Annotated in this window: 43 protein-coding genes, 2 tRNA genes and 2 pseudogenes (2 of these 47 only partly in view); 12 read left to right on the plus strand and 35 right to left on the minus strand. The window is 34.3% G+C overall.

All coding sequences use genetic code 11. From position 1 onward, the window contains the following. A protein-coding gene (locus tag OPR24_RS04420; protein ID WP_265032810.1) for an exodeoxyribonuclease III crosses the window boundary here: on the plus strand, positions 1-284 show its end. Its footprint begins 496 nt before the window's first position; only the last 284 of its 780 coding nucleotides appear in the window; its start codon lies beyond the left edge, outside the window; its stop codon occupies positions 282-284. Positions 285-321: 37 nt separating this feature from the next. Here the strand turns inward: OPR24_RS04420 and OPR24_RS04425 are convergent, their stop codons facing one another. From OPR24_RS04425 to OPR24_RS04465, 9 genes are all read right to left on the minus strand, one after another. Then, the gene (locus tag OPR24_RS04425; protein ID WP_320157115.1) at positions 322-1257 is read right to left on the minus strand and encodes a hypothetical protein; all 936 of its coding nucleotides are present in this window, start codon (positions 1255-1257) and stop codon (positions 322-324) included. Positions 1258-1485: 228 nt separating this feature from the next. Then, positions 1486-4068 carry a DNA polymerase I gene (gene polA, locus OPR24_RS04430; protein ID WP_265032814.1) on the minus strand — a complete coding sequence of 861 codons (2583 nt, stop codon included), beginning with the start codon at positions 4066-4068 and terminating at the stop codon, positions 1486-1488. Between the two features lie 773 nt (positions 4069-4841). Next, positions 4842-6092 carry a citrate synthase gene (locus OPR24_RS04435; RefSeq protein ID WP_253309349.1) on the minus strand — a complete coding sequence of 417 codons (1251 nt, stop codon included), beginning with the start codon at positions 6090-6092 and terminating at the stop codon, positions 4842-4844. An 80-nt stretch (positions 6093-6172) separates the two neighbouring features. Beyond that, positions 6173-6442, minus strand: coding sequence for a 30S ribosomal protein S20 (rpsT, locus tag OPR24_RS04440; RefSeq protein ID WP_006279236.1), 270 nt, complete (start codon positions 6440-6442; stop codon positions 6173-6175). A gap of 51 nt (positions 6443-6493) precedes the next feature. After that, a complete protein-coding gene (locus OPR24_RS04445) occupies positions 6494-7219 on the minus strand; it encodes a lysophospholipid acyltransferase family protein (RefSeq protein WP_319604560.1) in 726 nt (241 codons plus the stop codon). Between the two features lie 55 nt (positions 7220-7274). Then, complete coding sequence (locus OPR24_RS04450) at positions 7275-8261, minus strand: tyrosine recombinase (RefSeq protein WP_253309350.1); 987 nt, start codon at positions 8259-8261, stop codon at positions 7275-7277. 373 nt (positions 8262-8634) lie between these two features. Next, the gene (locus OPR24_RS04455) at positions 8635-9270 is read right to left on the minus strand and encodes a DnaA ATPase domain-containing protein (RefSeq protein WP_265032815.1); all 636 of its coding nucleotides are present in this window, start codon (positions 9268-9270) and stop codon (positions 8635-8637) included. Between the two features lie 129 nt (positions 9271-9399). Continuing rightward, positions 9400-10473 carry an AI-2E family transporter gene (locus OPR24_RS04460; protein ID WP_320157116.1) on the minus strand — a complete coding sequence of 358 codons (1074 nt, stop codon included), beginning with the start codon at positions 10471-10473 and terminating at the stop codon, positions 9400-9402. Positions 10474-10522: 49 nt separating this feature from the next. Beyond that, positions 10523-11419, minus strand: coding sequence for a PGAP1-like alpha/beta domain-containing protein (locus OPR24_RS04465; protein ID WP_265032816.1), 897 nt, complete (start codon positions 11417-11419; stop codon positions 10523-10525). Between the two features lie 86 nt (positions 11420-11505). On the opposite strand from OPR24_RS04465, the gene ispD reads away from it, so the two are divergent. Both ispD and prmC read left to right on the plus strand, forming a co-directional pair. Then, on the plus strand, positions 11506-12717 hold the full coding sequence (ispD, locus tag OPR24_RS04470) for a 2-C-methyl-D-erythritol 4-phosphate cytidylyltransferase (protein ID WP_264328838.1): 1212 nt from the start codon (positions 11506-11508) through the stop codon (positions 12715-12717). Positions 12718-13466: 749 nt separating this feature from the next. Beyond that, positions 13467-14306, plus strand: a complete 840-nt coding sequence (prmC, locus tag OPR24_RS04475) for a peptide chain release factor N(5)-glutamine methyltransferase (protein ID WP_265032818.1) — start codon at positions 13467-13469, stop codon at positions 14304-14306. A gap of 156 nt (positions 14307-14462) precedes the next feature. Here the strand turns inward: prmC and OPR24_RS04480 are convergent, their stop codons facing one another. The 8 genes from OPR24_RS04480 to OPR24_RS04515 form a co-directional block, all read right to left on the minus strand. Then, positions 14463-15299 (minus strand): P44/Msp2 family outer membrane protein, encoded by an 837-nt coding sequence (locus OPR24_RS04480; RefSeq protein WP_265032820.1) that lies wholly within the window; start codon positions 15297-15299, stop codon positions 14463-14465. A 122-nt stretch (positions 15300-15421) separates the two neighbouring features. Beyond that, the gene (locus tag OPR24_RS04485) at positions 15422-17410 is read right to left on the minus strand and encodes a type IV secretory system conjugative DNA transfer family protein (RefSeq protein WP_265032822.1); all 1989 of its coding nucleotides are present in this window, start codon (positions 17408-17410) and stop codon (positions 15422-15424) included. Positions 17411-17440: 30 nt separating this feature from the next. Continuing rightward, positions 17441-18433 carry a P-type DNA transfer ATPase VirB11 gene (virB11, locus tag OPR24_RS04490; RefSeq protein WP_253309358.1) on the minus strand — a complete coding sequence of 331 codons (993 nt, stop codon included), beginning with the start codon at positions 18431-18433 and terminating at the stop codon, positions 17441-17443. A gap of 1 nt (position 18434) precedes the next feature. Further along, positions 18435-19889 (minus strand): TraB/TrbI/VirB10 family type IV secretion system protein, encoded by a 1455-nt coding sequence (locus OPR24_RS04495; protein WP_265032823.1) that lies wholly within the window; start codon positions 19887-19889, stop codon positions 18435-18437. Between the two features lie 16 nt (positions 19890-19905). Further along, complete coding sequence (gene virB9 / locus OPR24_RS04500) at positions 19906-20706, minus strand: P-type conjugative transfer protein VirB9 (protein ID WP_250295789.1); 801 nt, start codon at positions 20704-20706, stop codon at positions 19906-19908. Further along, positions 20693-21373 carry a VirB8 family type IV secretion system protein gene (locus OPR24_RS04505; RefSeq protein WP_264731475.1) on the minus strand — a complete coding sequence of 227 codons (681 nt, stop codon included), beginning with the start codon at positions 21371-21373 and terminating at the stop codon, positions 20693-20695. Before OPR24_RS04505 ends, virB9 begins: the two co-directional genes overlap by 14 nt. Before the next feature lie 72 nt (positions 21374-21445). Next, positions 21446-22528, minus strand: coding sequence for a GTP cyclohydrolase II (locus tag OPR24_RS04510; protein ID WP_265032824.1), 1083 nt, complete (start codon positions 22526-22528; stop codon positions 21446-21448). 32 nt (positions 22529-22560) lie between these two features. Then, a tRNA-Leu gene (locus tag OPR24_RS04515) sits at positions 22561-22648 on the minus strand. A gap of 190 nt (positions 22649-22838) precedes the next feature. Here OPR24_RS04515 and OPR24_RS04520 point away from each other — a divergent pair. Further along, complete coding sequence (locus OPR24_RS04520) at positions 22839-24104, plus strand: metallophosphoesterase family protein (protein WP_265032826.1); 1266 nt, start codon at positions 22839-22841, stop codon at positions 24102-24104. A 27-nt stretch (positions 24105-24131) separates the two neighbouring features. On the opposite strand, the gene dnaA is transcribed toward OPR24_RS04520, so the two are convergent. Then, a complete protein-coding gene (gene dnaA, locus OPR24_RS04525) occupies positions 24132-25514 on the minus strand; it encodes a chromosomal replication initiator protein DnaA (RefSeq protein ID WP_265032828.1) in 1383 nt (460 codons plus the stop codon). Between the two features lie 326 nt (positions 25515-25840). On the opposite strand from dnaA, the gene OPR24_RS04530 reads away from it, so the two are divergent. Next, positions 25841-26578, plus strand: coding sequence for a type I glutamate--ammonia ligase (locus OPR24_RS04530; protein ID WP_265032830.1), 738 nt, complete (start codon positions 25841-25843; stop codon positions 26576-26578). Between the two features lie 3 nt (positions 26579-26581). Here OPR24_RS04530 and OPR24_RS04535 read toward each other — a convergent pair whose 3' ends face one another. Next, entirely contained in the window at positions 26582-27118 is a 537-nt protein-coding gene (locus tag OPR24_RS04535) for a hypothetical protein (protein ID WP_265032832.1), read from the minus strand. Between the two features lie 69 nt (positions 27119-27187). Here OPR24_RS04535 and OPR24_RS04540 point away from each other — a divergent pair. Then, a pseudogene (locus tag OPR24_RS04540) lies at positions 27188-28199 on the plus strand (IS630 family transposase). A 187-nt stretch (positions 28200-28386) separates the two neighbouring features. On the opposite strand, the gene ffh reads toward OPR24_RS04540, so the two are convergent. The 10 genes and pseudogenes from ffh to OPR24_RS04595 form a co-directional block, all read right to left on the minus strand. Then, on the minus strand, positions 28387-29730 hold the full coding sequence (gene ffh / locus OPR24_RS04545) for a signal recognition particle protein (protein ID WP_265032833.1): 1344 nt from the start codon (positions 29728-29730) through the stop codon (positions 28387-28389). Beyond that, a complete protein-coding gene (locus OPR24_RS04550) occupies positions 29715-31274 on the minus strand; it encodes a proton-conducting transporter transmembrane domain-containing protein (RefSeq protein WP_265032834.1) in 1560 nt (519 codons plus the stop codon). The genes ffh and OPR24_RS04550 overlap by 16 nt, the downstream gene beginning before the upstream one ends. 315 nt (positions 31275-31589) lie before the next feature. After that, positions 31590-32601: pseudogene (locus tag OPR24_RS04555) on the minus strand (IS630 family transposase). A 679-nt stretch (positions 32602-33280) separates the two neighbouring features. After that, the gene (locus OPR24_RS04560) at positions 33281-34573 is read right to left on the minus strand and encodes a cbb3-type cytochrome c oxidase subunit I (RefSeq protein ID WP_458694314.1); all 1293 of its coding nucleotides are present in this window, start codon (positions 34571-34573) and stop codon (positions 33281-33283) included. A gap of 51 nt (positions 34574-34624) precedes the next feature. Next, on the minus strand, positions 34625-35860 hold the full coding sequence (locus tag OPR24_RS04570) for a Na+/H+ antiporter NhaC family protein (protein ID WP_265032838.1): 1236 nt from the start codon (positions 35858-35860) through the stop codon (positions 34625-34627). Positions 35861-36157: 297 nt separating this feature from the next. Next, a complete protein-coding gene (gene lon / locus OPR24_RS04575) occupies positions 36158-38611 on the minus strand; it encodes an endopeptidase La (RefSeq protein ID WP_265032839.1) in 2454 nt (817 codons plus the stop codon). A gap of 15 nt (positions 38612-38626) precedes the next feature. Beyond that, complete coding sequence (gene clpX, locus OPR24_RS04580) at positions 38627-39904, minus strand: ATP-dependent Clp protease ATP-binding subunit ClpX (RefSeq protein ID WP_253309481.1); 1278 nt, start codon at positions 39902-39904, stop codon at positions 38627-38629. Further along, a complete protein-coding gene (gene clpP / locus OPR24_RS04585; RefSeq protein ID WP_164225183.1) occupies positions 39904-40530 on the minus strand; it encodes an ATP-dependent Clp endopeptidase proteolytic subunit ClpP in 627 nt (208 codons plus the stop codon). Before clpP ends, clpX begins: the two co-directional genes overlap by 1 nt. A gap of 11 nt (positions 40531-40541) precedes the next feature. Then, positions 40542-41876: a trigger factor gene (gene tig, locus OPR24_RS04590; protein WP_265034006.1), complete on the minus strand. Its 1335-nt coding sequence runs from the start codon at positions 41874-41876 to the stop codon at positions 40542-40544. 158 nt (positions 41877-42034) lie between these two features. Beyond that, a tRNA-Leu gene (locus OPR24_RS04595) sits at positions 42035-42116 on the minus strand. 140 nt (positions 42117-42256) lie between these two features. Here OPR24_RS04595 and OPR24_RS04600 point away from each other — a divergent pair. Both OPR24_RS04600 and gshB read left to right on the plus strand, forming a co-directional pair. Further along, complete coding sequence (locus OPR24_RS04600) at positions 42257-42853, plus strand: BON domain-containing protein (protein WP_064124795.1); 597 nt, start codon at positions 42257-42259, stop codon at positions 42851-42853. Between the two features lie 60 nt (positions 42854-42913). Next, positions 42914-43843 carry a glutathione synthase gene (gene gshB, locus OPR24_RS04605; RefSeq protein WP_265032840.1) on the plus strand — a complete coding sequence of 310 codons (930 nt, stop codon included), beginning with the start codon at positions 42914-42916 and terminating at the stop codon, positions 43841-43843. Here the strand turns inward: gshB and murG are convergent. After that, positions 43828-44859, minus strand: a complete 1032-nt coding sequence (gene murG / locus OPR24_RS04610) for an undecaprenyldiphospho-muramoylpentapeptide beta-N-acetylglucosaminyltransferase (RefSeq protein ID WP_265032842.1) — start codon at positions 44857-44859, stop codon at positions 43828-43830. The two genes, gshB and murG, sit on opposite strands and share 16 nt — an antisense overlap. A 69-nt stretch (positions 44860-44928) precedes the next feature. On the opposite strand from murG, the gene OPR24_RS04615 reads away from it, so the two are divergent. Then, the gene (locus OPR24_RS04615; protein WP_265032844.1) at positions 44929-45321 is read left to right on the plus strand and encodes a hypothetical protein; all 393 of its coding nucleotides are present in this window, start codon (positions 44929-44931) and stop codon (positions 45319-45321) included. Position 45322: 1 nt separating this feature from the next. Here the strand turns inward: OPR24_RS04615 and lpdA are convergent, their stop codons facing one another. From lpdA to OPR24_RS04640, 5 genes are all read right to left on the minus strand, one after another. Further along, positions 45323-46708, minus strand: coding sequence for a dihydrolipoyl dehydrogenase (gene lpdA, locus OPR24_RS04620; RefSeq protein ID WP_265034007.1), 1386 nt, complete (start codon positions 46706-46708; stop codon positions 45323-45325). A 641-nt stretch (positions 46709-47349) separates the two neighbouring features. Next, positions 47350-49737 (minus strand): DNA topoisomerase (ATP-hydrolyzing) subunit B, encoded by a 2388-nt coding sequence (gene gyrB, locus OPR24_RS04625; RefSeq protein WP_265032846.1) that lies wholly within the window; start codon positions 49735-49737, stop codon positions 47350-47352. A 216-nt stretch (positions 49738-49953) separates the two neighbouring features. Next, positions 49954-50562 carry an SCO family protein gene (locus tag OPR24_RS04630; RefSeq protein WP_265032848.1) on the minus strand — a complete coding sequence of 203 codons (609 nt, stop codon included), beginning with the start codon at positions 50560-50562 and terminating at the stop codon, positions 49954-49956. 44 nt (positions 50563-50606) lie between these two features. Continuing rightward, complete coding sequence (dnaQ, locus tag OPR24_RS04635) at positions 50607-51302, minus strand: DNA polymerase III subunit epsilon (RefSeq protein ID WP_265032849.1); 696 nt, start codon at positions 51300-51302, stop codon at positions 50607-50609. Positions 51303-51326: 24 nt separating this feature from the next. Beyond that, positions 51327-51977, minus strand: coding sequence for a Tim44/TimA family putative adaptor protein (locus OPR24_RS04640; RefSeq protein ID WP_265032850.1), 651 nt, complete (start codon positions 51975-51977; stop codon positions 51327-51329). 164 nt (positions 51978-52141) lie between these two features. Here OPR24_RS04640 and secB point away from each other — a divergent pair, with 164 nt between their 5' ends. From secB to putA, 3 genes are all read left to right on the plus strand, one after another. Beyond that, entirely contained in the window at positions 52142-52645 is a 504-nt protein-coding gene (gene secB, locus OPR24_RS04645) for a protein-export chaperone SecB (RefSeq protein WP_253309505.1), read from the plus strand. A gap of 14 nt (positions 52646-52659) precedes the next feature. Next, positions 52660-55251: an aconitate hydratase AcnA gene (acnA, locus tag OPR24_RS04650; RefSeq protein WP_265032851.1), complete on the plus strand. Its 2592-nt coding sequence runs from the start codon at positions 52660-52662 to the stop codon at positions 55249-55251. Between the two features lie 125 nt (positions 55252-55376). Further along, positions 55377-57671, plus strand: the 5' portion of a protein-coding gene (gene putA / locus OPR24_RS04655; protein WP_265032852.1) for a bifunctional proline dehydrogenase/L-glutamate gamma-semialdehyde dehydrogenase PutA. Its footprint extends 846 nt past the window's final position; the window shows 2295 of its 3141 coding nt (coding positions 1-2295); it begins with the start codon at positions 55377-55379; the stop codon falls past the right edge of the window.

Below are 57671 nucleotides of genomic sequence, written 5' to 3' on the forward strand. Positions count from 1 at the left end.
TGAATGGCCAAGTGTGCTTTCATATAAAAGAACGTGAGAAGTTAAGAGCAATCTTGAATCTTGGGTTTAAAGACACGTTTAGAATATCCCACCCCAATTTGCAACAATTCACTTGGTGGCATTATCAAGGCAATTCACTCAGAAACAATCAAGGAATGCGAATAGATTATATGCTACTATCGCCACAAGCTGTAGATAAATTGGAAACATGCTACATAGATGATAGATTGCGTAAGCTAGAAAACCCGTCTGATCATACTCCTGTTGTATGCGTTATAGAATAATAGTAGACCTCTTACACAACTCACTTTATTGGCAAACTCAGGTAGTCTTACTTGGTTGCTGCCCTGTGTTTTGAGCTAGCTGATCTACAGCAACTTGTTCAAGCATAGTAGACTGCTTACTTTCTTCGTTTCTTACCTGGGAAATTTGTTCAGAAACAGGCTGTTGTTCACTCTTTTCTTTTCCTTGGGAAATTTGTTCAGAAACAGAAGTGAGTTGCTCACTCCCTTTAGCTTTCTCGACTGGGGTTCCTAAAATTTTATTGATACCATCGCTAATTTCATTACCCCATTCTTTTCTTTCCTTTTCATCTTGTGAATGAGGGTTATATAAAGTACCTTTTTTGTCATTTGAAAAAAGAACCTCCACTCCTCCTTTTATGGCGAATATTGTACCAATAACAGCAGCAACTATCGCGAGTGTAGTAGGACCAAAAATTAATATTGAAGCAATGGAAAAAGAAATAGGAAGAAAAATCTTACGTAAGAACGTTGTTACCATCTCTTCATCACTGAGCGGTGGTTCATCCTCTTCTTTTTTATCTTTACCTAAGAATGGTATTTTTTCTTTCACCTCATTCATAAAAGAGCTGGAAATATTTTTTGGGTCTATCTTTATTCCAAACGGCCACCCAGTAAGCTTTATGAATGAATCTTTAGCTTCTGTACCGCGTATATCAGCTACACATTCAGCTACTTCTTGCTTTATTTTGTCATTCTTTAAATTCTCTTCACTAGCTAAATTTTTTTCTCTAATTTTTTCAAATACGGAAAGTAAAAACTGAAGAAAATTTTCTTCACTTAGTAACTTTATATCTTCTTGATTAATATTATTGAATATACCTTCATGATTTTTTGATATAAAAGTAAAAATTTTCTTTTCATTTCCATTCTGTAATCGCTCTAATCGTTCATCTAATAACCCCAGATCATTCTGTAATTCTTGTTTTTCTCGATCTGGAAGTTCTTCTTTCAATTTCTGTTTCTTCTTTTCTATTTCCTGTTTCGTTTGCTTTTCTGGATTTTCTAAAGTATCTAGGAAAGCACGATAGATTGCCTGATATTCCTCTTTTTCAAAAATTTTCTCATCTTTGTTAGTTACCTGAGTAGGTAACTTTGGAGGTTTTGAACTTTTTACTTGTGGGCCTGTCATGGCTGACCTATTTGCATTTACCTATGCTATAATTGTAGCATATTTTTCGTATTAGTTCAAATGATTTATTCTCTTAGAACTCACGATGTTTAAGTCATAATTAAGAGAATTTAGACCCCAGTTGTCGCCAATTTTTACTTCCACTTCAAGTGGTATAGAAATTTCTATTGCATTTTCCATTACGTCTTTCATAAGTTTTGCTGTTTCTTGTACCTTTTCGTCTTCTACTTCAACCAGTAGTTCATCGTGAACTTGGAGGATTATTTTACCTATCTTCAGCTGATCAAAAAGCTGAATCGTCGCACGTTTTATTATATCAGCAGCAGTTCCTTGCAGTGGTGCATTTATTGCTGCCCTTTCTGCAAATTGTCTCATATAAGGAATTGTATTGTGTATGTCTCTGACGAAGCATCTCCTGCCAAACAAAGTTTCTACATAACCATGCAATCTTGCGATAGACACTGCTTTTTCCATATAGGCCTTTATTTCTGGGTAACAGGAAAAATAGTAATTAATGTATTCAGCAGCCTCTTGAAAGGTAATTCCAAGCCGCTTTGCAAGACCAAATGGGCTAATGCCATATATAATTCCAAAATTAATGGATTTTGCTTTGCGTCTTAATTGCTCATCTATTTCTTGCACTCCAAAAACTTGCCTAGCGGTGATATCGTGAATATCTTGTCCATTTGCAAAAGCTTCTTTAAATGCTGCAACGTTTGCAACGTGTGCTAGAAGTCTTAACTCTATTTGTGAATAGTCGGCAGAAATTATCTTGTATCCTTTTGGTGCAATAAACGCTTGTCTGATAAGATTTCCCTCTTCGCTTCTGATAGGAATATTCTGTAAATTAGGATTGCTGGAGCTCAGCCTTCCAGTTGCAGTTGCAGTCGTTGAAAAGTTTGTGTGTATCCTACCATCAATGGGATCAACTTGCTTTATTAGCGCATCAGTGTAGGTGCCTTTTAATTTACTTAAATGTCGCCAATTTAGAATTTTACTTGCGATTTCTACCCCTTCTTCTTCGAGTGCCTCTAGAACTTCATAATTGGTGCTATACGATCCAGATTTTGACTTTTTCTTTTTATTAAGCCCCATTTTATTAAATAAAACATCACTTAATTGCTTTGGCGAAGCAATATTAAATCTTTCCCCTGCTAAGTTATATATCTCATCTTCAAGCACGGCAATTACCTGCTGAAATTTATCGGATAGCTCCTGTAGTTTTTGAATATTTAGCAATATTCCATTTTTCTCCATATCAAATATTACTTTCATAAGTGGCTTATCGAAGCGCTCATAAATTGTGAACAATTTTTCCTGAAATAACCTTTGCTTTAGCTTTTCATGAATTGCTATTAAAGTTTTTGCCGAGAAAATTTCTACATCTCCACTCAAATTATGTGCAATTATGTTTGGAATACTGTGATCATGCTTTCCTGTATCCAAGCTATACGACATTATCATCAAATCATCAACTGAATCTAGCATCTTCTCCACTGTAGGGAAGATTTTCCTCATCTCTTTAATGTTATGTATTATTTTAAGCACCCCATTTGAGAGTAAAGTTGAGTTAATTATAACGAGTGCATCTTGTATGCTGTCCTGCTCTATATAAAAAATATTACTTTCGCTATAAGATAAGGAAATTTTATTTAATAAGTTGTTTTCAAAGTGGCAATGAATTGCAATTTTGCCTTCATATTTACAATGCTCCAAAAATTTCTCTAACTCTTCACTACTATATTCTGTTTTCTTTTCTGTGCTAGATCCATTGTAAGAAAAAAGCTTTTCCATTTTACCTATTAAGGAATTGAATTCATACTTCTTTAAAAAGGATAATAGTTTCTCCATATTTGGAGAATGGACTTCATATTTTGCAATATCATGTTGAAGGTCTACTTTTTCGCATAGTGATAAAAGTTCTCTTGAAATTAATGCTTTTTCCTTATGTTCGGTAAGAATATTACGAATCCTCGTTTGCTCGATGTTATCAATGTTCTCTATAATATTATTCAATGAATCAAATTCATCTAGTAATTTAGCTGCAGTCTTCTGACCTATTCCTGGAACACCTGGAATGTTGTCAGATGCATCACCAGTTAGAGAAAATAAATCAAGAAGCTTATGTGAGTTTACACCAAATTTTTCTATTACTTGTTTTTCATCTATGTATATATTTTTAATGGGGTCGAATATTAAAATATTGTGGTTCAAGAGTTGAAATAAATCTTTATCTGATGAAACGACTACCACTTTAAAGTCTTGGTGATTGGCGTATTTTGCAGCTAGTGTTGCGATTATGTCATCTGCTTCATAACCTTCAATTTCTTCATAGCTGAGGTTAAAAGCTTCTACCGCTTCCCTCAGTATGGTAAACTGTGGAGTTAGATCCTCAGGAGGTGTTACTCTGTTTGCTTTGTACTCAGGATATAAATTGTGCCTAAAATTCTTTTTCCCTGCATCAAGTGCTATAGTTAAGTAGTCCGAATGGGCAATGTACTTAAGAACCATATTCAGAAAGCCATATACACCACCTATTGGCATTCCTGTTGTGGTAATTAAGTGAGGTAGTACATAGTAAGCTCTGAAAAGAAAACCATAGCCATCGATGATTGTGAAAGTTTTTTCTTTCATTGTAGATATTTATGCGTGCTTTTGATGGTCCACTATTTAGCTGCGAAAATCAAGTTTTTGTTTTTCTGCTTTTGAGCATTGTAAGAGATCCTGCCGAAAATAGCATTCATGCATGGTTATACCAATTAGACTTCTTGCATAACCATATGACGAACTTTTATTGGGAATAGAAACGAAAAAACTTACTTGACAAACTCCGCCAGCCCCCTTATCATCGCATTAAGGGTATTTATAACTCAAAACTTGTTTTTGACCTGCAGGCTCAATGACAAAATTCAGTAAAAAACTCAAGGTATCTTTTGGCGGGTTACATAAAATTATAGCGGCTGCATGTCTTTTAAAATTTTTCTACATTCAGCCAAATCGCGCTTAAACTAAGCTTCAGCACATTATTACAGCGCCAATTTAAAGTATTAGAGAGTCAAACTCGCTACTCGGGGTTTCTTTTGCCTTTTTTTACTTGGTAAATTTCTTAACGTTTGTAGCTAAAGTAACTTAGGTTCACCGACAATCGTCATCCCGCTACTTGTTAGCGGGTGAGATACTGCGGCGGTATGACGGTTCGCGGTGGTATGACGATAACCTCGTCATCCTGCTACGTGTTAGCGGATGAGATACCGCGAATGAATCGCGGTATGACGTGTTGCTTGGGTCAGCTATAGAGCACAGTTTTGGAGTAGGATCTTCAGTTGCTCTCTGGTAATAAAAAAATATTTGAAGATCTTAGAAGTTAAATTGCTCAAAGAAAAATTGTGAATGAAGTGAAAATAAATTTATTTACCAAAATAGAGTTGCCTTGGTCTACAGATCTTAGTTTCTTTATCATTTATCATTTCATACCACTGAGTAACCCAACCAGTGGTTCTTGCAAGTGCAAAAATAGGCGTGAACATATTTGAGGGAATATCGATAGCATTCATTATTATACCTGAGTAAAAATCAACATTTGGATATAACTTACGCACGATAAAATATTCATCCTTTAAAGCTATTTCTTCAAGTTTTTTTGCAATTTTGAGCAATTCATTATTTTGTTCTAGTTTACTTAGAACCTCATGACAAGCGTCTTTCAATATCCGCGCGCGCGGATCATAATTTTTATAAACACGATGTCCAAATCCCATCAATTTAAATGGATCTTTATCATCTTTAGCTTTTTCGATGAATTTATCTATATCTTCACTTTGCTCTATCTCTTTTAGCATATTTATAACTGCTTCATTAGCTCCACCATGTGCTGGTCCCCAAAGTGTAGCAACTCCTGCAGAGAGGCTTGCAAACAGATTAGAACCAGCCGATCCCACCAATCTGACAGCCGCCGTAGAAGCATTCTGTTCATGATCAGCATGGAGAGTAAATATTTTATCCAGAGCTTTTGCAAAAAGGGCGCTTTTATCATTATCAACAGCATCGCCAAATATCATCTTTAAGAAATTTTCACTGTAACTTAATTCATTGTTAGCATTTATGAATTCCTGATTGTTGATATGCCTATAAATCATTGCAACAATTGCAGGAACTTGTGCTATTGCAGAAATTCCAAAATCTAAATCTTCACCATTGACATTGTTGCCATGTGTTTCATGGTAAGATGCTGACAAATTTGCAAAACATGCAACTAAAATCGACATAGGGTGAGCAGTTTTTGGAAATGCTTTGATTACATTTGTAACTTGCTCTGATACTTTGGATGATTCTTGTATTTTGAGAAGAAATTTTTTGTGTTGCTCTGAACTGGGTAGTTCACCATAGAGTAATAAATAAATCACAGCAGTAAAACTATTATTCTCTGCCAAATCAGCTATATCATGTCCCCTATATTTAAGAACTCCTTCATCTCCATCAATAAATGTAATCGAAGAAGAACATGAAGCTGTGGAAACAAACCCCGGATCATAAGTGAATAATCCTGTCGTCTTATATAAATCCTTGATATTTAACACGTCAGGACCTATTGTTCCACTTAATATGGGTAGCTCAATTTTTAATCCATTACTTAGTTCTAATAGCACTTTTTTATCCATCACTTAAGCTACTTAAATTTTATACAGAATATACAAACTGAAGAGTATATATTAATACAGTTAACTTTACATTAACCGTATTAAGCGGTCATCAATGCTTTTACTTTTGCATTTAAGCGACTTATTTTACGCGCAGCAGTATTCCTATGAATAACACCTTTATTCACACACTTGTGTAAATTAGATTCAGCATTCCGAAATGCCAGAACAACATTTTCTTTGTCGCCAGACTTGATTATATCAACCAATTTTCTAATAGCGGTGCGAGTTTTACTTTTCCGCATCTTATTTATTAAAGTACGCTTTGCTATTACCTTTATCATTTTTTTAGCACTCTTATGATTTGCCATATATTAATACCTAAAATACTGTACTTTTTTTTTAATTATAAAGTTTTTTTGTTAATTTGCAATATCAGTTTTTTCTATGGTTAATCTACTGCTTCTCTCTTCAATAATTTTTTCTAAACTTTGCAAGAATTCATTTTTGTTTAACCCAGGATATATTGGGGGCAATATTTCTATTACTGCCTTTCCGGGATTCTTTCTCAGAGAAAGTATGCTTTTTGGCCAAAACAAACCAGTGTTTAAAGCAACCGGTAACACAGGAACAGATAATACGCTATATAAAGCAGCAATACCTGGTTGATATTTTATATTTTGGTTTATAGTCGTTCTTGTACCTTCAGGAAATATTATTATGCTTCTATTTTCTTTTATACGCATTTTTGCTAGTTTAATTATATGGCGTATAGAACTGATACCATCTGAACGGTTAATAAAAATCATTTTCAGCGCTATAAGATGTAAACCAATGAATGGAATCCATTTCAATTCACGTTTTAAAATAAAAACCGCTTTTCTAAATAGTAGTATAAAAATAAATGTTTCAAACGGAGATTGGTGTTTAGATGCAATGATAAAAGGTTGCTTAGGAATGTTTTCCATTCCCCTCACTTCATATTTAATGCCACATAATAAACGCAGCATGAATAATACAACTCTAACCGAACAGACGAGGAAAATGGTTATTACATACTCAGGAAAGAAAATTACAGGGAGAGCAATTAAAGTATAGAATACTTCCCATAATATAAGGAAGAAATTAAACAATAAACTTGAAATCACAAACTCACATAAACTTATTTGAATTTAACTTTACTACAAATTAAAAGCAATAAGTTTAATTATTGATCATCTGAGTAATAGGATGCGAATCAGCTAATTTGTCCTTTAACTTTTCGTTAGCAATATGAGTATATATTTGTGTTGTAGAAAGGTTAGTATGGCCAAGAACTTTCTGTATCAACACAATATTTGCTCCGCTATCCAGTAGATGGGTAGCAAAAGAATGCCTAATCACGTGTGGAGAGATCTTATTTTCATCAATATTGCATTTTCTTGCTAACTCCTTCATTAATTGACCGACCCTCTGCCTTGTAATTGGTTTATTAGGTTTATCACCTGGGAATAGCCAATCGGATTCCTTTTCGTTAGGGATCAGATTGTCACGAACTGATAAATAATTTCTAAGGCTCTGCAATGCTTGTTCATTAAAAAGAATTTGCCTCTCTCTACCACTTTTTCCTTTTATTATTATATAGCATTCTTTGTTATTACTGTTTATTAAATGTGACACTTCACATAACTTCATATCAATTAGTTCAGAAACACGCATTCCAGAAGAGTAAAGGATATCTAAAATCGCACATAGCCTTTTACTGCTTATCTCTTTATTCGATTCGCTTGCTGATTTTCTCACTGCATCCATTAGCAGAAATATTTCTTCGACACTTAAATACTTAGGCAAAGGACGAGAAACTTTCGGATTCTTTAATTCAGCATCATTAGCCGGTGCTGGATTAAAATCTATTATTCCGTCATTAAATAGACACTTATAGAAATTTTTCATAGCGGATATTTTTCTTGATATAGAGCTACTTTTATATTTTTTTTGTGTACATAGATATTTCACATAATCTTTAATATTGGTTTTGTTTACGCCAACCAAGGTAGTGCCGCTTTCTAATAAAAATTCTTCAAACTGGTGTAAATCCGAACGATAACTTTCCAGAGTATTTTGTGTAGCGGACCTCTCTGAAGCCAAAGCATCTATGTAATATGTTATGTAAAGATTTTCTTTTTTATTTTGCGACTGTTTATTTTTCATTATCAGCTCCTATATTTATTTCTTTGGCTATAATTTGATTGGAAGTGTTTCCTATGTGTCTTATGAGAAAATATGAGACAAATAAGGCATTTATCAATAGAGTGAACATCACAAACCTTTGCTTTAACCTTTTTTTTAAATTTAATCTTACTCTTATCATAGTTAAATCATAACGTCAAATCTATAAAAAACACCTTATAAAGTGAGCTCTACTATAAATATAGAATACTTCTTAGCTGTATCTATCTATATTTATTATAACATAACATTTATTATAATTCTAACATGGACAGATAGAGATTTCAATTACGTTAGTGTTATAGGTGTTAATAAATTTTTAATATATACAATGAGTACTTTACAAAAGAAGAAATCAAATGGCATCTTTTTTAAATAAAGTGCTAATAAAAGGAACGGTCACATTTGACCCTATAGATTCATTATCTATCTTCTCTATAATTTTATCAATGCTATAGAAAGAACGTTCTATTCTTGCTAAAATATAATTAATCACTTTTAAATCAATTTTTAACTGTTTATCTGAAAATCGTTTTATTAGCATGATTCTTAATAATTCTTCGCTTGCAGGCAAAATTTTTACGCTGATAGTTGATAATATTCGAGAACTTAAATCTCTTAGTTTGAAGTTAAGCTTTTTTGGTGAAATTGAAGAAGTGATTAGCAGCCTCTTGTCACTTTCTTTCATGTAGTTGTAACAATGTAATAACATTGCTTCATCTTTAATGTTTTGTACGTCTTCTAAAATAAAAGCATCGCTATATCTAATCTCGCTTACGAAGTTATTCACATTGATAAAAATTGCATCGTTTATTGATTGCCAAATATGAGCAAGATGAGTTTTACCGGAGCTTTTAGGTCCAAAAAGAATCAGACATTTCCAAGATAAATCATCAATTACTGAATTATATATGTGCTTATTTTCATCTAAGATGATGTAATTTTGCCGACTATAATCAGCTTGATTGTTGTTAAATAAATTTAATTGCACATTAAACCTCTTACGTAACCTCTTTCTGGTAGTAATTTTTGCGCAGAAATTTACTTACGCTCCTCAAAGATCTCAGGTATTCTGGGCTCATTTCTCCTCTTACCATAAATTGATTATGCAAAAGGTCTGTTAGCCGTTTTTATAAAGCTCACTTTTAAAATATTTATTGATTGCATATTCTACTGATACATTGAACATTGCTATTATTGGAATAAAAAGTAATATACCTGTAAATCCAAAATATGAAGCGCATATAGTAATTCCCAGAATAATTACAGTTGGATGTATATGAACTTTTTTTCCTATTAATAAAGGAACTAATATGTTTGAATCTATTAATTGTCCAATACCAAATAATAGCAAAACGGCAGCACTTTCAAACCATTCACTAAATTGAGTAATAGCGCTCAAAAACCCAATAATGGTATATAATAATGGTCCTACGTAAGGTATGAACGTTAATATTCCTGATAAAATTCCAATAACAATAGAGTGTTTCAATCCGATTATGCTCAGGCTCACAGAGTAAAAGACCATCATGACAATACATACATTTACCTGCCCCTTTAGATAATTAGATATGATGAAATCCACTTTGGAAAAATAATTTGCAACTTTTTCTCTATAAGAAACAGGAATTAATTTATTAGCTTTTTCTATAATTAAAGGCCAATCACGTAATATATAGAAAAACACTACAGGAGTAATCACCATTAATGATACCGTGTGAATCAAGCTAAAGCTTGAACTTAACACTTGGATTATAAAGTTACTAGCAATATCAAGAGCATTTATGAAACAAGATACATAGTCGCTGTAATTTTCTGCTAGATTTTTAGATAAGTGATCAAATAAGCTATCCTCGATTTTTATATTAAGAAATTCTAATACAGAGGGGATTACTTTAAGTTTTAATGAAGGCACTTTACTCACTAAGAAATTTAATATTGAAGTAATTTGAACATATATAATAGGTAAAACAAATGTTATAACTAGTATAAAAGCTATTAATAAAACAAGTATTATAAAAATTACAGAACATGAACGCGGTATTCTATACTTTTCAAACTTGACTACTAGCGGATTAAACAAATATGCAATAACAATAGACATTAAACATGGAAAAATCATAGGACGCATCAGGAATAACATCCCTATTATAAAAAGCAGTATAAAACAAATAGTTATATGACGTTTTTGCATGCGTTTAGCATAGTCAATTTACTGAAAAATATACAGTTTATTGTAAATACTATCTATTCATTGTTTTATCAATTTTATTAAGTATTAGGTCAATCAAATTTTCACCCAATTCCCAACTAGATAAAACTCCGTTATGTAGATCATCTTCATACCTTTTCGAATTAACAGTCTTGATCAATTTTTCACATATCAATTTATCATTTTCTATTGCGTGCGCCAATTGTGCAGGTTGTGGTATTAAGTGATCTCCTTTGTTATTAATAACTATTATTGGCATATTCAATTTTCCCTCATCTCGCAACTTTCGTATATCGTTCACTAGATCAAAATCTAGATCTAAAGCCTTTAGCAATTTTTTTAAAATGGATGAGGGCAACATACTTAAAATTTTTGCTTGAGGGATCGGAAAATGCCCTATTGCTGTATGAAAAGAGCTGAAAGTGCTAGTAACAATAACACCTCCAAGTTTAACGTTTTTGTCTGCAAAGTGCTTCAAAACTGCCGATGCAACTGCTCCTCCAAAGGAATGGCCAAAAAGTATAATGTTTTCAGGTCTCACACCCTTGTCCATTAATTCATTGATTTCTTCTATCGAAGGTTTAAGCAAACTTTGATCTCTATTTATAAAGGGAATAAAAATAAGCATTACGGATAAAAAAATGCAAGTTAGAGCAGCTAAGCTTGCTAAACCAACTACTCCAGCTGTTATGGGGCTTATAAGTAATAATATTGCAATGGGCGCTGATACAGATGCCACGAGGAACAAAAAGCTAACTGCAGCATAAGTTATGTAGTTCTGAAATGCGCTTGGATACTTATGTGCATGGTTATTATTTGATCCATTTAAACCTTGTACATAATTGTGAGCACTTTTATAGTTATCCCCTATTCCATGAAAGAATATAAGGTGTATCTCATTTTCTTTATTACACTTAGTAATGTGCATTCTAGCATCGTATTATATCTTAATTAAGATGATACACTCTTTTTTTCAAACTGTAAATAACTTGTTACTATACACTTACGCTGAAAATGATAAATATGCACACTAACAGACTTAAGAAATACAAAATAGCAGCATTAATAGTTGCAGCAGGAGTAGGCAGTAGATGCAGTAACACAATTCCTAAGCAGTATACAAAACTTGCAGGTAAATCTGTTTTATTTCATGCAATTAAAAGATTTCTGGCTAACCAATATATAGATTACATAAGAATAGCAATTAATAGAGACCATGAAAATTTCTATGAGAAAGCTATATCATTAATTACAGACACTAAATTACTAAGCCCTGTATACGGAGGAGAAAACAGGCAAAATTCAGTTAAACTAGGGCTTAAAAGCTTACAAAAAGTTAATCCAGATTTTGTAGTTATACACGATGCTTGTAGGCCTTTTGTGTCAGATGTTCTGATAGATAACTTGGCTCAGTCCATGATTAATGATCAATATACAGGAGTAGTACCAGCAATAGAAGTCGAAGACACTATGTCATTGGTGGGTAATAATTTCGTTGAATCTACGATTTCAAGAGGAAAACTCAGAGCCATACAAACTCCTCAAATTTTTAATTTCAAAGAATTATTATCGTGCCATCAATCAGACAAAGAATTTACTGACGATTCATCACTAATGGTAGAGCACAAAAAACATGTTGCGATTATTAAAGGTGAGAAAAGCAATTTTAAGTTAACCACAAAAGAGGATATCAATATGGCAAAGCTTCTCTTTGAAGAGCCAAAATTTCGTGTCGGAACTGGTTATGATATACATAAGTTCATTAAAGTTCAAAATGGTGCTGAGAGCTTTATAAAAATTTGCGGTGTGAAAATTGAACACAACATGGCAATAGAAGCGCACTCTGATGGTGATGTTGCAATACATGCAATCGTTGATGCAATACTCGGAGCACTGGGATGTGGCGACATAGGAGAGCACTTTCCTCCTAGTTCCTCTGAATGGAAAGATTGCAATTCATCTCACTTTCTTGACTTTGCTGCTAAAAAAGCAAAGGAAAAAGGGTACAGCGTGTCTAATTTAGATATTACTATAGTTTGTGAGGAGCCTAAAATATCGCCTTACAAAGTAGAAATGAAGAAATTCATATCAAAAGCATTAGAAATTGATGATGAATTTGTAAATATCAAAGCAACCACTGCAGAAAAATTAGGTTCTATTGGAAGAAATGAAGGAATAGCAGCATATGTTTCTGTGTTATTGCATACAAACTTTTATTGGGAATAGAAACGAAAAAACTTACTTGACAAACTCCGCCAGCCCCCTTATTATGACAATAAGGGTATTTATGACTCAAAACTTGTTTTTGACCTGCAGGCTCAATGACAAAATTCAGTAAAAAACTTAGGGTATTTTTTGGCGGATTACATAAAATTATAGCGGCTGTATGTCTTTTAAATTTTTTCTACATTCAGCCAAACCGCGCTTAAACTAAGCGTCAGCACATTATTACAGCGCCAATTTAAAGTATTAGAGAGTCAAAACTCGCACCACGGGAGTTCTTTGCCTTTTTTTATTTGGTAAATTTCTTAATGTTTGTAGCTAAAGCAATTTAAGAGACCGAAAATGGTGTCATTCCAGCGCGTGACGCTGGAATCTAGTCTTTATTATGCAGCCACTTATTTAAAGTTAAGTTTTCTGGATCCAAGTAGTCTGGGCACTGGGATGACAGGAGAAGGTACTACCCTGAAAACCTTCATCCCGCTACGTGTTAGCGGGATCTAGAGATACCGCGGCGGTATGACGGTTAAGTAGGGTGTCATCCCAGTGCTTGACGCTGGGATCTGATGCAGTTATTCTAGGCTAAGGTAATCCACATAGCAAATGGTGTCATGCAAGTAGCTGACACTGGAATCTAGAATTTTTTTTAACTAGATCTTATGGTCAAGCCATAGGATGACAGAGAAGGTAAGCCTTATTTAAGTTAGCTATATATACTCATCGTTTATGGCTGAAAGGAACACATTTTTAGAATAATGAAAACAATCAGCACTTTAATTCAAGAAGGATCGGAGTTATTATCGTCATATAAAGTTGAATCACCACATTTAGATTGTGAAATCATCATGCAGCACGTACTTGGAGTGGAAAGATCATTCATAATTATGAACCATGCTGATCAAGTGCCGATGGAGAAAGAACTTTTATTTTGGAAATTAACAAAAAAAAGAGCGGAAAGATATCCAATATCGCAAATAATAGGTAATCGTGAATTCTGGAGTAAAAATTTTATAGTTAACCAGCATGTTTTGGATCCAAGACCAGATAGTGAAACACTAATCTCAACGGTGTTAAAATATTACCCAAATAAAAAGCAGAGACTAAAAATTGCAGATTTTGGTACAGGCACAGGTTGTTTATTGATATCCGTACTTAGTGAGTATGAAAATGCCGTTGGGATCGGTTTTGAAAAAAGCTTGGAAGCATACAAAGTTGCCTATCAGAACACAAAGAAACATGATCTTCTCAGCAGAGCCAAAATATTTCCAAGCTCATGGACAGAGTGCAGAGGTTCATTCGATCTTATAATCAGTAATCCTCCATATATTAAAAGAAGCAAATTGAAAGACCTGCAAGCCGAAGTGCAAAAGGAACCAAGAATTGCTCTTGATGGTGGAATTGATGGTTTAAACTGTTACTTGAGTATTTTTCCAATATTGAAAAAGTGCCTTAAAAAAAATGGGTTTGCGATATTGGAGATAGGTGAAGATCAAAATGATATTGACAAAATAATACCCTCATACAAATTAGCTTTTCAGGAATATGTACATGATTTGGCAGGAATGAAGAGGTGCATTGTTATGCAAAAAACATAGCTAATGTTTTCTTGTATTATCTCCTTCATCCCATATTATCCTATGTCATCCCAGTGCGTGACACTGGGATCTATATTTAACTAGATCCTATGGTCAAGCCATAGGATAACAGGAACGGTTTTGGTTAGCCATGCATTTTTTAAAAGGGCAATATATTTAGGCTTTGCTGGCAAAGTGGAAAGTAAGGCCAGCCTCTATGCCGTGTGTGTGAAATAGTTGATTACCTACATTTATATTCTCTTTTAGTGCATCTTTTTCATCAATAATACTAGATGTACCATCTGCTTTTTTTACTTCTTTCTGCATTGCTTGAAATGTAAAATTGTTACCCATAACACCAAAACCTCTATATCCGATATGCATATTTACATCTTCATTTATGCGATAATCAAGGCCAGCTTTTAATTGACCTGCGGGTCTTATTGACGGTTTTTCAAACATCGTCATTCTTGTTGCACCGATTCCAATACCAACGTAAGGAGAAAAAGAGAAACGGTCACTTTTCCAATGATGATAAACATTTGCCATTACAGATATGTTCTCAATTTGGTCATGATTCACTATAGCACCATATAAATGTTTTTCTTCTGCACTATTTTTCTCTCCAACTACTTTTACGTATGACGCAGTCATTTGACTGCTTGCTAAACCAATATTATCCACTTTTACAGAAGAATACATCCCTTCCAATTCAGCCCTATAGCTGTTGTTACCCAATTCTCCTGTGTAACCAAGTGCCACATTTGCAGCAAAAGGTGGATTGTAATCTCCTTTATACTTACTTAGTAATTGACCTTCTGTATTCTGAGCACTCCTGTCATTTATAGACAAATTTTTGATACCTGTAGTGCTTGTTTTTAGTTCACCCGTACTATTAAAAAATTGACCATAATACCCACTGCCAAAGTAAAACCCTTCTGTTTCACTTGCAAAAGATTGTTGTGACAACAGCAAAGCAAGTGCTGTAACCGCTAATGTTTTTTTACTAATCATTACTACTTCCCTAGTTAAAATAGCTAATCTAATACTAATTAATTAAAAATGGCTTAATATGAAAAACCTAATTATTTGCATAACTTGCACTTTTCTGAGCTAAAAATAGGCAAAGTTAACCTTTATTTTTGATCACTTTTTAATTTATCGTCAATATCCTCATCTTCAAATTCATCCTCCTCTTCTTCGTCATCAAACCCGTCATCATCATCTTCAAACTTATCGTCAATATCTTCATCATCAATATCTTCGTCTGCAAATTCATCTGATTCATCATACACTGCATCTTCTGTTTTAGTTTCAACAGGATAATCAGCAGCGTTAGGTCCCTCAAGAGCATTATTCCCCTCGTTATTAATCTTATCTTTGCTCGCAGCAGCAGAAAGAACTTTGTTTGGGTCATATGGTTCTTGTGTAGGCACACGAGTTTGCTTGAGCAGTCTTTTTGTGAAGGTGCTATCACTATAGTACAAAATTTTCTTTGATTTAATTGGGTAAGTCGACTCTATTAAAATTATCTGATCGTCGCGTGGCAACATAATAACTTCTTGAGGCAATAGCAATGCTCTCTGTGTTTCAGAGATATGTAATGACCTTGAAGCAGGATTTAAATCTAAAAATTTAGGCTTATTCAACGATTCTTGTTGTACAGTTTTGTTTCCTATAAGTTGTGATATTAAATTAGCTGTTTCAATATTATTGGCTGCAAAAGTTATTCTGTAAGTTGAGTTTGACAAAAAGGAGTTCATTCCTGCTTCTTCGTATATTCCTTTGAGCTGCTCAGTATCTTGAACAATTAAGAATAACCTAACTCGATAACCACGAAAATATGCAATACCTGTTTGAAATTGCTCCATTTTTCCAAGTGTAGGAAACTCATCCATTAAAAACAATACGCCATAAGGCTCGTCATCCGATGGCAATTTTCTACATAAAAACTCAGTTGCCTGTTGGTAAAAAACTTGCATTAAAGGCCTGAGCCTAGTCAAATTGTCAGGAGTTAAACCAACATAAACTGTAGTTTTCTTCTTTTTAAAATCTAAAATATTAAAATCACTTGACGCAGTTGCAGTATCAATCAATGGGTTTGCCCATAATTCAAGCGATGAGTTCATAGTTGATACAACACCCGATCTTTCTTTATCAGCTTTTTGTAAAAAAGCTGCAATATTCATATATGCTACAGGGTGTATTATTTTACCCATTGTATCAAGAGCAACAGCAAGATTATAAACTACGTCATCACTACGCATCGTACGCACAACTTCACCAAAAGATTTAACTTTCTCTGGTGCAGCAAGTAAGTATAATACCACTCCAACAAATAAGCTTCTTGCTTCATTTTGCCAAAAGTCTTGTTCAGGCATGATTAGGTTAGCTATTTTCTGCACATCGTCAACCATCTGCCCAGGTTTTTTACTAATCCATTGTAATGGATTGTAACAGTGACTTATTCCATCTGGCTGCGCTGGATTCCATACGTATACTTTTTGTCCTTGTCGTTCTCGCCAACCACTTGTTATTTCATAGTTTTCTAATTTTATGTCGTGTACAATTACCGAGTCAGTCCAAAATAATAAATTAGGAATTACAAAGCCAACACCCTTACCAGAACCTGTAGGTGCAAATAACAATGCATGCTGAAACCCATCAGCAATAAAGTATCCTCTTTTATCTTTACCAAGCAATAATCCCTTTTTGCTTCTTAATCCTGCTTTTCGTATGTCTTTCTCTGATGCCCACTGCGAGTCTCCATGAAGTGATTCTTTCTTTTTAAATGGTCGCCACTCAATTATCCTTTCTCTTAAATTCCATAAGATAATCATTAAAACAACAATAGGCATTGTAGAAGATAGAATTAATTTAAATTTGAGCTCAAGGCTATATAACTCTGGGTGGTGCCAACAATATTGTATATGATCAAAAATCGTTGGCCAAAGAGCTTGAGGGAAAGGCGTCAAACTAGGATTAATTGCCTTAAAATCCACAGCATCCGGACCGTCAACTAATAGAAAGAACAATATACCAGATAGATAGAAGCAAAACTCAAGTACGCTAAAAGCTACTACACCTCCTATTAGAATATTACGTAGGTGATTTCCATTACTCATAAACTACTCTTTTTTAACTTATGTATAAATTTAAGCATTTTCGCTCGCAGATCTAGTAAATAATATCTCAGAAATGCTTCTTTTGCCCCCACCGGTTCTTTTTAGCTGAATAACAATATCAATCACATTTCTAATGTATGGTATAATTTGGTCTGGAGGAATGCCAAGATTTGCCTGCATAACCATCAATTTTATTTGCTCAAGGGCCATTGTTGGACTATCCGCATGAAGGGTTGATATTGATCCAGGGTGACCAGTATTTATCGCCCTAAGAAAACTAAAAGCTTCCGCTCCACGGAGCTCACCAACTATTATTCTGTCTGGCCTTAAACGTAAGCACGCCTCTATCAAATCTTGAGTGGTTACTTTTGCTCTGCCCTGCCCTCCTTTGGAGGCAATCAGATGCACTCTATTTGGATGATCGTTCAAAACGATTTCCCTTGCATCCTCAACAGTAATAATTCTTTCCTCAGTTGGAATAGCACGCAAAGTAGCATTAGTAAAAGTAGTCTTACCAGTGGAAGTTCCACCGCTAATTATAATATTTTTCTTACTTATTACAGCGTATTCTAAAAACTCTTTTATTTTTTTTTGCCTTAACAGTAAATCCAAATGACGGTCAACTGGATTATCAGTTGCTTCTGTAACAGTTTCAGAAAAAGCCCCCATTTTTTCGTAATCATCGAGTGCTAATTGCATGCTAGAAGGCTTACGAATCGACATGACTACTTTATCAGGTTCACATGCTGGTGGAAATACTATCTGTATACGATAACCATTTGGTAATGTTGCCGAAAGTAACGGTGCTTCTTCGCTAAGTTTTTGTTCTGTAGCTTGAGCAATCAGTCTGCCAAGAGATTTCAAATGGTTAAGATCGAATACTTCTAATTTTTCACACCTTATTTCACCGCGATTTTCAATCCATACTTCCTTTGGCTTATTTATTGATATTTCATTTACGCCTTCTTCTTGAAATATGCCTTGTAATGGCTCCAAATATGTATCAAGTGCAGCATAATTCATTTCATTGATTTAATATTGCCTGTGAAGGAAATACTATATCTTGGTTAACAAATACTTTCAATGCGGTGCCTTGATTGACATAAATAGTTGGTTTTTTATCTGTATATCTGCCCACTATATCTCGCATGTCTTTAGAAAAATCATTGATTGACTTCCCGATTGCTTCATCATAAACAGACTTGCTTTTTCTTTGAAATTGTTGTAACAGTTGATTTACATTTTCCAGGCTTATAGTCACCTTGTCTTCCTCAATTTCTAGCGCTTTTGCTATTTCCTTTTTCATTATTTTCAGCAAATCTTGCTCATTTTTAGCATTACGAATTTCTCCAATAGCTACAAGGCCCAGTTTCCATTTATCACTAGATTTATCCTTTGCTGCTTCACCAATAACATCTTTGAATGAAGAAAAATCTATTTCAGTTACAGTGATGGATCTCACCGCATCCATAGGAGTTAGCGTACCAATAAGATTAGAGGCCTTTTGTCCTACAACAGCTGAACCAATTGAAACACCAGCAAGTGCCACTGAAGAGAATAATGCACTTACTATTTTATTATCAACTATTCCTGCTATCCCTGCTCTACCAAGCTCGTCAGTACTAAGTGATGAGATAGCAATATCTATTCCATGAGGAAGAATGACCCTACTCCAGCTTATATTTACACGAGCTCTTGCGACATTCGAGTCAAATGAATAACTGCCTATCAATCTTGAGCCTTTAGGTATTAAAACTGTATCACCAGTTTCTGCATAAACATCTCTACTCACCATAGCACGCAGCATTCCTTGCAGATCAGAGTTTATTGCAGTTTCAAGAACAGCATCAATAATTTTACCTTGAGTAACCATTAAACCAAGCTTTCCTACTCTGGTAGCTTTGCTCGATTGTGCTGAAGTGTCAGATAAAATAGCATCAGCAGCCTTATTCTCTCTACCATCACTTGAAATTGTTAACATTTGTGCACTACGTCTGTCTCTAGGATAACCGCTACCCCCTATTGTAGGAAACGAGGTAGGTAAATTGCCCATAACATTACTAGAAGGAAAATTTTGCTTTGGCAAAATAGGTATATTTGACACAGGAGTTTCTTTTGGTTTCTCTTCTTCTTTTCCAATTTGTTTTATTTCTGGTATGATTGGTGGTGTAGGAAGAGGAGGTAAGGGTGGTAAGGGTGGTAAGGGATCAGTTATTATTCTTTCAGGAACCATTACATTATCTGGAACTTGTTCCAACTTTCCCTTCAATTCTTGAACATTTTGCTTTGTTTCCTCTTTTTTAATAACTTCTGAACCCTCTTTATGAGAAGGACTAAAATAGAGATAATACACTCCACCAACCAGAAGCACTAAAATAATGACCATCAATGCCCTATGACCTTGATTAGAGCCAACTGTTACTACCTTGTTCTCTATTTCTGATTCATCTTCTGAATTGTTACGCCTTTCTTTATTCATATTGCATATACCACAGCTAAAGTGACCTATTTATAATTTCAACTTCACCATCTTCATAACGCATAAATAGCTTTTTATGTACTCCTTTTATTATAACATAATCATCAAATAACAGCCTTTTACAAGGTTTATCCTCCTCTTCTACAAAAATCTGAGGTATTTTATTATTATTTCTAAATTTTAAATAGGTTAAATAACCATCATCAAATAGCTCAATCGGAACTATATCCGCATTACCACCTTCATCAATATATGTATAATTGTACTTCGTATCATTTTCTTGTATTATTTTTTCTGGCTTGTCTGTAGTATATTGCATTTGAGTAGGTAAAGAAACCTCATCTAAATCAACATCAAATTCACCTTCTTCTTGAGGATAATAAAAACGTACTACGTAAGATATATCCTTTTCAGCAGAATAATCGTGACCCACTTTCTTAGCATCAGTATCTGGGTATTTATCGTAGTTTGGCCTTGAGATTAAATCAAAAATGTAATTTCTTTTTTTAGTTGTTGTAATAATCATGTTAGTGCGACTACTAACTTCAAATGGCATGATAAGCAATTTATTGTCATAAGGATTAATTTTCCAACTTGATGCATCACCAACAGCGATATTTTTAACTTTTTCTCCTTCCGCAAATTCAATATAAGAATAGTAACCCTGACTAAAAACCACCGTAAATACTTCATTAGGGCTATACACAAAAGTCTTTATTCTACTATCTACAGAAATAGGCTCATTATAATTAATGGATGCGTTTAAATTGCCACTTACAAGTAAAGCTAAAACTAATAATATCCTATACATATTCATCATCTACTCTATATGAAATAACTTGAAATCCTAATGGGTTAATATATCTTTGCTGATCATCCATTTCAAGCGATGCATATCTATATGACATAATAACTATCTTATTTTTTCTTGTGGAACTTCCATCTTTCCGTATAAATTCCACAAAAAACCTCACCTGAAGAGCATCGTTACCCAATTTTTGAATTGAGCGAATTTTAAATTCACTTTTGGTATCTGAGTACAAATTAAAAAGATCATCCATATTCTGTGATCCTACATAATTTCTAAATTCATTATACACATTAGGTGAGGAAAACAACCTCACCTTTGTATAATAGTTATAATTATAATGATATGGATCAAAAACCTCCCTTGCTTTTATATACTCTGAAATAAAATAATCGTTTAGCGCTTCATTTGCAGAATATTGTTTTACTGTGACAGGATCAACCAATTGCACTATTCCTGATTTCTTGTCAATTTCTATAACAAATGGCTCAATAGTGCTACTTGTGCTAATTTTAAATATGACTAATATGCTGATAGAGATCGTTGCTAATAATATTAATGCAAATAAAAGTAGAATATTCCTTTGAGCAATAACTGTGCTGTAGCGGTTTGAATTCCAATCTATATCCTTATCTAAGGATTCAGTATTTTTTTCTCGCTTAAAAAACCTTAGCATTGTAGTATTCCTAAAAATCTTAACTTATGTTAATAAACATAGCAAATTAACAAAGTAGTTATAACAAAAAAGCTAAAAAACTCTTAATCTATGGCCTAGCTTACCAAACTTTGTCTCCATATATGAATCGTTATATTCATTACGTTCCACAATAAGTGGTAGACACTTTGTAACTCCTATACCACTACTTTCCAATTCTGACAATTTCCTATCATTGTTTGTAAGTAATTGGATTTTGTTAATGTTCAATTTCTTAAGCATTTTAGCTGCAACAGCAAAACTCCTTTCATCATCTTCAAAACCTAATATTCTGTTTGCATCAACAGTATCAAGATTATGTCCTCTTTGCACACTGTACGCTCTTAACTTATTAGTTAAACCAATGCCTCTTCCATCTTGCATCAAATACAATATAATACCACTTCCAGAGTCAGCTATCATTTGAATTGCTTGATGTAACTGACTTCTGCAATCGCATGATAAGCTATCTAACAAGTCACCCGTATAGCACGAAGAATGAATTCTTACTAATGGTTCGCCATCTTTATCTGGATTGCCAATGATAATTGCATGATGTTCTCTTCCACCACTTTCTGTTCTATAAGATATGATATTTACTTCTTGAGTCTGTTTTAAAAATAATGATGTTTTGCACACTTCATATACATCCTGATTTTCTTGAAAATTATTTATGAATGACGTGTCCAGTGCAATAACGTCATTTTTCTCGCACCAATTTCGCATTTCATGGTTATTCTCAAAAGTCATATCAGCCACTAACGCGTATGGCAATAATTCTGAGAACTTAAGCAAGGCAATAGCACATTCATCTATTGTCTTTGAGCATTGCAACTCTCTTATGCAATCTTCCTTTGAACAGTTTATTAAATGGAGCAGTTCATCAAAATTATTCACCAACAGACGTTTGCTGTTATGTTCTTTATTCTGAGATATGTATTTTACCTTACTTGAAGTTAAAGTAACATATACATTACTTGATATAAGCTTGTATTGATTAAATAAATCTCTTTCTAAAGCTTCAGCAGCAGCAAACAATAGGTAATTACTTTTATCATATATTACAATTGGCCGGCCGCGCCTGATTTCGCTGATAGCTCTTTCTACCTTATTGCCACTCTGATTTCCTATAAACATTTTTACCCATATTAAGCAGCTATGAAAAAAACTGGTGCGGCCGAGAAGACTTGAACTTCCAAGGCCTTATGAGCCACAGCGACCTCAACGCTGCGTGTCTACCAATTCCACCACGGCCGCACTATATTCTAGTTCTTATATAATTATTTTAAATTATTTAATCATTTTAGAATTTTTCATCTAGAGTGTCAATCTGATACTAGAATAATTTAGAAATTACTTGTATAATTTGATTATGAATTTTGTGATTATAAATTTTAATCATTTAAGATAACCTTACTACTAATTTTTAACTTAAGTTTTTATACAAATGAATGTAGCTAATATCTTTATTCTTTTAGCTCTATCTCTTATAACCAGCTTTCATTCTGTCCATGCACAAATATTATACACATGGTCTCAAGTTATTCCAGAAAATAAATTAAGCATACGTGCAATTATAGACAATGACATGTGTCCCATTGTTTATGTCGATGGCGAGGAAATAGAAATGCTGAATCGCAGCTCAATTAACAATGGTGATCATAACGAAACAGTTTGTGAACTGACAGTACAAACAAGTGCCAAAAACATTAGTATTGAGGATCTACGAGTTCCTATATTACCAGAAAAGGTTAATAAAATTGCTTTTATTGGTGACACGGGTTGTAGAATAAATATGTTATTTCAGCAGGAATGTAATTCGGTAGATAGCTGGCCTTTAAAAAAAAATTTAGATTCAATCGCCCTTCATAAACCAGATTTAATTATCCATGTTGGTGATTATCATTATAGACAAACAAAATGTAGAAATACAAAAAAGTGTGGCAATATTTATGGATATAATAAAAAAGCTTGGTACGCTGATTGGTTTGAGCCTGCAAAGGATATTTCATTACAATCCCCTTTCCTTTTTGTTCGTGGAAACCATGAGAGTTGTAATAGAGCTTATGAAGGATGGTTCAGGTATCTAGATTCATACCCCTTTTCGTCTGAAAAATGTGGAAACTTCGTTTCTAGTTGGTCCTTAGATGCTGGACCGATGAAATTTTTTATCTTCGACTCTTCATCCGGTGAGGATATTTTTACAACCCAAAGCACAATTGATGCTTTTGAAAGGCAATTTGATAAATTGATACAAGACAAGCCCACGTGGTTTTTAACTCATAAACCGCTTTGGAGATCTCCAAAAAAAGAATTTTTGACATTAAAAAGCCATGGTAATCTTACACAAATTGAAGCTTTTGGAGATAAATTTCCAAGCAATGTCACTACAATAGTTTCTGGCCACATTCATATAGCCCAGATTTTATTAATGGATAATGTTCCAGACCAGATTATAGTTGGAAACGGTGGTGCATTATTACACGCTCAAGATCAAGAGCCTGTTTATCAAAATGTAGAATTTGACTATTCAAATGGTAGAAACTACTTAGCACACGAGGTTAGAAACTTTTTCGGTTTTGGCTTTGCAATACTAAACTTAGATGATCACAAATTTACCTTCTATAATCAACACAATAAGGAAATGTATTCTGCAAAGCTAACAGAAGATTTTAAACTTAAACGGATTAAAACTATAGTCGATTCATTTTAGGACTTGTTATTAGCTATTTTAACAACGCTACTTAAACATTTTTTTTAATCGATTGATTTCATCAGCAAATTTTGAGTCGGTCTTTATAAAATTTTCTACTTGTTTTACTGCATGTATAACGGTAGCATGGTCTCTGCCACCAAAGTTTCTCCCAATATCTGGTAGGCTTTTTTGCGTAAATTTTTTGGCAAAATACATAGCTATTTGTCTTGGCCTTGCAAGACTGCGAAGTCTTCTATTGGATTGCATATCTGCAACCTTTATATTGAAAAATTCAGCTACTTTCTTTTGTATTTCTTCTATTGTGATTGACCTATGATTTGACCTAAGAAGATCGATTAGGGTTTCACTAGCTGATTCTACCGTCATACTTCTTCCAATTAATGAGGTATGGGTAACCTTATTTAATGCTCCTTCTAATTCTCTTATATTAGATTTTATGTTCCTTGCTAAAAACTCTAGGACATCTTTCGGAACATACATATTCATCTGCTCCACTTTTGCCTGCAATATACCAAGCCTTAATTCAAAAGTTGTTTCATTAATATCTGCCACCAACCCCCAACCGAGTCGTGATCTTATTCTTTCTTCCACTCCATCAAGATCACTAGGAGACCTATCAGCTGATATAACCAATTGCTTATTTTGGTCTATCAATGCATTGAAAGTGTGAAAAAATTCTTCTTGTGTACTATCTTTACCACTGATAAATTGCACATCATCTACCATCAATACATCTACTGATCTAAATTGCTCTTTAAATAACATAATATCTTTGCTTCGCAGCGCTGTAATATATTGGTACATGAATTTCTCTGCTGATAAATATACTACTTTTCTTTTTTCTGATGGGGAATTGACTATGTGCCAAGCTATAGCATGCATTAGATGTGTTTTACCAAGTCCCACTCCACCATATAGAAACAAAGGATTGCTGCCTAATATTGGATCTATAGATTCTGCCACACGCTTTGCCGCCGTAAATGCTAATTCATTTGGCTTTCCCACTACAAAATTATCAAAGGTGAACCTTGGATCCAGCGGCGAACCAAGATTATGATTACTTTCCTCTCTGTTTTTTAGTATAAAATTAAAATTTGAATTCCTTTCCTCAATTACTTGAATATCAATAGAACGTATGCTTTTATCTTCGCTTTGCCATAATGATAATATTTTTTTCATGTAATGAACTGTAATCCACTCTTTTATAAACCTTGTTGACACGGATAAAAGAACTTCCCCATTTCTGCTACTGACAAATTTTAGCGAACTCAGCCAGCTGTTATATGTTGCTTCTCCATAAAGATTATAAAGACAATTTTGGATTTTTTCCCAAGTAACATTGTGATCCGTTACTGTAATAATCTGATCAAAAAACATAGTAGAAACCTTAGGGCTAGTTAAGTTCATATACCATACCAAGAAAAAAGCAACAATTAGAAAAATATAAGATAATCAATAGCTTACTGCAAAATGAAAAGCTAATACTACTTAATACATACTAAAAATTATGGTGATTTTTTGATGGGTTGTAAAGGGTATAAAAACACTAAAATTGATCATTTTTATTTCAAAAAAATGAAAAATTTATAAATGTCGCTTGTATCGAGGATTAGAAGCATGCTATTAAAAATAGTAATACATTATGTATAAATAAGATGTTAAATTTACTGGCAAATAAGTAAAGTATTCATATAAATATAGCTAACCTAATATAGATTTACTGAAGCAAATTTATGATTATATTAAATAATTTGAGTTGTCATGCTGTATTCGGTATTGAACTAGAGTTTTACATTGAAGGAATAGAAAAAGAATATTTATTTCTGAGTAGCATCAAAAATAAAATAGCATCTCTTGAATTTTCTTGCGAGAAGGAGAATTCTACACATCAATATGAGATAAAAAGTGGTTGTTATACGAACTCCGACAATTTAATTAAGCATTTTGAGTTAGCGAAACAATTACTTACTGAAACAGTACAAAAACTAGGCGGGAATGTTTCTTTTAAAGCAAAGCCCTATTTGGATAGAGCAGGCAGTGCATTAAATGTGCATGTTAATTTAGTGAATTCAAATAACGATAACTTATTTTATATCAATGAGCAAAAGTATAGTGATTATTTGATTCATAGTATTGGTGGATTATGTGCAATGATGAAAAAACATATGTTGTTCTTTGCTCCAAATGATGATTCATATTTAAGATTTCAGTACCCGGATATTCATACTCCAACTACAATTAGTTGGGGAGTAAATAACAGAACTGCTGCGATAAGAATTCCCTATTTTGGCAACGATTCCAAAAGATGCCGCCTAGAGCACCGTGTTCCTGGAGCAGACTGTAACCTTGAAAAAGTACTCACAGCAATAATTGAAGGTATAGTTTTTGGTATAGAGAACAAAATTGCTCCGCCAAATAGAGTGTATGGCATTGCATCTGATTCTCAATATAAGATGGAGAGTTTGATATAAACTCTAACCACGTTGGTTAACAATATCTTCCATAGTTAGCCGCTCTGGCATTCTCATTGAATTATTGGTTATACTCCCATACCGTGATAGCCACTCTGCAGCAGATAGTTTTCTCTCAGGTTTAGATTCTATACTAATATTTGCACTTGGTCTTTCAGGAAGTGAATTACCAAGCGCATCCATGTGTTTAGGTAAAGGTTCCATAACAATATTTGTAGCACTAGAAACGGAATGACTATCTTTAGTATCAGCGCTTTTAGAAAGTGAATTACCTTTGAAATCCATATGTTCAGGTAGTCCATTTTTCATTTCTTCTTGTGCTCTTTTCCTTATTATTTCTTCTTCTAACTCAGTTTCAGTTCTTTCTGGTTCTTTTGCGGATATTTCTGTATCTTTTTCTTCACCTTCATCAACACTGCTATACCCTTCATCTTCTGAAACTTTATCTCCTGAAACACCAGTAATTTCAGCAGGCTGTTCTTTTTTAGTTCTCATTTTATGAATCAATGAAAGTAATGTGTAAGTAATACCAATTCCCACTATACAAAGAACGGATAGACAATAATGGGAAAAAAGCCATACTAAAGTAAGTGAAGTAGCGAGGTATAAATGGCATTAAGATCAAAATTATTGGATGAAAAAGTAGTAGAATCAGCAAAAGAAATGCTGAAGAAAGTAAGGAACAATGCATATGTTTCAAAAAAACTAAATGCTGTAATTGCAGCAAAAAAGCACAGTATAGCGGCTGTAGCAAAAATATATTGCATTTCAAGAAGCGCACTAACTTCGTGGGTAAAACTCTTGAAATTTGGCAGAAAAGAAAAACTGTTTACTCCTCCACAACGGCGTAGAAAAACTAAATTAAATCAGGATCAACTACGGCAAATTGAAGAGTGGATAGAAGAAAATCCTAATATTACCATTAAAGAAATGAGAATAAGAATCCAGGAAAAGTTCGGATTAAATATCAGCAAATCTACAGTACACCGCTATATGCAAAAGATGAAATTCTCATATATTACACCCAGACCAGTTCATAATGGACAAGATAAAAGCAAACAAGAGGAATTCAAAAAAAAATCTCAATGGAGCTATTAGCAAGTATCCAGAAAAAGAGCTATTTTTCTTTGATGAATCAAGGTTTGGCACACATTCAAAGGTTGGACATGGGTGGTTTAAAAAGGGGATTAGAACACAGGTTAAAACAAAATTAGTTAGGCAAAATTTCTATCTCTATAGTGCGGTTAATCCTAGAAATGGAGAGAGTTCTAGCTTATTTGCACCAAATGTCAACACTGATTGCATGAACATATTTCTTGAGCAGATGTCGCAATATCTAGAAACACGAGAGGCTTTTCTCGTTATGGACTGTGCTAGTTGGCATAGGTCAAAAAATTTAAAGGTACCTAAAAATATCGACATTATATACCTACCTACATATTCACCTGAGCTAAATCTTGTTGAGAGGCTTTGGTTATATATAAAACAGAACATTTTGCGCAATAAAATATACGATACAATTGCTCTGCTTTAGGGTGCTTTGTGCAAATTTATTACTTCTCTTGCCAGCTCCACAATTAAACAACTCTGCAATTTCTCCTATTTGACTGACCAACAATGAGAATTGGTATGAGATACCGCGGCGGTATGACGTAGGGAAACCTTTCTTGGGTTAGCTATAGTATTTCCTAAAATTAATAATAAATTTCTTGGCTAGCAAGAAGCTGTAAATTTTTTTGCGAGACCTAAGCGACTTTTGATATAGCTAAAGGTTTACTGACAATCGTCTCATTCCACTACCTGCTGACTTACTTTCTGCTTAGCATATCCATCAAATCAGATTCTTTGAGTTTACTATGGTCAACTTTACTGAACTTATTTACCACAGAGCTCATTTGATTATACTGCTTAATCAGAAGATTAACTTCAGTTACACTTGTTCCGGACCCCTTAGAAATTCTAAGCCTTCTTTTGCCATTTAAAATATCTGGATTTTGCCTTTCTTTTTCAGTCATTGAGTTTATGATAGCTATATATTTTTTCACTTTATTGTCATCTGGCACACTGCTACTTAGCTTTTTTGTGAATGAACTAGGAATGAATTTCATTATGTTGCTAATACCATCCATTTTATTGAGAGTTTTTAACATTCCCACTAGGTCGTTTAGGTCGAATTTACCCTTTTTTACTTTCTTTTGTAACTTATCAATTTCTTCCTGACCAACAATCTCAGCAGCTTTTTCAACCAATGAGACAACATCACCCATGCTAAGTATCCTTTTTGCAATCCTATCGGGGTAAAAATCATCGAGGTCACTTAATTTTTCACCACAAGCAATAAATTTAATTGGACAATCGGCGATCATTTTCATAGAAAGAGCAGCACCACCACGTGCATCACCATCAACACGGGTAAGAATAATGCCGGTTACACCTATTGCCTCATTGAATGATTTGGCAATGTTGACCGCATCCTGGCCTATCATTGCGTCGGCTACTAAAATAACTTCTGCAGGTGAAGCTATTTCCTTTACGGCTTTCAACTCATTCATCATATTATTGTCAATATGAAGCCTGCCTGCGGTATCTAGTATTAATACATCACAATTATCGTTCTTTGCTGTTGCCAGTGCCCTTTTTGTAATTGCAATAGGCCCCTCATTTATTACTATAGATAAAGTTTGTACGTCTATTTGTTTACCCAGCACCTCAAGTTGTTTCTGGGCAGCCGGCCTATAAATGTCTAAAGAGGCAAGCATCACTTTTTTATTTTGCTTTTTTAGCTTTAAAGCAAGCTTTCCTGAGGTAGTTGTTTTACCTGCACCTTGTAAGCCCACCATCATAATCACAGCAGGGGGTTTAACTGCTAGATTTAAGTCACTTTTCTCTGATCCGAGAACTGCAACTAAATTATCCTGCACAATTTTAATTATCATTTGTGCTGGAGAAACACTTTTTATGACTTTTTCCCCAATCACTTTATCTTTAATGTCATTGATGAATTTTTTCGCAACTTCAAGTGAAACGTCAGCTTCAATTAAAGCTATACGTATTTCACGCATGGCAAGATTAAAATCATCTTCAGAAATGATTGACTTTCCTCTCAGTTTACTAAATACAGAATTTAAACTTTCAGTTAACGATTTAAACATAATAGCGTTAGTAGAATACTCATTAAAAAGAGAGAAGAAGCTGAAACAAAACTCACTGAGTTATAATCCAGCACTTCTTTAAGTTTAGTAATATTATTAAAGTATAAACCAGCAAGTGAATTAGTCAAGTTTTGCACTATGCTGGCAAACATTTCTCTAGTTTTAGAGACTAACTGATTGAACAGCAAGACAATATAGGGTATGAAAGCTCTAAAAGTCCAATCAACATCCATTTTAAAATTTATTCTCGGGTAAAATAACTTGCGTAAAGGAATAAACAATAAAGTGGTACATAATAACAAATTAAATTGCGACAAAATATTTTTTGTGTTGTACACAAAATCGAAAATCGAAGATTTATTGTAAATAGGTAAGTAAGGATTGCCAGTGATTACGCATATAAATGCTAAAATGATCATAGTCATTTTGCCCCCCCTCTCTGCTAAAGGTTTTGACTTACTTTTTGCAATAAATAAGTAATAAAGAAACTTTAGCCCCACGCTTAAATGAAGCAGCAAATTTAGAACCTTATATAAATTTTTATACCCTTTTAAGGCAACAGTGTTCATTTCAATTTCAGCTGTGATATATGATTTACTGATAAATCCAGCGGTTCCAGGAAATGCAGCCATTGTAAGTATTGCGATTATAGCACACATGCCTTCCACTGACATCAGTTTACCTACTCCATTAAAACTAATTGTTTTTGTTCGTGAAATAATCGAATTGCTGACCACAAACAATAATAATTGATAAACAAGAGAGAAGATTATATGCAGTATCAAAATTGGTATTGCCTTTTCCGAAGGGCTGAGTAAACCTCCTGCAATAATCAGCAAGCCCATTTGTCCTACAATATTATAGCATAAAAATCTACGAATATTTTGCTCAAGAGAAGCAAATATAATGCTGTAAATTGCAGTGATGGCGCCTACAAGAGCTAATATTTCAGTACAATCTTGCCATAGGTTATAAGTGTGTAAAAGCATCACTAAAAAAGAGACTTTAGTGGTAAATAAAGAGAGATATGTAGTGCCATGTAGCGATGCAGCAGGATATGCATCAACAACCCAAAACGAAAAAGGGAAACAAGCGCAGTTTATCAATAAACCTAAAATTATCAGGTTAGTACTTTGCAGTGCCAATCCTGCTGTTAATATAACTCCAACGAAAAAGTGTACACAAGCGTACCTTATTGCAGGTCCACTATCTCTACAGCCAGCTGCGATAGTAAAAAATGCACTGACGGTCATTAATTCACAGAATATTATAACCAATATCATATGTTCAGATAAAACTGCATAAAGTGAACTAATAGTGTAAGCAGCAAAAGATAGCATCTCTGAAAAAGTCAAATTTTGTGCTGGTAGAACAGCTAAAAATGCAACTGATAAAAAAGATATTAGTATGATATGAAAAGATAAATCAAAATCCAGAATTGGGAGAGACCAATTTACTGCAATGCTAAAATTTTCAGGTAATTTTAGGACTATAACTATTAATACAGTCAGTAGAAGTAACAGTGAAGATTTATAAAGTTGCACAATAATTTAAACCAATATGGGTTATGCTATCTCAATATATGAATAAAATCAATTTGCATATTAACCACTAATTAAACTAATTATCATATAATTATATCAGAGTTTAGAGGGTTATAGAGAAACCGGTCAGATTAGGTTTTTAACCTAATCTGACCGATAGCTTTAATAGTGAGGTAAGCTTTAATATAGCATTCTTAATTCACAATGCTACACTCGTGCATAATTTATTTTTAATTTGTGCACGAGCGTTAGTAAATTATTTACTTTTTGAAATAAAATTTGGCATCACTTTAATATCCAGACTTATACCGATTATCATTGTTGGTCAGTCAAATAGGAGAAATTGCAGAGTTGTTTAATTGTGGAGCTGGCAAGAGAAGTAATAAATTTGCACAAAGCACCCTAAAGCAGAGCAATTGTATCGTATATTTTATTGCGCAAAATGTTCTGTTTTATATATAACCAAAGCCTCTCAACAAGATTTAGCTCAGGTGAATATGTAGGTAGGTATATAATGTCGATATTTTTAGGTACCTTTAAATTTTTTGACCTATGCCAACTAGCACAGTCCATAACGAGAAAAGCCTCTCGTGTTTCTAGATATTGCGACATCTGCTCAAGAAATATGTTCATGCAATCAGTGTTGATATTTGGTGCAAATAAGCTAGAACTCTCTCCATTTCTAGGATTAACCGCACTATAGAGATAGAAATTTTGCCTAACTAATTTTGTTTTAACCTGTGTTCTAATCCCCTTTTTAAACCACCCATGTCCAACCTTTGAATGTGTGCCAAACCTTGATTCATCAAAGAAAAATAGCTCTTTTTCTGGATACTTGCTAATAGCTCCATTGAGATTTTTTTTTGAATTCCTCTTGTTTGCTTTTATCTTGTCCATTATGAACTGGTCTGGGTGTAATATATGAGAATTTCATCTTTTGCATATAGCGGTGTACTGTAGATTTGCTGATATTTAATCCGAACTTTTCCTGGATTCTTATTCTCATTTCTTTAATGGTAATATTAGGATTTTCTTCTATCCACTCTTCAATTTGCCGTAGTTGATCCTGATTTAATTTAGTTTTTCTACGCCGTTGTGGAGGAGTAAACAGTTTTTCTTTTCTGCCAAATTTCAAGAGTTTTACCCACGAAGTTAGTGCGCTTCTTGAAATGCAATATATTTTTGCTACAGCCGCTATACTGTGCTTTTTTGCTGCAATTACAGCATTTAGTTTTTTTGAAACATATGCATTGTTCCTTACTTTCTTCAGCATTTCTTTTGCTGATTCTACTACTTTTTCATCCAATAATTTTGATCTTAATGCCATTTATACCTCGCTACTTCACTTACTTTAGTATGGCTTTTTTTCCATTATTGTCTATCCGTTCTTTGTATAGTGGGAATTGGTATAAGACGTCATACCGCCACGGCGCTAACGAGTAGCGGAATAACGAGGTTATCGTCATTCAGCCGCGAACCGTCACACTGCAGCGGTATCTCACATAGATCCCGCTAACACGTAGCGGGATGACGGTTGTCAGGGTAGTACCTTCTCCTGTTATTCCAGTGCCCTGACTACTTGGATCCAGAAAACTTAACTTTAAATAAGTGGCTGCATAATAAAGACTAGATTCCAGCGTCATGCGCTGGAATGACACCATTTTCGGTCTCTTAAATTGCTTTAGCTACAAACATTAAGAAATTTACCAGGCAGAAAAAAAAGGCAAAGAACTCCCGTGGTGCGAGTTTTGACCCTATAATAATTTAAACTGGCGCTGTAATAATGTGCTAACGCTTAAAATAAGCGCGATTTGACTGAATGTAGAAAAAATAAAAAAGACATGCAACCGCTATAATTTTATGTAATCCGCCAATAAATACCCTGAGTTTTTTACTGAATTTTGTCATTGAGCCTGCAGGTCAAAAACAATGAGTCATAAATACCCTTAATACTACAATAAGGGGCCTGGAGGAGTTTGTAAAGTAAGTTTTTTCGTTTCTATGGGTTAGTTGGTACGCGCTTTGCCTTTTAACAGATGTAAAAGCACAATTATTACGAACAACATTCCACCAATAACTGATATAGCTCCACCCGCAATAAAACAAGCACGTGCCAACATTGATGAAATACTTGGCAGATCTGCAACTTTTCTTAAGGCACCATATCCACCAAGCCATACAAGTCCAGTAATATGGAGAAAATGCCCCACACTGTACGCATAAATCTGTAATCTTACCATGGAACTTTTTACCTCTTGAAAGTTTAATTTAGGTAACAGCCAATAAATGAAATTCATAAAAGCTATAGTGATCCCAACTACAGAACCATGATAATGAGCGGGAATGGTGACATTTCCTTCAATAGTCAGCATTCCAAGCACATCTCCATAAATGAACAATAAAAATGAATGTAATAAATAGTTGCTTTTATCATTAGTAAAAGTCCTGATGTTGCAGCACACTAATATTATCAAAAAGCACGGCAAAACTGCTCCAGCAATTCTCATATGCCAAGTAAAAAACTGTATTAACTTGGCGCTATCAATTGGATAAACAAAATATACAAACGGTGCACCTATAGCCAAAATCGTGTTTATAAACAGCGGTAAAATAGTAATTTTATTGCTTGAAGCTAAACTAACATCACTGATTATTAAATACACTAAAAACATTCCTTGAGTAAAAGCAAACTGCAATAAATGTCCGCCTCCCCAAAAGAGATATTCGTAAAATAAATTCTTATCTGAGTGATATAGACCTGGAGGCATATTTTGATATGCTAAAACAAAGCAAAGAAATGACGAAACAAGTATAATAACCAGCCCAATTTGCCCCACAGAGAGAAATGAAACCTCTTTTTTTGATGTGTATGCTAGCATTGCATTTACTAATATACTGGTGGTAAACAAACCAAGACCAAATAAGAATAATTTGTTTTGTAACACGGGAATATAGTTACTTTTGATAACTTCAGTGTTTGGAACGAATGCGGATATAAACATGAGCAGCATCGAAAGGGTTGATAGAACCCATGAAAAGTTAAACCAACTATTGGTATTTTGTAGGTTTATGATAAAGAGCAGAGATATTATAGAGCACATCCACACCAAAATTGACAAGTTCACGTGTATCACCAGCGCATTATCAAAGATATATTGTGCAGAAGGAACAAGAGAGGAGATAAAAGGCAATCGTAAAAAAATAACAATTATTGACAACAATCCAGAGCAAGCAAGGGCACATACTGCTAAGAATATCCATCTTTTACAAAGTGAAGTATTGTCTTGTATGTTAAACACAATCTTTTTTCTCAATTTTGTTCAATACAATATATAACACTGCAATAATACCTAAACATAGCAATAGTATACGTGTGGCACAACTGCCAAAGGTGAAACTCCAGCAATAGTGCTAGCCAAAAGCAATTGAGCGCCATACGGTATTAATCCTTGAAATACACAAGAAAATATGCCTAGCCATGCTGCACTATAGTGAGGCGGTATTTCATATTTCTTAGCAATATCTCTAGCAATTTCACCACTAAAAATTATAGCGATGGTGTTATTTGCAAGTAAAATATCAAATATGCTGACTATTTTTGCAATAAATAATTGCGCAGTTTTTTGTCCACCACGTTGTATCATAACCCAAGATGAAAGTTTATCTGCAAACTCCTTAGAATTTTTACCTACCAGTCCTGAAAGTCCGCCAACCATCAATGACAGTAGCATAATTTCATGCATACTCATAAACCCTTTAGTGATGTTTTGGCTTAAAAACAATAACCCATAATTGTTGTTATTTATAAATCCAATGATTCCAGCAAAAGTTATGCTTAAAACCAATGCCGTAAATACATTGATTCCAAAGTTTGCAAGCAATATAAGTATGATGTAAGGAGCCACAAGCAATAAAGAATACTCCTTAACTGAAATAGCAGCACTATTGCTTGAGCTATAAAATAATATAATTATTGTGAATATAGAAGCAATTAGTGCCACTTTTGCATTCAGTTTTAATTTTTTCTTTATGTCAGCCTTTTGAGACATCACAGATACAATTGTAGTATCAGAGATAATAGATAAATTGTCGCCAAACATTGCTCCTCCTACAACGGTTGCAACTCCTAAGGAAGGAGAAATCCCAGCTTGTGTCAGTTCAACTGCAATAGGAGCAATTGTTGCAATGGTACCCATTGATGTACCAATAGCAGTGGAGATGAAAGCTGCTACAAAAAATAATCCTATGAGTAAAAATTGTGTTGGTATAAATGAAAGAGCCAAATTAACTGTGGCATCAGCACTACCGATTGCTTTAGTTACTTCACTGAATGCACCTGCAAGTAAAAAAATGATGCACATAGTGATAATATTACGATCTCTTACCCCATCTAGAAAGGCATACATTTTTTCTTCAGTATTGCCCTTGTATAAAACCCAACCCAGAGCTATGGCAGGAACAATGGCTACCAGTGGAGATAACTGATAAAAAGCATTTGACACGCCAAGAACAGTAAAATATATACCACTTCCTACAAAAAGAAATAGGAACAGTAAAATAGGCAAAAAATTTGTAAGATAAAACATACCTCTACTCCAGCTCTGATAAATGCAAATCAACTATGATATAATTTATATTATCATAAACCACAGTTAGCACCTTGACCAATGTTTTTCTAGAAAGCAATCTACCAGAAAAGGTTTCCATGAAAAGGACTATTATAATATGATTGTTATCATCTACTTGAATTAAACTGGGAGATAGAATAAGTAAAAAATATGAATGACATAACAACAAAGCAAGTCATATCCTTATGGGATGCGCAATTTGGTGGGTTTTTGCCGGATAAAAGAGAAATGGAGATTGTATAATATCTTCTTAATCTAATGCTTCAATGTTTCCGACATAGGAAAAGTATCATCTTTATTTTCTATAGAGGAAGGTATACTATTTTGATTATCATCACCATCAATTGGAGTAGTAGGGTGCATTAAAGCAACTTTCATAACTTCATCAATATTCTTAGCAAAAACTACGTTGATCCCCTCTTTGATGCTTGCAGGAATCTCTTGCATATCTTTCTCATTTTCACTTGGTATAATCACAGTTTTGATTGATCCTCTGAGCGCTGCAAGCAATTTTTCTCTCAAGCCCCCAATAGCTAAAACTCTACCACGCAATGTCACTTCGCCTGTCATAGCAACATTTTTGTTAACTGGTATATTTGTCATAAGAGAAACAATAGACGTACATACCGCGCCGCCAGCAGAAGGGCCATCTTTTGGTACAGCACCCTCAGGTACATGCAAATGTATATCATTATTTTGGAATTTTTCGGGCTTTATACCAAAAAACAAACAATTTGATCGAATATAACTATACGCAGCTTTTATAGATTCTTGCATAACCTCTCCAAGCTTTCCTGTGTATTTTATTTCTCCCTTGCCCGGAATTAGGACTGATTCTATCATCAAAATATCACCACCTGTTTCAGTATAGGCAAGCCCAGTTACTACTCCCACTAAACTCTCATTTTCTGCAATACCAAAGGTATATTTACGTACCCCTAAATAATCTTGTAAATTGTCAACCCCTACGGATATTTTCTTATTTTTATCAGTCAATATTTCTTTAACTGCCTTTCTCATGAGCTTTGCAAGCTCCCTTTCCATACTCCGCACACCACTTTCATGTGTATATAAACGTATCAACTTGTATAACGCCTCATTAGTTATGTCCCATTCCTTCTGATACAAACCATGCTCCTTCTTTAACTTCGGAATAAGGTGGTGTGTAGCAATACTGATTTTTTCATCTTCAGTATACCCGGACAATTGTATAATTTCCATCCTATCACGCAAAGGATGTGGCAAATTTAAGCTGTTTGCCGTAGCTACAAACATTACACTTGAAAGATCAAACTCAACTTCCAAGTAATGATCCGTAAAGTGTTTATTGTGCTCAGTATCTAAAACCTCAAGTAATGCAGATGCAGGATCGCCACGCGAATCAGAACCCATCTTATCTATTTCATCAAGCAGAAAAAGCGGGTTGCATGAATTAGCTTTTTTCATATGTTGAATAATTTTACCAGGCATTGAGCCAATATAAGTTTTCCTATGCCCTCGTATCTCGGACTCATCACGCACACCACCAAGAGCTATGCGAACAAAATCTCTTCCTACTGCTCCTGCCATAGACTTAGCTAAAGAAGTTTTACCAACACCTGGCGGTCCAACCAAGCAAAGTATAGGACCTTTTATCTCTTTTACTCTTTTTAATACTGCTAAAAATTCTATTATCCTATCTTTTACTTTCTCTATGCCATAATGATTTTCATCTAAGATTTTCTTAGCTGCATTTAAGTTAATTTTTGCATCTTTGTACTTTCCCCACGGCAAATCAAGTAACCAATGCAAGTAACTAGATATAACTGTAGCTTCAGGAGAAATGGGATTCATTTTCTTGTATCTCTTCAAATCAGTTATAGCTTTCTCTCTTGCTTCCTGAGAAAGCTTTGTTTCATTTATCTTTTTTTCAAATTCATTGAGTATATTCCCTTCATCACCATTCTCAAATTCGTCTAATTCTTTCTGTATAGCTTTCAATTGCTCGTTAAGGTAGTAAACTTTCTGAGTGCTTTCAACTTGCGATTTAATTGTCTTATATAAACGGTTTTGTGCGTTCAAAATACTTATTTCTCCCTCAATAAAAGCAAAAGCTTTTTTTAAACGTTCTTTTTGGTCATAAGCCTCAAGTATGCTTTGTTTATCCGATACTTTTATATTTAAATGTGAAGCTACCGTGTCTACAAGTTGATCAACTTCTTTGATTTGATCAATGGGGTTAATGGCAACTTCAGGCTGATTTTTCTTGTTTAGCTTACACCAGCTATCGAACGCGTCTATAACAGATCGCCTTAAAGCTTCTAAATCAATATTGTCTTCATCTTCTTTATAATGATTGTCTAACTCTACCCTGGCTTGTAATAAAGTATGAGAGCTAATATATTCTACAACTCTTCCCCTTCTTATCCCCCGGATTATAACTTTTACTGCATTGTCAGGCAATTTTATTAATGGTTGTATAATGTTTGCTAACACACCTACTTCATAAAGATCTTCTGGCTCCGGATTATCAACAGAGCCATCTTTCTGTGCTACAAGAAAAATCTCATTTTGGTGACTACTACTACTTGTTGCATATTCTAGTGCATTAACAGATTTTTCTCTGCCTATGAATAAAGGCACCATTATATTTGGAAAAATTACTACATCTCTTAAAGGTAATACTGGCAATGCAGTAAAACTAGAGCTCACAGCAAGTTCAATGTTCATAATATATGCCTCAAATTAATCATTAACCGTTATAACATTGCCATTATTATTATGATTAACCGTTGCTTTTCCTAATTCTACCATTTTCTTAGTGATTACTATAGTGCTACCTTCAAAATCTCCGTTTCCAGCTGTATACATAACGTCAAGCAAAAGTGACTCCAAGATAGCACGTAACATTCTTGCACCTGTTTTATAGCTTATAGCCTTTTTAGCAATAGCTGATATTGCTTCATCTGAAAACTCAAGGTTTACTTTGCTAAACGCAAGCAATGCTTTGTACTGTTTTATTAGTGCATTCCTTGGCTCTGTCAACACATGTATTAAATCTTCATGATCCAACTCATCTAAAACAGCAGTTATTGGAACCCGCCCTACAAATTCGGGTATTAAACCGAATTTGATTAAATCTTCAGGTTGAACATCATGTAAAGCATTCTTTTTCTTTTGCTCTTTAGACTGACTTATATCTGCTCCAAAGCCAACTGACGTTCCCTTTTTTCTCGCTTCAATAATCTTATCGAGGCCTTCAAAAGCTCCTCCACAAATAAATAGTATGTTACTAGTATCCACTTGTATAAACTCTTGTTGTGGGTGTTTTCGCCCTCCTTGTGGCGGAACATAAGCAACTGTACCCTCCATAATCTTAAGCAGAGCTTGCTGGACCCCTTCACCTGAAACGTCACGGGTTATTGAAGTGCTTTCAGATTTTCTTGTAATCTTGTCTATTTCATCTATAAACACTATACCACGCTGTGCTTTTGCAACGTCATAATTTGCAGCTTGTAATAAACGCGACAACACGCTTTCTACATCATCACCCACATAACCTGCCTCAGTTAAAGTTGTCGCATCAGCCATAGCAAATGGCACATCTGAAACTTTAGCAAGTGTTTTGGCTAGCAAAGTCTTACCAGAACCAGTGGGACCAATAAGCATTATATTTGACTTCTCGATTTCAATATCACTTATAGCATGAAATTGTACCATGGATTGACAATGGTTATACATAGCTACAGATAAAACGTGTTGCGCGTGTTCTTGACCTACAACATGCTTGCTGAGAAAATTTTTTATATCCTCAGGTTTCTTTAGTAATAGCTTCATATCAGATATACGATCTGAATTAAAAGATCTATCTTTCTTTTGACTTATTGCTTTATGGGATAATTCTATGCACTCATTACAAATGAACACCTTTAAACCATCCGAGGAGTTAGTAATCAATTTATCTACTTCATCTTGCGCCTTGTTGCAAAAAGAACAGTAGTGTAAATCATTATTGTTATCCATTAACCCACCTTTTGTTTAACTTTAATATTTTCAATTTCAATATCTGTACGCTCAGCTATCACCCTGTCAATCAAGCCAATTTTCCTTGCTTCTTCAGGATCCATGAATTTATCTCTTTCCATCATTCCTTCAATTTTCTTCAGTGAATTTCCAGTATGTTTTTCATAAATTTGATTTAGTTTTTTCTTAACTCGCAAAATTTCATTAGCATGTATTTCTATATCAGTTGCTTGACCATGATAACCACCAGATGGCTGATGTATCATAATTCTTGAATGAGGTAGAGAGTAGCGCTTACCCTTTGTACCAGATGCAAGCAATAAGGAACCCATAGACGCAGCTTGACCTATACATAAAGTTGAAACGTCTGGGTTTATATACTGCATTGTATCGTAGATCGACAAACCAGCAGTTACAACACCACCTGGTGAGTTGATGTACATACAAATGTCTTTATCGGGATTTTCCGATTCTAAAAATAAAAGCTGTGCTACTATTACACTGGCCATGTTGTCCTCAATAGGACCTGTTACGAAAATTATTCTTTCTTTCACTAGTCTTGAATATATGTCATAAGCGCGCTCACCGCGACTAGTTTGTTCAACTACAATTGGTATAAGAGTCATACCTTTTCCTATTAAATATTACCAAACAATTCCTTTAATTCTTTCACAGAAATAATCTGCTCTTCTTTACTAACTTTTTCTATTATATAATCTGTCACTTTATACTCAAGCGCTTGCCCTCTAACTAATTCTTGAAATTGTTTATTTGATTCAAAATGCTTAAGTACTCTGTCAAACGGTAGATCCTTACTGACATATTGATTTACAATAACATTCAAAATATCATTTTGAGCTAATGATATTTTATGTTCTGCACTAAATTTCATAAATAACATAGCAAGCTTTACACGTTTTTCAGCTTCTTTACAAGAATCATTTTGAGCACCCAGTTCTCCTTCCATTCTTTGTTGCTCCTGTTTTACTATGCCTGTGGGTAAATCAAAACTATAATTAGCATCCAAATAATCAAATAGCTCCTTTTTAATTAAGAGATTTCTCATTTCGGTGCACTGATCACCAATCATTTTTTTTGCATGACTTATTAGCAAAGAATAATCTTTAAAACCAATACTCCTAGCTATTTCATCATCATTTTCAAAATCTTTGGCAATTTGAATCTCATTAACTCGCACAGAAAAATCAGCTTCCTGTCCTGCAAGGGAAATGGCTTGGTAATTTTCAGGAAATTGCAACTTAAAGTCCTTTGTTTCTCCCTTTTTCATACCAGTTAATTGATCTTCAAAACCATTAATAAATGTGCCAGACCCTAAATTAACGGCAAAATTTTTGCTACTTCCACCCTGAAAGAGCTTATTCCTAATCCGCCCTTCAAAATCAATTATCAATTTATCTCCATCTTTCGCTTGATAAGAAGCATCATCAACAGAGGCGAAATTGGGGAACTTTGTTTTAATAGAATCAATAAATTCTTTTATATCTTCCTCTTCAATCTTTGCTTCAATTTTCTTTAAGTTTATTTTGTCAAGATCTATCATCGGTACTTCAGGCATCGACTCAAAAGATAGCTTGTATACAAAATTGCCCTCCTCATTTTCTTTGCCCAGATCTGGTAATGATATAACATCAACCTTAGGATAAATGTGAGACTTGACTTCAATTTTTTTCATCAAATCACTTGAGCAATAATCAATTGTATTATTTATCACATATTCCAAAGCTTCGTTTTTATAATTTGCAACAACAAGGTCATAGGGCATCTTTCCAGCCCTAAATCCAGGTGATTTTGCATTTTCTGCTATCTCTTGCAACCTGGAATTTACCTTTTGTTTTATATAATCACTACCAACTGTGATTTCATACTCATACTTTAGTTTATCTATACTAAGCTCTTTGTAGGTATATACGCTACTTACTTCGACTGTATTTTGAGGTATATTATTAGACATCATAATTCATTTATTAACATTTTAATTCATATCTTAATAGAGTCATTTTACCAGAATTTAAGTTAAACACAATCCTTAAGAACAGGTTTTTATACAAACAAAAGTGTATTCAGTGATTATAAATTTTCCCTTAAAACCTAAGTTACATGACTTTAAAGTGCGGATAGAGGGACTTGAACCCCCACGAGCAAGCTCACCAGGACCTAAACCTGGCACGTCTACCAATTCCGCCATATCCGCAAGAAATTTTCAGTACCCTATTATAGGTATTCCATTAAAAATATTCAAGGTTTAAAGTCTTACTTAATTTATAGTATTTACACAATCAAAAAAGCTTATTAACATTTTTTAATGAAAGCTCTAAATCCTGAAAATCAATAATGAGATTAATAACAAGCTTCTTACTTGCAATTTTTTTGATTACACAAAGTGGTTGCACAACCCTTATAATAGGTGGTGTGGTGGCTACAGCGACAGCAACAGCAATAACAATGCAGGACAAATCCTTGGGAAATATCATTGATGATACGACTATGGTCATCAGAATTAATAAGGGGCTCTTAAAACATGGGCTATTTTCATCCATAAAAGTTAAAGTAAGTGAAGGAAGAGTATTGCTCATTGGAAGTGTTGACACTCCTGAAAAACAACTTACAGCAGAAAAAATAGCTTGGCAGCAAAAAGAAATTAAAGAAGTGATAAATGAAATAAGAGTAATACCAATTCAAATGGCTTCCATGCTAGACACTACTGTAGATGGCATGATAACAGCGGAAATAAGAACAAGACTTCTGGGGAAAAGAAATATTAAATCAATTAATTATAGCGTTAATACGGTTGATAGAGTTGTTTATTTGATGGGTATAGCCCAAAATAAAGCGGAATTAAAAGCTGTAATATCAATTGCAAGAAAAGTAAAGGGAGTAAAACAAGTTGTAAGTTATGTACGATATAAGTACAGTAAATTACGCCATTAGGCAAAAATCGCCTTCAAATGATAACATTTGTACAATTGTGACAATAGGTAGAGAATACAAATGAAAGTTGCCTTTCAGATGGATGAAAATATAAATTTTGAAACTGACACTACATTCGTGCTAATAAAGGAAGCACAAAGGAGGAAGCACGAAGTTTTTGTCTATGCTCCTAACAATTTAGCACTAAAGCTAAACCATCCAATTGCTCTTGCTCAGAAAGTCAGCGTTGATGATTTTAGTTTTATCTCTAAAGAGGATGTAGCAATCAACTTGAATGAAATGGACATCATATTTATCAGACAGGATCCACCCTTTGATATGCGCTACATTACAACAACCTATATCTTAGAAAAAACCAGCGCATTGGTAATTAACAATCCAACAGAAATAAGAAATTGTCCTGAAAAATTGATAACTTCATTATTTCCAGAGCTAATTCCGCCGACTTTGATCACTGAAAATATATCGATGATTAGAGATTTCTACTACAACTATCAAGATATTATTCTGAAGCCATTGTATAGCTATGGCGGAAATGATGTAATAAGAATACGAGATGAGAATAGTATTCAAGTAGTAGTGGATCTCATGACAGCAAAATACGAATGCCCTGTGATTGCACAATCATTTTGTAAAAACATAGATAAAGATAAAAGAATATTGCTACTTTATGGTCAACCAATTGGAGTAATGAAACGAGTTCCAAAAATCAGTGGAGAGATCAGAACAAACATGCGACTTGGAGCAAGTTTTGAGCCCGCTCAAATGAACGATAGAGACAATGAAATATGTAACAAAATTGGTCCTGAATTAAAGAAAAGGGGGCTAATATTTGTTGGTATTGATATTATAGATGACTTCCTGCTCGAAATTAACACAACTTCACCCACGGGAGTAGTTTATATCAATAAATTATATAATATATCGCTAGAAAAAGACCTTTGGGATGTGTTTGAAGAAAAAGCAAGCAGCCATCAACTAAACCTGTGAACAATTACCTTAACAAACTCAGTAGTCCCATTCTTTATCCCTGTTTTTTTTGTATTATTGGTCATATCACGCAATTTTTGAGAATTACTTAATAGATCAAATAGTAACCCTGTTAGATTTTTTTTTGCTTCACTATTCTGCTCAACTATTACAGCTGCTCCCGAATCTTCAATATATTTTGCGTTATAAAATTGGTGATTATCTTTTGAGTCAGGGTAAGGAATGTATATAGCAGCGCGCCTAGCAAGAGTGATCTCTGCTATTGAAGTTGCTCCTGCTCTGCTAATTACCAAGTGAGCATTGGCCAGTCTATTTTCCATATCATCAAAAAATTCACTCAATTCACAATTGACCTTTTCACTTTTGTATAGACTCTTGACCTTGTTTATATTTTTCTTCGTACATTGCTGCGTTACTCTAATTTTCTTTTTCATTTTAATAGGTAAATCACAAATTACGCTGCTTACTACATCATCAAAAAAATTTGCACCTTGGCTACCTGCTATGACTAATATGTTTAGGACTTTCTCAGTGCTAGAATGGCTCTGTACTTTTATATCAATAAAATTTCCTGTAAAGACACATTTATTACCTTCTGCATATTTAGTCTCTGGAAAGCTAGTAGCAACTAACTTTGCACTCTTAAAAAAGAATCTATTTACTCTCCCTAAAACTGTGTTTTGTTCATGTAAAATTATAGATATAGAAAGAACCCTTGCTGCAAGAAGAGTTGGAAAAGAAGCGTAGCTACCAAAACCAATTACTAATCTTGGCTTCAATTTTCTGATTTTATATATTGCTAGCACACAACTATACATTAATAAAAGAAAAAATTTAAATTTGTTGCCGCTTGGTCTACGTAATGGTAAAATATAGCTTTCTATGTCGATATTTTTATTTGTTTTTTTATCAGTGAATAATATGCAATTGTATCCTTGTGTCTTTAGTGCTTTTGCTAAGGCTATGGCCGGAAAGATATGCCCACCTGTGCCACCTGTTGCTAAAATAATATCCATCTGTAAATAATGAATCCTAGATTGTTAACTGTTATTTAATAATTTGCACGTAGAATTTTATTAAGCTTTATGATAGTTGAGTTAAAAATGCCTGAAACTAATAGCAAAAAAGAACCTAATGAGAAAAATAAATCTCAAGAACAAAGAGAAGGCAGAAGCGGAGGTTTTTTAGAACTGCTAAAAAATATAATAAAAATTCTTTTCAATTCGGTTGTTGACCTACCTGAGCACGAGCAGCATAATAAAATGAAAAGCACTAATCTACAACAAGGTTTGGATACTAAAGGAAAAGGCCCAGAAGATCTTCATCCAAAGGCAAAGCTTGAAGTCAAAGAAGCAGCTAAGGGATTGAAAGAAGAGTTACAGAATTCTGATGCTGGTGGTAATCAATCTATTAAAATTAAAGTGCCTAATCAAACTACTACCCAAGACATTGACAACTCTAAAACGATGGAACGTTAGTTCAACTATTTAACGACCCATCATCTGCAGCAAGCACTGATTCGTGTATCATCTCTGAAATGGTTGGATGAGGAAAAATCGTAGATTTTATGTCGAAGTCTGTTCCTTCTAGTTGCTTTGCAAGAGCAAAATTGCTAATTAACTCCGTTACTTCTGCACCTATCATGTGGCTACCCAGAAGTTCGCCTGTCTTTTTGTCTATAATTGTTTTCACTAACCCTTCAGTTTCACTGAGTGCAATAGACTTACCATTAAAGTTAGAGTGAAATTTTCCTATTTTTACATCATACCCACCTTTTATTGCCTGTTCCTCAGTAAGGCCGATGCTCGCTATTTGTGGATGAGAATAAGTGCAATTTGGTATGCATTCTTTTTTTAACGCATGAGCACTTTTACCAGCAATCTTTTCAACGCAGATCACAGCTTCATGGCTCGCTTTATGTGCTAAACATGGTGGGCCAGCTACATCACCTATTGCATACACATTTGATTCACTAGTTTCATACCATTCATTCATTTCAATAAAACCAGAAGAGCTTAATTTAATTTTTGTATTTTCTAAACCTATATTTTCAATATTTGCTTGAATTCCAACCGCAACAATCACCCTATCAAATTCTTTGCTCTCGCCACTACTTAGTAGCACTTGAGCAGAGTCTTTACTTTTAGTAAGAGCTTTTACGCTACTGTTTGTATATATTTTTATCCCCTGTTTTGTGAATATTTCTTCTGCTAGGCCTGAAATGTCTTTATCCTCCAGCGGCAAAATAGTGCTCTTTATCTCTATGATTGTTACATCAACCCCCAAAGTACTATAAAAACTTGCAAATTCTATTCCAATTGCACCAGACCCTATAATTAGTAGTGATTTTGGTAATTTGCCCGGCATCATAGCATGCTGCGCATTCCATATTAAATCTCCATCTGCCTCTATTTCAGGCAGATTCCGTGCCCTCACTCCTGTTGCTAAAATGATATGCTTGGAAACAATTTCTTGTTCTTCCTTATCGCCAGCAACTTTTATAGTACTATTGCCTGCAAGTTTACCAAAGCCTTGATGAACTTTGATGTTATTTTTTTTCATCAAATATGCAACACCGCTTGACAATTTATCAACAACGTTTCTTGAGTATTTCACTATTGATTGTATATCAAAACTCGCTCCCTTTACTTCTATACCAAACTCTTTTGATCTTTTTATTAGCCTATAAACCTCAGATGCTCTAAGTAGTGATTTTGTTGGTATACATCCCCAATTTAAGCATATACCGCCTAAATTTTTTTCTTTTTCTACAATTGCAGTTTTAAACCCAAGCTGTGCCGCCCTAATTGCTGCTATATAACCACCAGGACCGCTACCTATAACCGTAATATCATACTCATTCATCATTTTTCTTCGTATTCAAAAAGATTATATATAACAGATGGAACCCGTATGATCAATATTCAGGTAGCTGACAACATAGAAACGAAAAAACTTGCTTGACAAACTCCGCCAGCCCCCTTATTATGACAATAAGGGTATTTATAACTCAAAACTTGTTTTTAACCTGCAGGCTCAATGACAAAATTCAGTAAAAACCTTAGGGTATTTTTTGGCGGATTACATAAAATTATAGCGGCTGCATGTCTTTTAAATTTTTTCTACATTCAGCCAAATCGCGCTTATTTTAAGCGTTAGCACATTATTACAGCGCCAGTTTAAATTATCAGAGGGTCAAAACTCGCACCACGGGAGTTCTTTGCCTTTTTTTTTATTTGGTAAATTTCTTAAGTATTTATGGCTAAAGTAACTTAAGGGACCGAAAATGGTCAGCGCTCCTTTTTTTGTCATCCCAGTGCCCCTATGATGTCATTCCAGTCTGGAATCTAGTTCTTATTGTACATTTACTTGGTGTAGAGTTAAGTTTTCTGGATCCCAGTGTCTGGGCACTGGGATGACACCCTCTTGGATGGAAACCAGTGTCAGCTACTTGAATGACACAGTTTTTGCTTAAACCCGTAACGTTCGTACATTTTGCTAAAAGTTCAAATATCAACATCATGCACGTTGAGTGCATTACTATTAATAAAATCACGGCGTGGTTCAACTATATCACCCATTAATATTGAAAATATGGAATCAGCTTCTTCACAATCTTTTATTTCAACCTTCAATAAAGTTCTAGCCTCAGGATTTAACGTAGTATCCCATAGCTGATCAGCATTCATTTCACCAAGACCTTTAAATCTCTGCAGAGTTAAACCCTTTTTACCATAGTCCATTATTATTTTTGCAAGTGCACTTGGAGAAGTGATTTTTATTTCAGTTTCTTGTGACTTTAAAAATGAATCACCATTAAATAAATTACTTATACCATCAAGCAAACTTAATATGTTTTGCATATCTTTGCCTTCAAGCATACTAAGTGCAAATATATATTTGTCTGCCAATCCTTGAAATAATTTAGAGATGTGAATTTCTTTTTCCTCATCTTTTATTTCTACTTCCCAAGTATATTCACTGTACATTAATTTTAAATACTTTAATATCTCATCAGCCGATAATAGAGCATTCTTTTTGCTTAAAATTAGCAATGACTCTAAGAGATTTTGTGGTATTTCTCTATCATAATTTTTGCTAATATTAGAAATGCTAACGCATTTATTCAAAATAAGGCGCAAGTCGTTAAATTCTGTAGCTGTACCACTTAGTGTTAATCTTTTAACTGCTGAGTTTATTATATACTCTTCAAAAGTTTCGTCATCTTTAATATAAGTGTCTTTAGCATTCTTTGTAACTTTATAGAGGGGTGGCTGTGCTATGTATAAGTAGCCTTTTTCAATAACTTCACGCATGTGTCTAAAAAAGAAAGTTAGAATCAAAGTTCTTATATGTGAACCATCAACATCTGCATCTGTCATGATGATAATTTTATGATATCTAGCTTTTTCAATATCGAAGTGTTCACTCCCTATTCCAGCACCAATTGCAGTAATTAAAGAGCCTATTTCTGCAGATGAAAAAATACGATCTAAACTTACACGTTCTACGTTTAGAATTTTTCCTCTTAAGGCAAGCACTGCTTGTGTTTTACGATTACGCCCCTGCTTTGCAGTACCACCTGCTGAATTACCCTCTACTATAAATAATTCCGATAACTCAGGGGCTTTTTCCTGGCAATCAGCAAGCTTTCCTGGCAGAGTTGCAATATCAATATTGTTTTTGCTTTTAACTAACTCTCGTGCTTTTCTTGCGGCTTCTCTTCCTTTTGCTGATCTGATTGCTCTTTCTACTATACTTGCTGCCAATTTGGGATCAGTTTCAAGGATTGTGCTCAATTTATCAGAAACTATGCTCTCCACAACTGTACGCGCTTCAGAACTAACTAGTTTATCTTTTGTTTGTGAAGAAAACTTAGGATCAGGCATCTTGAGAGATAAAACACAAGTTAAACCTTCTCTAACATCCTCTCCAGTTAAATTTACTTTTGCTTTCTTTAAAAACCCTTCATTAGTTGCATAGTTATTGATACATCTGGTTAAAGCGGATCTAAATCCTGCCAAATGCGTACCACCATCTCGTTGCCTTATATTATTCGTGAAGCATAACATATGTTCATAGTAGGAATCATTCCATTCCATCGATATTTCCAAGCTGATGCCAAGATCTTCTGCATCTCCTTTCATACTGGCAATTTTAGTTACATGTGTCTTATTCTTATCTAAGTACCGCACAAAATTCGCTGTACCAAAATTGTCTTTAGATTGATTGCTCTGATTGAAATGAGATTCTGTATATGGTTCATTGCGCAGATCACGTAAAGTAATGTCGATATTTGAATTTAAAAACGCTAATTCTCTTATACGACTTTCAAGCGTTGAGTAAATGAAATTAATGCCATTAAAAGTCTCTGTTGATGGCATGAACGTGACTTTAGTTCCTCTTTTGTTTGTATTTTCGTTGACTACCTTTAAAGGTTCAATAGACTCACCATCTTCAAAGCGCATAAAGTGTTCTTTCTTATTGCGCCAAATAGTTAATTCCAACCAGCTTGATAATGCATTCACAACTGAGATTCCAACACCATGTAATCCCCCAGAAACTTTATAGGTATTACTGTCAAATTTACCACCAGCATGGAGTTGAGTCATTATTACCTCTGCTGCTGATATTCCTTCTTCTTCATGAAGGTCAGTTGGAATGCCACGACCATTATCAGTTACAGATACTGAACCATCTTTATTTATGCTAACTTCAATTTTATCACAATATCCAGCTAAAGATTCATCTATTGCGTTGTCAATAACCTCATATACCATGTGGTGCAAGCCAGATCCATCGTCAGTGTCACCAATGTACATACCTGGACGTTTCCTTACAGCATCAAGACCCCTTAAGATTTTTATTGCATCGGCATTATAACTATTTTCCATTAGATTGCTTCATTTATACACGTTAATTGATGTTACATTCAGATATACTAGTTAGCAACATTTTTAAACTGATAACCCATGTTAAAAGCACAACTTTACGAATGCTTATTTTTGAAGACAGCAAATAGTGTCATTCCAATGCGTCTTCCAGGTGGAGATTAAATTATAATGCTAATGCAGTTGCGTGCTCGACTAATTAACAGAAAAATCTATAATTCAGTTTACGTATTTTCTTATCTCAGCCAAAATCTTATCAGATTGACTTTCGTCTGAATTTAAATCAGCTGCAAAGTGTGTAACATATTTTCCTCCAGGGCCAATAAGATATATTATCGAAGAATGGTTGATTTCTTCTTCTCCGTCTACTTTGCTTGCATATACTTTATATTTCGCAACTACTTCGTCTATTTTTTCTCTTTCACCAGTTAACATTTGTATTCTATGGTCAAATTGCTGCTGAAATTCTTTAAGTCTTTCCGTGCTATCGCGCTCAGGATCAACTGTGATGAAGAATGTTTGTAGCTTGTTGTTAGTTTTCTCATCTAACTTTGCAAGTGTTTCTGAAATTATCCCAAGGTTCATAGGACAAATTCTTTTACATGAGGAAAATCCAAAGAAAATCATCATGTATTTATCTTTAAAATCACTACTGCGCAGAATATGTCCGTCCTGATTAATTAAAGAAAAATCTCCGCCTATCTTAACTTCCGCGTTGTGAATCTCTGCTGGAGCAAATATGCCTTTTTTAGTGAAATAACAATAACCTAAAAAAACAACTGCTAATGCTGCTAGCACATTAGATAACAATCTTATAAACCTTACCATTAGAATGCTCTCAGTAAAATCAAATTGTATCTTTATTGGTTAACCTATTCAATATATTTATTCCAAAGTGTATTGTTAATTTTGTCTAACAGTTTCTTATGTTCATCAATTTCTTCACTATTTGGTGAATGTTCTCTGGGAGTTAGATTACGCACTTTATGCTGAACGAATGTAGAGTTACTGTCCTGATTGCATTCATTATCAAACAGAAAGGTTTGTAACCCTCCTGTAAGTTCAACATATACCTTTACAAGCAATTGAGCATCAACTAGTGCTCCGTGCAATTCTCTATTCTCTAGCGATATATCAAAACGCTTACATAATGCATTCAAAGAAGCAGGTGATCCTACGAATTTTTTCCTCGCAAGAGGTAATGTATCTAGCACTCTATCTGAGGAAATTAACCCAGCATTCAGCTTGCTTAACTCCATGTTAAGGAACTTAACATCGAATTCAGCGTTGTGAATTACCAAAATATCATTAGATATAAAGTCAAGAAATTCAAGTGCAACATCTGAGAATAATGGTTTATCTTCTAAAAATTCTTCACTAATACCGTGAATCTTAAACGAGTGATAAGGTATATCTCTTTCTGGGTTAAGGTACCGATGGAATACTTTACCTGTTGGAATACGATTAATTAATTCCACACACCCTATTTCAATAATTCGATGACCAGATCCAGTGTCAAGACCTGTCGTTTCAGTGTCAAGTACTATTTCGCGTAGCTTGCTTTCCATGGTTAACTCTAAATAAAACTAATCTTACTTGTCATTTGTCTTATCGTTATTTGTCTTTTTATAGTTAATAGAAACAAGCAACCAGCTTGGGTCTGATGAATTAACATTTTTTTTGAATTGCCATACATCCTCAACTTTATTAATGGTGGATGTGCTACCTGATATGATATCTCCTTCATTGTTCTTAACGAAGTTAATTTGCTCTGAAAGGAAATATACTGCAATAAACACTGTGTTTTTTACTAGCTTTATTTCTAAAATCTTTTGTGAAACGATAGAAACAATTATAGACCCGTGCACCTCTTTACGATGTTTAATCTTCTCTGCAAAATTATCATATAAGTCTTTATCTAGAAGTGGTTTTAACTGAGACAAATTTCCTTGATTGAAATACTTTATTATTAATTCAAAAGCTATGCTTGAACCTTCTATAAAGTGGGAAATAGAAAAATCTTTGTTTTTTTTTAATATTTGTTCATAAGTAACTTTTATTGAATTTTCATCATTGCTATCAATATAACTCTCAATGTTTTCTACTACATCTTCTTTACTTCGACTTACATCCAATACATTAGTTAGCTTTTTTAGGTTGAGATTGGCTGACCTTCCTAAAGAATTATACAAACGTGAAAAAATGAACGCCGCTAATAAAGCATATATTACAAGCTCTATCATAGTAACTCAACTCCTTGGCATATAAAGTATCCGAACATTATTAATTATTAATGAAAATATGTTTTTCATATCAACTTATAATCAGGTTTGCTATTCGTTTGTAAATGAATATATTATATAAGAAAGTATTAAATATCTCAACTTAATTAAAGGGGACGTAAGAAATGCCACAACAAAAAATGAGAATTCACGGTCAATATGTTAAAGATCTATCGTTTGAGAATCCGAATTCGCCATTCCTTTCTTCAAATAAAGCTCCCGATATTAATGTAATGGTTAATATCAATTCAGCGAAATTAGAAGGAATGGAAAACAAAGAAGGAGTAAATGAAGAAAAATCTTTCCATGAAATTACTTTACATATAGAAGTCAGAGCAACGATAAAAGATGAAGGTATAAAAGATGGCGTAGCTTTCATTTGTGAGACAAAATATTGTGGCATTTTTTCAATAGAAAATTTTAAAGAGTTGAGTGAGGAAGAGGTAAGACAAGCTTTGTTTATTGGCGGACCTACTTTTCTTTTCCCTTTTGCAAGAGAAATAATTGCAAGAGTTACAAGCAGTGGTGGATTTCCCCCACTAATGCTAGATCCTATAGATTTTGAAACTATGTACGAGCAGCAAAGTCAACAACAAAGAAGTAACGGTAGTAATTCCAATTTTAACTAATATGATGTAACCTGATGAATAATTCTTTAAACGCAAAAACGACTTTAAACATTGATGGGAAGTCATACAACTATTTTAGCCTAAGTAGTGCTAGTGAATTTTTAGGAATAGATGTAACTAAATTGCCCTGCTCACTTAAGGTTCTGCTTGAAAATTTATTGCGCAATGAAGATGGAGTAAACATAAAGCTGGATGATATAAAAATACTAGCAAGTTGCGTTAATAAACACGCTAATCATGAAATTAGCTACAAGCCAGCAAGGGTGTTGATGCAAGATTTTACAGGGGTTCCTGCTGTCGTCGATTTAGCTTCTATGCGGAGTTATGTCAAGAAAAATGGAGGCGATTCAAGCAGCATAAATCCGTCTGTGCCCGTTGATCTTGTGATTGACCATTCTGTTCAAGTAGATAGTTATGGAAGTGTTTCCGCATTCAGTAAGAATGTTGAGCTAGAAGTAAAAAGAAATTTGGAGAGATATCAATTTTTAAAGTGGGGAGAATCATCCTTCACAAATTTTAGAGTAGTACCGCCAGGTACTGGAATTTGCCACCAAGTGAATCTTGAGTATTTAGCGCAAGTTGTATGTAATAAGGATGGGGTTTTGTATCCTGATACTTTGGTTGGTACGGATAGCCATACTACGATGGTTAACGGGTTATCAGTCCTTGGTTGGGGTGTTGGAGGCATAGAAGCTGAGTCTGTGATGCTTGGTCAACCAATTAGTATGGTGATTCCAGAAGTAGTTGGATTTAAATTAATTGGCAGACTGCCGGAAGGAGTAACTGCGACTGATTTAGTGCTGACGGTTACCAATATCCTAAGAACAAAGGGTGTTGTTGGTAAGTTTGTAGAATTTTATGGTGATGGTTTAGATTATTTATCTTTGGCAGATAGGGCAACTATAGCAAACATGGCCCCAGAGTATGGCGCAACTTGTGGATTTTTTCCAATTGATCAGAAAACGCTAGATTATTTAAGCTTAACCGGAAGGCCAGAAAAGCTAGTTGAGGCTTATGCGAAAGAGCAAGGATTGTGGCGTGGCAATAATGAGTTAGCATTTTTTGACACACTAGAGCTTGATTTATCAAGCGTGAAGCCAGTAATGGCTGGTCCCAAAAGACCACAAGATAAGGTTTTTCTTTCACAAGTGGCAGAGTCTTTTTCTAAATCATTTTCAGTTAACGAATCAAAGGAAAGTGATAAGCTTCAAGATAGAAGTGTAGTTATTGCAGCAATAACAAGCTGCACTAACACCTCAAATCCAAGTGTAATGATTGCTGCAGGTCTTGTAGCTCGTAATGCAATTAAACTTGGATTAAAATCAAAGCCTTGGGTTAAAACTTCTCTTGCTCCAGGGTCACAAGTTGTAACAGAATATTTAGAAAAGTCTGGATTGCAGGTAGATCTAAATGCTTTGGGTTTTAATCTAGTTGGATATGGTTGCACAACTTGCATTGGGAATTCTGGTCCACTTAATAAAGATATAGAAGATGGCATTAAAAACAAAAATTTAACTGTTGCTGCAGTTTTATCTGGTAATCGTAACTTTGAAGGAAGAATTCATCCGTTAGTCAAAGCTAATTACTTGGCATCTCCGCCACTTGTTGTTGCATATGCACTTGCTGGTACTGTGCAAACTGATTTGACAAAAGATTCAATATGCAAAGATAAGAATGGAAATGATGTCTATCTCAAAGATATATGGCCAACAAACAATGAAATCGAAGATTGTGTTAAAAATGTGGTAACACGTGAGATGTTTATACAAAAGTATAAGGATGTTTTTTCTGGTGATGAACATTGGCGAAAGATAAAGTGTGAAAAAAGTGAAATCTATAATTGGGATGCAAACAGCACTTACATACAAGATCCGCCCTATTTTGATAATTTATCACCTAAAAATAATAAAGATAAAACAATCGATATAAAAGGTGCACAAATATTGGCAATGTTTGGCGATAGCGTAACCACTGATCACATTTCCCCTGCTGGAAATATTGCCTCAAGTAGTCCTGCAGGTATATATTTGAAAAATCTTGGAATTGAGCCACAGGACTTTAATTCGTATGGGTCTCGTCGTGGTAACCACAATGTAATGATGCGTGGAACTTTTGCTAACATTAGAATAAAAAATGAAATGGTAAGCATCGAAGGCGGCTATACAAAATATATTCCTTCTCAAGAAACTATGTCGATTTTTGATGCAGCAATGCGCTACAAAGAAAGTAATGTTCCTCTCATCATTGTGGCAGGAAAGGAGTATGGCACAGGTTCAAGTAGGGATTGGGCAGCAAAAGGTACTTTATTGTTGGGGATTAAAGTTGTAATTGCAGAAAGCTTTGAGCGTATACATAGGTCCAACTTGGTCGGCATGGGTGTTCTTCCACTTATATTCCAAAATGGAATAACCAGAAAGATATTTGATGGTAGTGAGATAATAAGCATAAAAGGTGAAATAGTGCCAAGTGGAAATTTAGAATGTATCATCAAAAGAAAGGATAGTTCTGAACAATCAATTCAACTCAAATGCTGTGTACAAACTGCAACTGAGGTTAAATACTTGATGGATGGTGGAGTATTGAGCTACATACTTCTCTTGACTTAGTAAAGTTAAGTAAGTACTAGACTTCTTTTAGCCAGCCCTGGCTCTTTTATAAATAATAATTTATTCTACGCGAAGTTATGATATAATTTTACCTTACATATAGTAAAGGTGTTTTATAGATAATTATGATTACCTCTATACAAGAACCTAACGAATTGAGAAAACGTTTACAAGGATTTTATCGTACTGATGAAAAGAGTTATATACGTTATCTTGTAGAAAAAGCAGAGCTTTCAGCTGATTCAAAAAGTAGAATTTATAATATTGCAAAACAAGTTATTGAAAAAATCAAACACAATAAATTAAGTATTGTAGATTCCTTTATGCAGCAATACTCGCTTTCCAATGATGAAGGAATAGCATTGATGTGCCTTGCTGAATCGCTACTTAGAATACCAGATGATTATACAATAGACGAAATAATCAAAGATAAAATTGCCAATCAGGAATGGAATAAATATTTAGGGCACTCTTCTTCGTTGTTTGTCAATGCTTCCACATGGAGCTTGATGATAGGTAGCAGTATATTGAGAGATAATGAAGGCGATTCGAAGTTCTATTACGCAATTTCTAAGTTACTTAAGAATTTAGGAGAACCGATCATTCGCAAAGCAGTAAAACAAGCAATGTCTATGCTTGGTAATCATTTTGTTGTTGGAAAAACCATAGAAGAAGCTTTAAGGTATGCAAAACTAGATGACAATAGTAAGTTTTTATACTCTTTTGATATGCTTGGCAAAGCTGCTCACACAGCTGAAGATGCAGAAGAGTATTTTAATTCATACATGCACTCAATAAAAGCTATAGGTGAATCCACTGAAATAAATGATTGTTTTAAATCGCATGGAATTTCAATCAAATTGTCTGCGTTACATCCACGTTATGAATTTGGTCAATTCGATAATATAGCTGAAGAGTTGAGAGCTAAACTGCTAGAGCTTTGTCATGAAGCAAAAAAATACAACATTTCATTATGCATAGATGCAGAAGAAACAGAAAGGCTTGAAATGTCCTTAATCTTGTTTGAACAATTACGGCTTGATGAATCACTTTCTGAGTGGGAAGGGCTTGGCTTGGCTGTACAAGCATATCAAAAACGTGCTTTGTCTGTTCTTGACTTTGTAGAGGATGTTGCTATTCGATCAAATCATAAAATTATGGTCAGACTTGTAAAAGGTGCATATTGGGATTCAGAAATCAAGCGTACGCAAGAATTGGGATTAAATGATTACTCAGTATTTACAAGAAAAAGCTATACTGACGTATCTTACCTCGCGTGCGCACAGAAACTTTTGAGTAAACCAAACAGCTTTTACCCATGCTTTGGAACTCATAACGCCTATACTTTTGCTTCTATCATGGAACTTGCTGATAAAAACCACCCTGGATTTGAATTTCAACGCTTACATGGAATGGCAAAAGACTTATATGATTATGCAATGTCAGAGCTTGCAACAAATGTTAGCTGTCGTATCTACGCACCCGTTGGGGAACATAGTGACTTGTTGCCTTATCTTATAAGATGCCTTCTTGAAAATGGAGCTAATAGTTCATTTGTTAATCAAATAAATGATTCTAACGTTAAAATTGATGAGTTAATTTCAGATCCACTGGAAAAAGCTATAAATTTTAATTATGAACCTCATCCAGGCATTCCGTTACCACAAGATATTTTGGGACCAGACAGAAAAAATTCTTTGGGAATGGATATTAGTGACTCGGTGATAGTCTCACAATTTGCAGATGATATAAAGAGCTTTAGTGAAAAAAAATGGCAAGTTGGGCCGATAATTGACGGACAGTCACTTTTTGATGATGCCAAATTTACTGAAGTGGTGAATCCTGCACATTTAGAAAATGTAATTGGAGAAGTGTCAAATACAACAAGTGCTCAAGTTTTAAACGCTCTTGAAATAGCACATAATGCTTTTACTGAATGGCAGAATGTTTCAGCAGAAAAGCGCGCTAAATGCCTTGAAAAAGCTGCAGATTTGCTTGAAGAAAGGATGAAAGAGTTGATTTACATTCTGATCGTAGAAGCAGGAAAAATTTTATCTGATGCAATAGCGGAAGTAAGAGAGGCAGTGGATTTCTTACGTTACTACGCAACGATAGCAAAAAATGAACTGAGCGACTGGAAAAAATTGCCAGGTCCAACGGGTGAAGATAACTTCATCTTTTTTGAAGGCAGAGGAGTTTTCCTGTGTATATCACCATGGAATTTTCCACTTGCTATCTTCATTGGGCAGGTTTCAGCTGCACTTGCAGCAGGTAATGCGGTGCTGGCAAAACCGGCAGAGCAAACGCCGATTATTGCCTACGAAGCTGTTAAGATACTACATGAAGCTGGGATACCAAAAAATGTGTTACACCTCATTCCTGGGGATGGTGGATATTTAGGCAAAATATTAGTTCCAGAC

Source organism: Wolbachia endosymbiont (group A) of Sicus ferrugineus (genome assembly GCF_947251515.1).
Lineage (GTDB): Bacteria > Pseudomonadota > Alphaproteobacteria > Rickettsiales > Anaplasmataceae > Wolbachia.

Excerpts from the sequence above, each read along its gene's own strand:
- OPR24_RS04510 (WP_265032824.1), bottom strand. The coding sequence starts at position 22,528 with ATGTTTATAGGAAATCAGAGTGGCAATAAGGTAGAAAGAGCTATCAGC.
- OPR24_RS04520 (WP_265032826.1), top strand. The coding sequence starts at position 22,839 with ATGAATGTAGCTAATATCTTTATTCTTTTAGCTCTATCTCTTATAACC.
- virB11 (WP_253309358.1), bottom strand. The coding sequence starts at position 18,433 with ATGAATTATGCTGCACTTGATACATATTTGGAGCCATTACAAGGCATA.
- OPR24_RS04615 (WP_265032844.1), top strand. The coding sequence starts at position 44,929 with ATGATAGTTGAGTTAAAAATGCCTGAAACTAATAGCAAAAAAGAACCT.
- clpP (WP_164225183.1), bottom strand. The coding sequence starts at position 40,530 with ATGACTCTTATACCAATTGTAGTTGAACAAACTAGTCGCGGTGAGCGC.
- polA (WP_265032814.1), bottom strand. The coding sequence starts at position 4,068 with ATGAAAGAAAAAACTTTCACAATCATCGATGGCTATGGTTTTCTTTTC.
- OPR24_RS04465 (WP_265032816.1), bottom strand. The coding sequence starts at position 11,419 with ATGCACATTACTAAGTGTAATAAAGAAAATGAGATACACCTTATATTC.
- OPR24_RS04570 (WP_265032838.1), bottom strand. The coding sequence starts at position 35,860 with ATGTTTTATCTTACAAATTTTTTGCCTATTTTACTGTTCCTATTTCTT.
- secB (WP_253309505.1), top strand. The coding sequence starts at position 52,142 with ATGCCACAACAAAAAATGAGAATTCACGGTCAATATGTTAAAGATCTA.
- OPR24_RS04485 (WP_265032822.1), bottom strand. The coding sequence starts at position 17,410 with ATGAGTAATGGAAATCACCTACGTAATATTCTAATAGGAGGTGTAGTA.
- prmC (WP_265032818.1), top strand. The coding sequence starts at position 13,467 with ATGAAAACAATCAGCACTTTAATTCAAGAAGGATCGGAGTTATTATCG.
- clpX (WP_253309481.1), bottom strand. The coding sequence starts at position 39,904 with ATGGATAACAATAATGATTTACACTACTGTTCTTTTTGCAACAAGGCG.
- OPR24_RS04505 (WP_264731475.1), bottom strand. The coding sequence starts at position 21,373 with ATGCTAAGGTTTTTTAAGCGAGAAAAAAATACTGAATCCTTAGATAAG.
- dnaQ (WP_265032849.1), bottom strand. The coding sequence starts at position 51,302 with ATGGAAAGCAAGCTACGCGAAATAGTACTTGACACTGAAACGACAGGT.
- OPR24_RS04450 (WP_253309350.1), bottom strand. The coding sequence starts at position 8,261 with ATGAAAAATAAACAGTCGCAAAATAAAAAAGAAAATCTTTACATAACA.
- OPR24_RS04600 (WP_064124795.1), top strand. The coding sequence starts at position 42,257 with ATGAGATTAATAACAAGCTTCTTACTTGCAATTTTTTTGATTACACAA.
- OPR24_RS04480 (WP_265032820.1), bottom strand. The coding sequence starts at position 15,299 with ATGATTAGTAAAAAAACATTAGCGGTTACAGCACTTGCTTTGCTGTTG.
- OPR24_RS04530 (WP_265032830.1), top strand. The coding sequence starts at position 25,841 with ATGATTATATTAAATAATTTGAGTTGTCATGCTGTATTCGGTATTGAA.
- virB9 (WP_250295789.1), bottom strand. The coding sequence starts at position 20,706 with ATGAATATGTATAGGATATTATTAGTTTTAGCTTTACTTGTAAGTGGC.
- lon (WP_265032839.1), bottom strand. The coding sequence starts at position 38,611 with ATGAACATTGAACTTGCTGTGAGCTCTAGTTTTACTGCATTGCCAGTA.
- gyrB (WP_265032846.1), bottom strand. The coding sequence starts at position 49,737 with ATGGAAAATAGTTATAATGCCGATGCAATAAAAATCTTAAGGGGTCTT.
- OPR24_RS04435 (WP_253309349.1), bottom strand. The coding sequence starts at position 6,092 with ATGGATAAAAAAGTGCTATTAGAACTAAGTAATGGATTAAAAATTGAG.
- OPR24_RS04460 (WP_320157116.1), bottom strand. The coding sequence starts at position 10,473 with ATGCAAAAACGTCATATAACTATTTGTTTTATACTGCTTTTTATAATA.
- lpdA (WP_265034007.1), bottom strand. The coding sequence starts at position 46,708 with ATGAATGAGTATGATATTACGGTTATAGGTAGCGGTCCTGGTGGTTAT.
- gshB (WP_265032840.1), top strand. The coding sequence starts at position 42,914 with ATGAAAGTTGCCTTTCAGATGGATGAAAATATAAATTTTGAAACTGAC.
- ispD (WP_264328838.1), top strand. The coding sequence starts at position 11,506 with ATGATAAATATGCACACTAACAGACTTAAGAAATACAAAATAGCAGCA.
- murG (WP_265032842.1), bottom strand. The coding sequence starts at position 44,859 with ATGGATATTATTTTAGCAACAGGTGGCACAGGTGGGCATATCTTTCCG.
- OPR24_RS04630 (WP_265032848.1), bottom strand. The coding sequence starts at position 50,562 with ATGGTAAGGTTTATAAGATTGTTATCTAATGTGCTAGCAGCATTAGCA.
- OPR24_RS04640 (WP_265032850.1), bottom strand. The coding sequence starts at position 51,977 with ATGATAGAGCTTGTAATATATGCTTTATTAGCGGCGTTCATTTTTTCA.
- ffh (WP_265032833.1), bottom strand. The coding sequence starts at position 29,730 with ATGTTTAAATCGTTAACTGAAAGTTTAAATTCTGTATTTAGTAAACTG.
- OPR24_RS04495 (WP_265032823.1), bottom strand. The coding sequence starts at position 19,889 with ATGAATAAAGAAAGGCGTAACAATTCAGAAGATGAATCAGAAATAGAG.
- rpsT (WP_006279236.1), bottom strand. The coding sequence starts at position 6,442 with ATGGCAAATCATAAGAGTGCTAAAAAAATGATAAAGGTAATAGCAAAG.
- tig (WP_265034006.1), bottom strand. The coding sequence starts at position 41,876 with ATGTCTAATAATATACCTCAAAATACAGTCGAAGTAAGTAGCGTATAT.
- acnA (WP_265032851.1), top strand. The coding sequence starts at position 52,660 with ATGAATAATTCTTTAAACGCAAAAACGACTTTAAACATTGATGGGAAG.
- dnaA (WP_265032828.1), bottom strand. The coding sequence starts at position 25,514 with ATGAACTTAACTAGCCCTAAGGTTTCTACTATGTTTTTTGATCAGATT.